This is a genomic window from Amycolatopsis sp. FBCC-B4732 (assembly GCF_023008405.1).
In the GTDB taxonomy this organism is placed as follows: domain Bacteria; phylum Actinomycetota; class Actinomycetes; order Mycobacteriales; family Pseudonocardiaceae; genus Amycolatopsis; species Amycolatopsis pretoriensis_A.
In genome coordinates, this window is the sequence record NZ_CP095376.1 from 9,314,236 (window position 1) to 9,369,375 (window position 55,140).

General features: G+C 71.2%; 58 protein-coding genes, 1 tRNA gene and 1 riboswitch (1 of these 60 only partly in view). Of the genes, 28 read left to right on the forward strand and 31 right to left on the reverse strand.

Going from position 1 to position 55,140, the window contains the following annotated elements; all coding sequences use genetic code 11:
* The first annotated feature begins 96 nt into the window (after positions 1-96).
* Complete coding sequence (locus tag MUY14_RS42405) at positions 97-1,620, forward strand: aldehyde dehydrogenase family protein (RefSeq protein ID WP_247018246.1); 1,524 nt, start codon at positions 97-99, stop codon at positions 1,618-1,620.
* A complete protein-coding gene (locus MUY14_RS42410) occupies positions 1,620-1,988 on the forward strand; it encodes a DUF779 domain-containing protein (protein ID WP_247018248.1) in 369 nt (122 codons plus the stop codon). Before MUY14_RS42405 ends, MUY14_RS42410 begins: the two co-directional genes overlap by 1 nt.
* On the opposite strand, the gene MUY14_RS42415 is transcribed toward MUY14_RS42410, so the two are convergent.
* Entirely contained in the window at positions 1,957-3,315 is a 1,359-nt protein-coding gene (locus MUY14_RS42415; protein WP_247018249.1) for a M20 family metallopeptidase, read from the reverse strand. The genes MUY14_RS42410 and MUY14_RS42415 overlap by 32 nt on opposite strands.
* Positions 3,316-3,369: 54 nt before the next feature.
* Between MUY14_RS42415 and MUY14_RS42420 the strand changes: the two genes are divergently transcribed.
* The gene (locus MUY14_RS42420) at positions 3,370-4,053 is read left to right on the forward strand and encodes an MOSC domain-containing protein (protein WP_247018252.1); all 684 of its coding nucleotides are present in this window, start codon (positions 3,370-3,372) and stop codon (positions 4,051-4,053) included.
* Positions 4,043-4,639 carry a TetR/AcrR family transcriptional regulator gene (locus tag MUY14_RS42425; protein WP_247018254.1) on the forward strand — a complete coding sequence of 199 codons (597 nt, stop codon included), beginning with the start codon at positions 4,043-4,045 and terminating at the stop codon, positions 4,637-4,639. Before MUY14_RS42420 ends, MUY14_RS42425 begins: the two co-directional genes overlap by 11 nt.
* On the opposite strand, the gene MUY14_RS42430 is transcribed toward MUY14_RS42425, so the two are convergent.
* The gene (locus tag MUY14_RS42430) at positions 4,640-6,208 is read right to left on the reverse strand and encodes a beta-N-acetylhexosaminidase (RefSeq protein ID WP_247018256.1); all 1,569 of its coding nucleotides are present in this window, start codon (positions 6,206-6,208) and stop codon (positions 4,640-4,642) included.
* A gap of 65 nt (positions 6,209-6,273) precedes the next feature.
* Complete coding sequence (locus MUY14_RS42435; protein ID WP_247018258.1) at positions 6,274-8,145, reverse strand: propionyl-CoA synthetase; 1,872 nt, start codon at positions 8,143-8,145, stop codon at positions 6,274-6,276.
* Positions 8,146-8,328: 183 nt separating this feature from the next.
* Between MUY14_RS42435 and MUY14_RS42440 the strand changes: the two genes are divergently transcribed.
* The gene (locus tag MUY14_RS42440; RefSeq protein ID WP_247018260.1) at positions 8,329-10,080 is read left to right on the forward strand and encodes a serine/threonine-protein kinase; all 1,752 of its coding nucleotides are present in this window, start codon (positions 8,329-8,331) and stop codon (positions 10,078-10,080) included.
* 4 nt (positions 10,081-10,084) lie between these two features.
* Here the strand turns inward: MUY14_RS42440 and MUY14_RS42445 are convergent, their stop codons facing one another.
* Positions 10,085-10,660, reverse strand: coding sequence for a class I SAM-dependent methyltransferase (locus tag MUY14_RS42445; protein WP_247018262.1), 576 nt, complete (start codon positions 10,658-10,660; stop codon positions 10,085-10,087).
* 76 nt (positions 10,661-10,736) lie between these two features.
* Here MUY14_RS42445 and MUY14_RS42450 point away from each other — a divergent pair, with 76 nt between their 5' ends.
* A complete protein-coding gene (locus MUY14_RS42450; RefSeq protein ID WP_247025503.1) occupies positions 10,737-11,450 on the forward strand; it encodes a helix-turn-helix transcriptional regulator in 714 nt (237 codons plus the stop codon).
* Here MUY14_RS42450 and MUY14_RS42455 read toward each other — a convergent pair whose 3' ends face one another.
* The gene (locus tag MUY14_RS42455; RefSeq protein ID WP_247018264.1) at positions 11,451-13,019 is read right to left on the reverse strand and encodes a dolichyl-phosphate-mannose--protein mannosyltransferase; all 1,569 of its coding nucleotides are present in this window, start codon (positions 13,017-13,019) and stop codon (positions 11,451-11,453) included.
* 80 nt (positions 13,020-13,099) lie between these two features.
* On the opposite strand from MUY14_RS42455, the gene rsmI reads away from it, so the two are divergent.
* Both rsmI and MUY14_RS42465 read left to right on the forward strand, forming a co-directional pair.
* The gene (rsmI, locus tag MUY14_RS42460; RefSeq protein ID WP_247025504.1) at positions 13,100-13,939 is read left to right on the forward strand and encodes a 16S rRNA (cytidine(1402)-2'-O)-methyltransferase; all 840 of its coding nucleotides are present in this window, start codon (positions 13,100-13,102) and stop codon (positions 13,937-13,939) included.
* A gap of 38 nt (positions 13,940-13,977) precedes the next feature.
* Positions 13,978-14,151: a hypothetical protein gene (locus tag MUY14_RS42465; protein ID WP_247018266.1), complete on the forward strand. Its 174-nt coding sequence runs from the start codon at positions 13,978-13,980 to the stop codon at positions 14,149-14,151.
* Here the strand turns inward: MUY14_RS42465 and MUY14_RS42470 are convergent.
* Positions 14,144-14,677, reverse strand: a complete 534-nt coding sequence (locus MUY14_RS42470; protein WP_247018268.1) for a QsdR family transcriptional regulator — start codon at positions 14,675-14,677, stop codon at positions 14,144-14,146. The two genes, MUY14_RS42465 and MUY14_RS42470, sit on opposite strands and share 8 nt — an antisense overlap.
* 42 nt (positions 14,678-14,719) lie before the next feature.
* Here MUY14_RS42470 and MUY14_RS42475 point away from each other — a divergent pair, with 42 nt between their 5' ends.
* On the forward strand, positions 14,720-15,676 hold the full coding sequence (locus tag MUY14_RS42475) for an NADPH:quinone oxidoreductase family protein (protein WP_247018269.1): 957 nt from the start codon (positions 14,720-14,722) through the stop codon (positions 15,674-15,676).
* A 38-nt stretch (positions 15,677-15,714) separates the two neighbouring features.
* Here the strand turns inward: MUY14_RS42475 and MUY14_RS42480 are convergent, their stop codons facing one another.
* From MUY14_RS42480 to MUY14_RS42500, 5 genes are all read right to left on the reverse strand, one after another.
* On the reverse strand, positions 15,715-16,959 hold the full coding sequence (locus MUY14_RS42480) for an aminodeoxychorismate synthase component I (protein WP_247018270.1): 1,245 nt from the start codon (positions 16,957-16,959) through the stop codon (positions 15,715-15,717).
* 19 nt (positions 16,960-16,978) lie between these two features.
* The gene (locus MUY14_RS42485) at positions 16,979-17,593 is read right to left on the reverse strand and encodes a glycoside hydrolase family 25 protein (RefSeq protein ID WP_247018271.1); all 615 of its coding nucleotides are present in this window, start codon (positions 17,591-17,593) and stop codon (positions 16,979-16,981) included.
* Positions 17,594-17,686: 93 nt separating this feature from the next.
* Entirely contained in the window at positions 17,687-18,451 is a 765-nt protein-coding gene (locus tag MUY14_RS42490; protein ID WP_247018272.1) for an ABC transporter permease, read from the reverse strand.
* Entirely contained in the window at positions 18,441-19,406 is a 966-nt protein-coding gene (locus tag MUY14_RS42495) for an ATP-binding cassette domain-containing protein (protein WP_247018273.1), read from the reverse strand. Before MUY14_RS42495 ends, MUY14_RS42490 begins: the two co-directional genes overlap by 11 nt.
* Positions 19,407-19,966: 560 nt before the next feature.
* Positions 19,967-20,566, reverse strand: coding sequence for a PadR family transcriptional regulator (locus MUY14_RS42500; protein ID WP_247018275.1), 600 nt, complete (start codon positions 20,564-20,566; stop codon positions 19,967-19,969).
* A gap of 52 nt (positions 20,567-20,618) precedes the next feature.
* On the opposite strand from MUY14_RS42500, the gene metG reads away from it, so the two are divergent.
* From metG to MUY14_RS42525, 5 genes are all read left to right on the forward strand, one after another.
* Positions 20,619-22,415, forward strand: coding sequence for a methionine--tRNA ligase (gene metG, locus MUY14_RS42505; RefSeq protein ID WP_247018277.1), 1,797 nt, complete (start codon positions 20,619-20,621; stop codon positions 22,413-22,415).
* A gap of 9 nt (positions 22,416-22,424) precedes the next feature.
* Entirely contained in the window at positions 22,425-23,261 is an 837-nt protein-coding gene (locus MUY14_RS42510) for a TatD family hydrolase (RefSeq protein WP_247018279.1), read from the forward strand.
* Positions 23,262-23,470: 209 nt separating this feature from the next.
* Positions 23,471-24,895: a resuscitation-promoting factor gene (locus MUY14_RS42515; RefSeq protein WP_247018281.1), complete on the forward strand. Its 1,425-nt coding sequence runs from the start codon at positions 23,471-23,473 to the stop codon at positions 24,893-24,895.
* 103 nt (positions 24,896-24,998) lie between these two features.
* The gene (gene rsmA / locus MUY14_RS42520) at positions 24,999-25,850 is read left to right on the forward strand and encodes a 16S rRNA (adenine(1518)-N(6)/adenine(1519)-N(6))-dimethyltransferase RsmA (RefSeq protein ID WP_247018283.1); all 852 of its coding nucleotides are present in this window, start codon (positions 24,999-25,001) and stop codon (positions 25,848-25,850) included.
* A gap of 126 nt (positions 25,851-25,976) precedes the next feature.
* Positions 25,977-26,067, forward strand: a riboswitch (SAM riboswitch).
* A gap of 213 nt (positions 26,068-26,280) precedes the next feature.
* On the forward strand, positions 26,281-27,294 hold the full coding sequence (locus tag MUY14_RS42525) for a methionine ABC transporter ATP-binding protein (protein ID WP_247018285.1): 1,014 nt from the start codon (positions 26,281-26,283) through the stop codon (positions 27,292-27,294).
* 53 nt (positions 27,295-27,347) lie between these two features.
* Here MUY14_RS42525 and MUY14_RS42530 read toward each other — a convergent pair whose 3' ends face one another.
* A complete protein-coding gene (locus MUY14_RS42530; protein WP_247018287.1) occupies positions 27,348-27,563 on the reverse strand; it encodes a hypothetical protein in 216 nt (71 codons plus the stop codon).
* Complete coding sequence (locus MUY14_RS42535; RefSeq protein WP_315863305.1) at positions 27,545-28,399, reverse strand: MFS transporter; 855 nt, start codon at positions 28,397-28,399, stop codon at positions 27,545-27,547. The genes MUY14_RS42530 and MUY14_RS42535 overlap by 19 nt, the downstream gene beginning before the upstream one ends.
* A gap of 193 nt (positions 28,400-28,592) precedes the next feature.
* Between MUY14_RS42535 and MUY14_RS42540 the strand changes: the two genes are divergently transcribed.
* The 5 genes from MUY14_RS42540 to MUY14_RS42560 are packed head-to-tail and all read left to right on the forward strand — an operon-like array spanning position 28,593 to position 33,984.
* Positions 28,593-29,126, forward strand: coding sequence for a TetR/AcrR family transcriptional regulator (locus MUY14_RS42540; protein ID WP_247018289.1), 534 nt, complete (start codon positions 28,593-28,595; stop codon positions 29,124-29,126).
* 9 nt (positions 29,127-29,135) lie between these two features.
* On the forward strand, positions 29,136-30,098 hold the full coding sequence (locus MUY14_RS42545) for a 4-(cytidine 5'-diphospho)-2-C-methyl-D-erythritol kinase (protein ID WP_247018291.1): 963 nt from the start codon (positions 29,136-29,138) through the stop codon (positions 30,096-30,098).
* Positions 30,095-30,502: an ASCH domain-containing protein gene (locus MUY14_RS42550; protein ID WP_247018293.1), complete on the forward strand. Its 408-nt coding sequence runs from the start codon at positions 30,095-30,097 to the stop codon at positions 30,500-30,502. Before MUY14_RS42545 ends, MUY14_RS42550 begins: the two co-directional genes overlap by 4 nt.
* Before the next feature lie 4 nt (positions 30,503-30,506).
* The gene (locus MUY14_RS42555; protein ID WP_247018295.1) at positions 30,507-32,270 is read left to right on the forward strand and encodes an ABC-F family ATP-binding cassette domain-containing protein; all 1,764 of its coding nucleotides are present in this window, start codon (positions 30,507-30,509) and stop codon (positions 32,268-32,270) included.
* 25 nt (positions 32,271-32,295) lie between these two features.
* A complete protein-coding gene (locus tag MUY14_RS42560) occupies positions 32,296-33,984 on the forward strand; it encodes a fatty acyl-AMP ligase (RefSeq protein ID WP_247018296.1) in 1,689 nt (562 codons plus the stop codon).
* A 73-nt stretch (positions 33,985-34,057) separates the two neighbouring features.
* On the opposite strand, the gene MUY14_RS42565 is transcribed toward MUY14_RS42560, so the two are convergent.
* The 4 genes from MUY14_RS42565 to MUY14_RS42585 form a co-directional block, all read right to left on the reverse strand.
* Positions 34,058-34,414: a DivIVA domain-containing protein gene (locus MUY14_RS42565; protein ID WP_247018298.1), complete on the reverse strand. Its 357-nt coding sequence runs from the start codon at positions 34,412-34,414 to the stop codon at positions 34,058-34,060.
* 169 nt (positions 34,415-34,583) lie between these two features.
* Entirely contained in the window at positions 34,584-34,898 is a 315-nt protein-coding gene (locus tag MUY14_RS47050; RefSeq protein WP_281506220.1) for a DivIVA domain-containing protein, read from the reverse strand.
* A gap of 21 nt (positions 34,899-34,919) precedes the next feature.
* Positions 34,920-35,513, reverse strand: coding sequence for an aminoacyl-tRNA hydrolase (gene pth, locus MUY14_RS42580; RefSeq protein WP_247018300.1), 594 nt, complete (start codon positions 35,511-35,513; stop codon positions 34,920-34,922).
* Between the two features lie 21 nt (positions 35,514-35,534).
* Positions 35,535-36,137 (reverse strand): 50S ribosomal protein L25/general stress protein Ctc, encoded by a 603-nt coding sequence (locus tag MUY14_RS42585; RefSeq protein ID WP_247018302.1) that lies wholly within the window; start codon positions 36,135-36,137, stop codon positions 35,535-35,537.
* Between the two features lie 347 nt (positions 36,138-36,484).
* Between MUY14_RS42585 and MUY14_RS42590 the strand changes: the two genes are divergently transcribed.
* Both MUY14_RS42590 and MUY14_RS42595 read left to right on the forward strand, forming a co-directional pair.
* The gene (locus MUY14_RS42590) at positions 36,485-37,600 is read left to right on the forward strand and encodes a hypothetical protein (RefSeq protein WP_247018303.1); all 1,116 of its coding nucleotides are present in this window, start codon (positions 36,485-36,487) and stop codon (positions 37,598-37,600) included.
* Positions 37,601-37,698: 98 nt separating this feature from the next.
* Entirely contained in the window at positions 37,699-38,340 is a 642-nt protein-coding gene (locus tag MUY14_RS42595) for an NAD(P)-dependent oxidoreductase (RefSeq protein WP_247018304.1), read from the forward strand.
* Here the strand turns inward: MUY14_RS42595 and MUY14_RS42600 are convergent.
* The 5 genes from MUY14_RS42600 to MUY14_RS42620 all read right to left on the reverse strand — a co-directional run bounded on the left by MUY14_RS42600 (position 38,324) and on the right by MUY14_RS42620 (position 43,678).
* The gene (locus MUY14_RS42600; RefSeq protein WP_247018305.1) at positions 38,324-39,199 is read right to left on the reverse strand and encodes a TIGR03621 family F420-dependent LLM class oxidoreductase; all 876 of its coding nucleotides are present in this window, start codon (positions 39,197-39,199) and stop codon (positions 38,324-38,326) included. The genes MUY14_RS42595 and MUY14_RS42600 overlap by 17 nt on opposite strands.
* 61 nt (positions 39,200-39,260) lie before the next feature.
* Entirely contained in the window at positions 39,261-40,241 is a 981-nt protein-coding gene (locus MUY14_RS42605) for a ribose-phosphate diphosphokinase (protein WP_247018306.1), read from the reverse strand.
* Positions 40,238-41,710, reverse strand: a complete 1,473-nt coding sequence (gene glmU, locus MUY14_RS42610) for a bifunctional UDP-N-acetylglucosamine diphosphorylase/glucosamine-1-phosphate N-acetyltransferase GlmU (RefSeq protein ID WP_247018307.1) — start codon at positions 41,708-41,710, stop codon at positions 40,238-40,240. The genes MUY14_RS42605 and glmU overlap by 4 nt, the downstream gene beginning before the upstream one ends.
* Before the next feature lie 107 nt (positions 41,711-41,817).
* On the reverse strand, positions 41,818-43,572 hold the full coding sequence (locus MUY14_RS42615; protein ID WP_247018309.1) for a diguanylate cyclase: 1,755 nt from the start codon (positions 43,570-43,572) through the stop codon (positions 41,818-41,820).
* A 34-nt stretch (positions 43,573-43,606) separates the two neighbouring features.
* Positions 43,607-43,678 (reverse strand) — tRNA-Gln (locus tag MUY14_RS42620).
* A gap of 204 nt (positions 43,679-43,882) precedes the next feature.
* On the opposite strand from MUY14_RS42620, the gene MUY14_RS42625 reads away from it, so the two are divergent.
* Together MUY14_RS42625 and MUY14_RS42630 are read left to right on the forward strand one after the other, a co-directional pair.
* Complete coding sequence (locus MUY14_RS42625; RefSeq protein ID WP_247018311.1) at positions 43,883-44,848, forward strand: acyl-CoA desaturase; 966 nt, start codon at positions 43,883-43,885, stop codon at positions 44,846-44,848.
* A 95-nt stretch (positions 44,849-44,943) separates the two neighbouring features.
* A complete protein-coding gene (locus MUY14_RS42630) occupies positions 44,944-45,537 on the forward strand; it encodes a TetR/AcrR family transcriptional regulator (RefSeq protein WP_125312529.1) in 594 nt (197 codons plus the stop codon).
* Here MUY14_RS42630 and MUY14_RS42635 read toward each other — a convergent pair.
* Genes MUY14_RS42635 through MUY14_RS42645 form a run of 3 tightly spaced genes read right to left on the reverse strand, consistent with a single transcriptional unit; the run spans position 45,534 to position 46,812 of the window.
* A complete protein-coding gene (locus tag MUY14_RS42635) occupies positions 45,534-45,923 on the reverse strand; it encodes an NUDIX domain-containing protein (RefSeq protein WP_247018312.1) in 390 nt (129 codons plus the stop codon). The genes MUY14_RS42630 and MUY14_RS42635 overlap by 4 nt on opposite strands.
* Positions 45,920-46,312: an NUDIX domain-containing protein gene (locus MUY14_RS42640; protein ID WP_247018313.1), complete on the reverse strand. Its 393-nt coding sequence runs from the start codon at positions 46,310-46,312 to the stop codon at positions 45,920-45,922. The genes MUY14_RS42635 and MUY14_RS42640 overlap by 4 nt, the downstream gene beginning before the upstream one ends.
* Positions 46,309-46,812 carry an isochorismatase family protein gene (locus MUY14_RS42645; protein ID WP_247018314.1) on the reverse strand — a complete coding sequence of 168 codons (504 nt, stop codon included), beginning with the start codon at positions 46,810-46,812 and terminating at the stop codon, positions 46,309-46,311. The genes MUY14_RS42640 and MUY14_RS42645 overlap by 4 nt, the downstream gene beginning before the upstream one ends.
* Before the next feature lie 29 nt (positions 46,813-46,841).
* Here MUY14_RS42645 and MUY14_RS42650 point away from each other — a divergent pair, with 29 nt between their 5' ends.
* Positions 46,842-47,513, forward strand: coding sequence for an SDR family NAD(P)-dependent oxidoreductase (locus MUY14_RS42650; RefSeq protein ID WP_247018315.1), 672 nt, complete (start codon positions 46,842-46,844; stop codon positions 47,511-47,513).
* Between the two features lie 232 nt (positions 47,514-47,745).
* On the opposite strand, the gene MUY14_RS42655 is transcribed toward MUY14_RS42650, so the two are convergent.
* Positions 47,746-47,976: a hypothetical protein gene (locus tag MUY14_RS42655; RefSeq protein WP_247018316.1), complete on the reverse strand. Its 231-nt coding sequence runs from the start codon at positions 47,974-47,976 to the stop codon at positions 47,746-47,748.
* Between the two features lie 295 nt (positions 47,977-48,271).
* On the opposite strand from MUY14_RS42655, the gene MUY14_RS42660 reads away from it, so the two are divergent.
* Positions 48,272-49,168, forward strand: a complete 897-nt coding sequence (locus MUY14_RS42660) for a hypothetical protein (RefSeq protein ID WP_247018317.1) — start codon at positions 48,272-48,274, stop codon at positions 49,166-49,168.
* Here the strand turns inward: MUY14_RS42660 and MUY14_RS42665 are convergent.
* From MUY14_RS42665 to MUY14_RS42680, 4 genes are read right to left on the reverse strand one after another with little or no spacing between them, the layout of a single operon-like run.
* A complete protein-coding gene (locus tag MUY14_RS42665) occupies positions 49,155-50,336 on the reverse strand; it encodes a sorbosone dehydrogenase family protein (protein ID WP_247018319.1) in 1,182 nt (393 codons plus the stop codon). The genes MUY14_RS42660 and MUY14_RS42665 overlap by 14 nt on opposite strands.
* 16 nt (positions 50,337-50,352) lie before the next feature.
* On the reverse strand, positions 50,353-51,198 hold the full coding sequence (locus tag MUY14_RS42670) for an alpha/beta fold hydrolase (protein WP_247018321.1): 846 nt from the start codon (positions 51,196-51,198) through the stop codon (positions 50,353-50,355).
* A 46-nt stretch (positions 51,199-51,244) separates the two neighbouring features.
* Entirely contained in the window at positions 51,245-51,901 is a 657-nt protein-coding gene (locus MUY14_RS42675; protein ID WP_247018323.1) for a response regulator transcription factor, read from the reverse strand.
* Positions 51,898-53,016, reverse strand: a complete 1,119-nt coding sequence (locus MUY14_RS42680) for a sensor histidine kinase (protein WP_247018325.1) — start codon at positions 53,014-53,016, stop codon at positions 51,898-51,900. Before MUY14_RS42680 ends, MUY14_RS42675 begins: the two co-directional genes overlap by 4 nt.
* A gap of 132 nt (positions 53,017-53,148) precedes the next feature.
* On the opposite strand from MUY14_RS42680, the gene MUY14_RS42685 reads away from it, so the two are divergent.
* Together MUY14_RS42685 and MUY14_RS42690 are read left to right on the forward strand one after the other, a co-directional pair.
* Positions 53,149-53,763 (forward strand): class I SAM-dependent methyltransferase, encoded by a 615-nt coding sequence (locus MUY14_RS42685; protein ID WP_247018326.1) that lies wholly within the window; start codon positions 53,149-53,151, stop codon positions 53,761-53,763.
* A 21-nt stretch (positions 53,764-53,784) separates the two neighbouring features.
* On the forward strand, positions 53,785-54,141 hold the full coding sequence (locus MUY14_RS42690) for a DedA family protein (protein ID WP_247018328.1): 357 nt from the start codon (positions 53,785-53,787) through the stop codon (positions 54,139-54,141).
* Here MUY14_RS42690 and MUY14_RS42695 read toward each other — a convergent pair.
* Positions 54,117-54,890, reverse strand: coding sequence for a helix-turn-helix transcriptional regulator (locus MUY14_RS42695; RefSeq protein ID WP_247018330.1), 774 nt, complete (start codon positions 54,888-54,890; stop codon positions 54,117-54,119). The two genes, MUY14_RS42690 and MUY14_RS42695, sit on opposite strands and share 25 nt — an antisense overlap.
* A gap of 75 nt (positions 54,891-54,965) precedes the next feature.
* Between MUY14_RS42695 and MUY14_RS42700 the strand changes: the two genes are divergently transcribed.
* Positions 54,966-55,140 carry the start of an LLM class flavin-dependent oxidoreductase gene (locus MUY14_RS42700; RefSeq protein ID WP_247018332.1) on the forward strand. The gene runs 749 nt beyond the window's last position, so only the first 175 of its 924 coding nucleotides appear in the window; its start codon is at positions 54,966-54,968; its stop codon lies off the right edge, out of view.

Below are 55,140 nucleotides of genomic sequence, written 5' to 3' on the forward strand. Positions count from 1 at the left end.
GCCAGCTCACAGGGGTGCAACGCGCGTGCAACGTTGCCGCACCTACCTTCGGCGGCCACCAGGTCACCCGTCACTCCGAGCAACGAGGCAGGGAAGATGGTCCAGTACGCCGCACCGAACACCGAAGGCAGCGTCGTCAGCTACGAATCGCGCTACGACCACTACATCGGCGGCGAGTACGTCCCGCCCGCGAGCGGCCAGTACTTCGAGAACCCGACGCCCGTCACCGGCAAGGTGTTCTGCGAGATCGCCCGCGGTAACGCCGAAGACGTCGAGAAGGCGCTCGACGCCGCCCACGGCGCCGCACCGGCGTGGGGCCGGACCTCGCCCGAGGAACGCGCGAACGTCCTGCTCAGGATCGCCGACCGGATGGAGCGCAACCTCGAGGCGATCGCCGTCGCCGAGGCGTGGGAGAACGGCAAGGCGGTCCGCGAGACCCTCGCCGCCGACATCCCGCTGGCCATCGACCACTTCCGCTACTTCGCCGGCGCGCTGCGCGCCCAGGAGGGCGGCATCTCGCAGGTCGACGAGAACACCGTCGCCTACCACTTCCACGAGCCGCTCGGCGTGGTCGCGCAGATCATCCCGTGGAACTTCCCGATCCTGATGGCGGTCTGGAAGCTCGCCCCGGCGCTGGCCGCGGGCAACGCGATCGTGCTCAAGCCGGCCGAGCAGACCCCGGCGTCGATCCACCTGCTGTTCTCGATCATCGGCGACCTGATCCCGCCGGGCGTGGTGAACATCGTCAACGGCTTCGGCGTCGAGGCGGGTAAGCCGCTGGCGTCGAGCAGCCGCGTCCGCAAGGTCGCCTTCACCGGCGAGACCACCACCGGCCGGCTGATCCTGCAGTACGCCAGCGAGAACATCATCCCGGTGACCGTCGAGCTCGGCGGCAAGAGCCCGAACATCTTCTTCGACGACGTCGCTTCGCGGAACGACGACTTCTACGACAAGGCGCAGGAGGGCTTCGCGCTCTTCGCGCTGAACCAGGGCGAGGTCTGCACCTGCCCGTCGCGGGCGCTGATCCAGTCGGGCATCTACGACCGGTTCCTCGGCGACGGCGTCGAGCGCGTCCGCAAGATCAAGCAGGGCCACCCGCTCGACACCGAGACGATGATCGGCGCGCAGGCGTCCAACGACCAGCTCGAGAAGATCCTGTCCTACATCGACATCGGCAAGCAGGAGGGCGCCGAGATCCTCACCGGCGGCACCCGCAGCGACCTCGGCGGCGAGCTCTCCGGCGGCTTCTACGTCGAGCCGACCGTGTTCGCCGGCGACAACAAGATGCGGATCTTCCAGGAGGAGATCTTCGGCCCGGTCGTGTCCGTGGCGAAGTTCGACGACTACGCCGACGCCATCAAGATCGCCAACGACACGCTGTACGGCCTCGGCGCCGGTGTCTGGTCGCGCGACGGCAACACCGCCTACCGCGCCGGCCGCGACATCCAGGCGGGCCGCGTCTGGGTGAACAACTACCACGCCTACCCGGCGCACGCGGCCTTCGGCGGCTACAAGGCGTCCGGCATCGGCCGCGAGAACCACAAGATGATGCTCGACCACTACCAGCAGACGAAGAACATGCTCGTCTCCTACTCCGACCAGGCGCTCGGGTTCTTCTGATGACCGAGCGCGTCGACCTGACACCGGCTGCCGCGGACCTCCTGCGGCAGCTGGTGTCTACTCACGGGCCGGTGATGTTCCACCAGTCCGGCGGGTGCTGCGACGGCAGCGCCCCGATGTGCTACCCGGCGGGTGAGTTCAAGACCGGCGTCTCGGACGTCAACCTCGGGGCGCTGGAAGTGGAAGGCATCGAGGACGTGCCGGTCTGGATGTCCGGGCCGCAGTTCGAGTACTGGAAGCACACGCACCTGACGATCGACGTCGTGCCCGGGCGTGGGAGCGGGTTTTCCTTGGAAGCGCCCGAAGGCGTGCGCTTCCTGATCCGCTCCCGGCTGCTCACCGACGAGGAGTCCGCGGCGCTGAACTGAAGGCGTCGAACAACGCCGTGGCGAGCACCAGCCCTTCCCGGGCGACCGGGGCGAGCAGGTGCTCGTCCGGCGCGTGCTGCAGGCAGCCCGGGTAGGAGTGCGGCAGCCACAGCGTGGCCAGCCCGAGCACGTCGGTGAAGACGTGGTTGGGCAGGCCGCCGCCGAAGTTGGGCAGGAGTGCGACGGGCTTCTCCGCGACCGCGTCCAAAGTGGACTTCGCCCAGCCGACCCAGGGGTCGTCCACCGGCGTGCGGCTGGCCAGGAAGCTCGCGTCGGCTCGGACGTCGAGCATCGGAAAGCCGTGCGCGGCGAGGTGTTTCCGGATGGCGGGTGCGACGCCGTCGACGTCGGTGCCCGCGACGTACCGCAGCTGCAGCACCGCGCGGGCGCGGCCGGGGATGGCGTTGACCGGGCGGTCGGCGTTCCCGGCGTCGAGCGCCAGCACCTCCAGGGTGTTCCAGCCGTAGAGCCGCTCGGCGGGCGTGAGCCGTTGATCGCCCCAGCCGTCGTCCGGTGCGTCGACGACCACGTCGGCCAGTGCGGCGCGCACGGTGTCCGGCAGTTCCGGCGGCAGCAGTCCGGGCACCTGGATGCGGCCGTGGCCGTCGACGAGGGTCGCGATCGCGGCGGCGAGCGTCGTCGCCGGGTTGCGCAGGATCCCGCCCCAATTGCCGGAGTGGCGGGCGTCCGGGCGCAGGTCGGCGTCGAGGGTGAGCCGGATGCCGCCGCGGGCGCCGAGGAACAGCGTCGGTGTGGCCGCGTCGAGACGCGGGCCGTCGGAGGCGATCAGGACGTCGGCGCTCAGCAGGTCCTTCTCCTGGGCCGCGAACTCCGTGAGGCCGGGCGAGCCGATCTCTTCGCCGGTCTCGAAGAGGAACTTCAGGTTGAAGCCGAGCTTCCCGCGTTCGGCCAGCACCAGCCGCAACGCCGTGAGGGTGATCAGGTGCTGGCCCTTGTTGTCCGCGGTGCCGCGGCCGTACCAGCGGTCGCCGTCCGCGGTGAGCGTCCACGGGTCGAGCCCGTCGCGCCACTGCCCGGCTTCCCCGACGACGTCGGCGTGGCCGTAGCACAGCAGCGTCGGCAGGTCTTCTCCTTCCGTGCGGACCCCGACGAGGAACGGGCCGCCCGCCGGATCCGGGTTGGGGTGCTGGGTGACGTCGCAGCCGAGGCCGGTCAGGGCCGGGGTCAGGACCTCGTCGAGGTACGCCTGGACGGCGGCGCGGCCCTCGGGGGCGTCGCTCACCGTGGGGTAGGCGACCAGCCGGGCCAGTTCGGTGAAGAGCGCACCGGAGTCGACGTGGGCGCGGGCCTTGCCGGGCAGATCCATGCCCGCCAGCCTAAAGGGGGTAAACTATACGAACGGTCGTGCTATCTTCGGGACATGAACGTCGACGGCGTGTATGTGGGGGAACCGAGCGTCCTGGGCCACCGGCGGGAGCAGCCGGTGCTGAGCGGGATCACGAAGGCGCGGGTCGCGGCGCCGGAGCTGACCTTGACCGAGCTGAACCTCTACGGTGACCGGCAAGCCGACCTCACCGTGCACGGTGGCCCCGACAAAGCCGTCTACGTCTACCCGGCCGAGCACTACGCGGCCTGGCGAGAAGACGGCTTCGAGGTCGAGACGGCCGACTTCGGCGAGAACATTTCGTTGTCCGGGATCACCGAGGACGACGTGCGGATCGGGGACGTCTGGGCCTGGGGCGACGCGCTCGTGCAGGTCTCGCAGCCGCGGTCGCCGTGCTACAAGCTCGCCATGAAGACCGGCCGCAAGGACATCACGCCGGCGATGATCGACTCCGGGCGCAGCGGCTGGTACCTGCGCGTGCTGCGGCCGGGCACGGTGCCGACGTCGGGGGCGGTCGAGCTGGTCGAGCGCGCGGCCGGGCCGACGATCGCCGAGGTCTACGTCATCTCCTTCGCGAACTACGGGCAGCTGCCGCCGGAGCGCGTCGAGGCGGCGCTGGACTTCGCCGACCGCGTGCTGGCGACGCCCGAGCTGGCCGTGTCGTGGAGCGCGGGCATCCAGTCCACTGTGGACCGCTGGCGGGCGCGGCGTGCCGGTTGACGGCCGGATCGCCCGCGGCGACGCGACCCGCCGCCTGGTGCTGCGCCGGGCGGTGGACGTCGCGTCGGTCGACGGCCTCGAGGGGCTTTCCCTCGGCCGGCTCGCGACCGAGCTGGAGCTGAGCAAGAGCGGCGTGTTCGCGCTGTTCGGCTCGAAGGCGGACCTGCAGCTCGCGACGATCGAAGCGGCGCTCGAAATCTTCCGTTCTTGCGTCGTGACGCCGGCTTCGGCGGCCCCGCCGGGTCTGCCGCGGCTGCGGGCGATCTGCGAGAACTGGCTGGAGTACTCGGAAAAGCGCGTGTTCCCGGGTGGGTGCTTCTTCTTCAACGTCGGCGCGGAGTTCGACGCGCGGCCCGGCCGGGTCCACGACGCGGTGGCCGCGGCGAGCGGCTCGTTCGCCGCGTTCATCCGCGAGTCAGCTCGCGAAGCAGTCGCCCTCGGTCACTTGGACGCGGACGCGGAAGTCCTGGCGTTCGAGCTGCACGCACTCGGCCGGGCGGCCAACGCCGACGCGGTGCTGAACGGTGGAACGCAGGCGTACGAGCTGGCCAGGCGAGCGATCCGCGCCCGCCTGGCCGGCGCGTGACTACTTCCAGTCGACCTGCGGGGAGCGGTAGAAGTTGATGCCCTGGGCGACCCAGCGCGGGGACTGCTTCGCCAGCCGCGCGCGGTAGGCGTCCCAGTCGTGCGTCGACTTCGGGGACCAGCCGATCTCCGCGATGCCCGGCAGGCGCGGGAACGCCATGTACTCGATGTCGGCGCTGGTGCGGAGCGTCTCGGTCCACAGCGGCGCCTCGACACCCGCGATCTGGTGCTCGCCGACGCCGGTCACCAGCGACGCCGGGTCCCAGTTGTACCCATCGCGAACCTCGATCAGCGCGGCCCAGTCCTGGCCGAGCGGCGTCGAAGCGTCGTACTTCATGTCCAGGTACGCGTAGTTCGCCGGCGACATCAGGATCTTGCTGCCGCGCGCCGCGGCCGCCGCGACGCTCGGGTTGTCGCCGCCGAAGTCCCAGTACTGCGGGACGGCCGACGCGGGCGGGTCCGACTTCGCGATCTCGTGCCAGCCGGTGACCTTCTTGCCGTACTTGGCGACGATCGGCTGCACCTTCTTCTCGAACGCGATGTAGTCCGCGGGCGGAGTGGAGTGCGCCTCGTCGCCGCCGATGTGCAGGTACGGCCCGGGGGTGATGGCCGCCAGCTCGCGGACGACGTCTTCGACGAACTTGTACGTGATCGGCGAGGAGATGCACAGCGAGCTGTAGCCGACCTCGGTGTCCGTGCGCACCGGCACGGCCTTGCCGTCGCAGTTCAGCTCGGCGTACGTCGACTGCGCCGCGTTGGTGTGGCCCGGCATGTCGATCTCCGGGATCACCGTGATGTGCCGCGAAGCCGCGTACGCGACGATGTCCTGATACTGCGCCTGGGTGTAGTAGCCGCCCGGGTCGCCGTCGACGGCCGTCTTGCCGCCGACCGTCGCCAGCTTCGGCCAGCTCTTGATCTCGATGCGCCAGCCCTGGTCGTCCGCGAGGTGCAGGTGCAGGGTGTTGACCTTGTACTGGGCGATCTGGTCGACGTACCGCTTGACCTGGTCCGGCTTGAAGAAGTGCCGGGCGACGTCGAGCATCGCGCCGCGCTCGGCGAAGCGCGGGTAGTCGAGGATCGTGCCGCCGGCGACGGTCCACGTCCGGTGCTGCACGCGCTTCGCGTCGATCGCCGAGGGCAGCAGCTGCCGCAGCGACTGGACGCCGTCGAAGAGCCCGTCGGCGGTGTTCGCCTTCAGGGTGACGCCGTCGCGCGCGACCTTCAGTTCGTAACCCTCGGTGCCGATCCGCGCGTCGCGGCCCAGCTTCAGCGAGATCGCGGGCAGGCCCACGCTGTGCGGTACGACCGGCAGCGGGTAGCCGGTGGCCGGGCGGAGCAGGCCGCGCAGGTAGTCCGCGACCTGGCCGGCGCCGCGGTCGGCCGTGATCACGGTGAACGGCGTGAGCCGGAATTCGCCGCGCGGGTCGGCCTTCGCGGACACGGGCGCCGGGACGACGTCGGTCACGCTGCGTTCCGGTGCGGCGGGGGAAGCCGCCGCCGCGGAGGCGGGCAGGCCGGCCGCCGTGAGACTCACGATCGCCGCGGTCAAGACGGCTCTGGACAAGCGCATCAGTGCACCTCCGGTCGGGGACTGCTCCCAAAGGTACAGACCAGCCGGAGCATTTGGAACTATCCTTAACGAAGGGCCTGCCGGATGGCGTCCAGCACGCTCGGGTCCTCGATCGTCGACGGCACGGCTTCGTCGCGGCCGTCGGCGATCGCGCGCATGGTCTTGCGCAGGATCTTGCCCGACCGCGTCTTCGGTAGCGCGTCCACAATGGACACGTCGCGGAACGCGGCGACCGGCCCGATGTCCCGGCGGACCATGGCCACGAGCTCGTCGCGCAGCTGCTCCTCGGGGATGTCCGCGCCCGCCTTCAACACGACGAACCCGCGGGGCAGCTGGCCCTTGAGCTGGTCGGCGACGCCGATCACGGCGCACTCGGCGACCGCGGGGTGCGCGGCGAGCACCGCCTCCATCGACCCGGTCGACAGCCGGTGGCCGGCGACGTTGATGACGTCGTCGGTGCGGCCCATGACGAACAGGTAGCCGTCTTCGTCGACGTAGCCGGAGTCGCCGGTCAGGTAGTGGCCGTCGTAGCGGGAGAGGTAGGCCTCGCGGTAGCGCTCGTCGTCGCCCCACAGCGTCGGCAGTGAGCCGGGCGGCAGCGGCAGCCGCACCGTGATGGCGCCTTCGCGGCCGGGCGGCAGCTCCTCGCCCGCCTGGTCGAGGATCCGGACGTTCCAGCCGGGCACCGGCTTGGTCGCCGACCCCGGCTTGACGGCCATCGGCTCGAGGCCGCGCGGGTTCGCGGCGATCGGCCAGCCGGTCTCGGTCTGCCACCAGTGGTCGATCACCGGCACGCCGAGCTTCTCGTGCGCCCAGTGGAGGGTCTCCGGGTCGAGCCGCTCGCCGGCCATGAACAGCGTCTTGAACGCCTTCAGGTCGTACTTCTCCAGCTCGCGCGCGTCCGGGTCGACCTTCTTGACGGCCCGCAACGCGGTCGGCGCGGTGAACAGCGCCTGGACGCCGTGCTCGGCGATGACCCGCCAGAACGCCCCCGCGTCCGGCGTGCCGACCGGCTTGCCCTCGTACATCACCGTCGTGGCGCCGACGAGCAGCGGCGCGTAGACGATGTAGGAGTGCCCGACGACCCAGCCGACGTCGGACGCCGTCCACCAGACGTCGCCGGCGTGGACGTCGTAGACCGCGTCCATCGAGTAGGCGAGCGCGACCGCGTGGCCGCCGGTGTCGCGCACGACGCCCTTCGGCTTCCCGGTCGTGCCGGACGTGTAGAGGATGTACAGCGGATCGGTGGCCGCGACCGGCACCGGATCGACCGGGTCCGCGCCCGCGGCCAGCTCGCGCCAGTCCCGCTCGTGCCCTTCGAGCGTCGCCGGGGCCTGCTCGCGCTGCAGCACGACGACGTGGTCCGGCTGGTGCTCGGTCAGCTCGAGCGCGGCCCGGATGATCGGCTGGTACTCGACCACCCGCGTCGGCTCGATGCCGCAGGACGCCGCCAGGATCACCTTCGGCTTCGCGTCCTCGATCCGCGCGGCCAGCTCCTTGGGCGCGAACCCGCCGAAGACCACCGAGTGCACCGCGCCGATCCGCGCGCAGGCCAGCATCGCGATCGCCGCCTCCGGCACCATCGGCAGGTAGACGATGACGCGGTCACCCTTGGTGACCCCCAGGGAGCTGAGCGCGCCGGCGAACCGCGCGACCGTGTAGCGGAGCTCTTCGTAGGTGTAGGTGCGTTGCCGTCCGGTCACGGGAGAGTCCCAGATCAGTGCGGCCTGGTCCCCGCGCCCGGCTTCGACGTGCCTGTCCAGCGCGTTGTACGAGGTGTTCAGCTCGGCGTCCGGGAACCACCGGAAGAAGGGCAGATCCGACTCGTCGAGGGCCCGGGCCGGGGGCTTCGTCCAGCTGATCGCACCGGCCGCGGCCAGCCAGAACGCTTCCGGGTCCCGCAGGCTGTGCCGGTAGGCCTCGGAGTACGCGCCCATTGCCGCTCCTTCGCGTCGAACGTCCGCCGGACCCCATCATGACGCGCGAGCGGCGAGCCCGCCGGATTCCGGGCACGCTGAAGACCCGGCAACCCAACGGCCGCCGGCTGCGTCCTAAGCTGGACCGCGGGGAAATGCCGCGAGACGGTAAGAAGTGAACACGGACAGTGAGGGGATCCGGCGGTGAACGGACTCGCGAGCGCGTTGCTCTCGCTAGCCCATTCCTTGTTCGGCCCGGGCTTCTGCCCCGGCGACTGGGTCTGGGCCACGAGTGCGGCCGGCGCGCTCGTCGCGCTGCTCCCGCCGATCGGCGCGCTGGCGGTGTCGATCATCCGCAAGGGCACCGGCAACCGCTACGACGCCACGACGTTGTCGGTGTTCGGGGCGATCGGCCTGGTCAGCGCGCTGATCCTGCCGTGGCTGCTGTCCAACGGCATCTCGGGTGTCTTCCGCGCCGAGCGGGCGGGCACGAAGTCCGGGCTGCCGCGCGCGGAGGCCGCGACGCTGGCTAGCGGCTCCTGCTGGGTGGACACGCAGAAGGAGTACCTGGGCGGCGGCCCGAACGTCTACGAGGTGCTGTTCTACAAGAACAACGCGGCCTTGCCGACCTTCGTGTACGTGGCCGCGTTCATCCTGCTGCCTGCCGGCTCGCTGCTGTTCGTGATGCTGCAGGGCCGCACGGCTTTCCGCCGCGGCCCGAAGTGGCCGTCCCGGTTCTTCTGGATCCCGTTCGCCGCGATGCTCGCGTTCAGCGTCGGCATGGAGGCGAACACCGCACTGCACTTCTGGCTCGGCTTCCTGCCGTTCAGCGTGCTGGGCCTGATCCCGGTCGCGATGGTGGGGCCACCGCCGTGGTCGGTGATCAACCGCTCGGACGCGCCGCCGCGCCGTGAACCCGAGCCGTACCGGCCGCCGCCCCCGTCGCCGTCCCAGATGCAGCCCCGGCCGACCCCGCCACCGCCACCGCCGCCGCCGGTCAACAAGCCGTACCCGAAGACGGCGCTGGCGTCGGCACCGGAACCGCCGCCGATGGCGGGCGCGCTGGCCGCGGCCCCCGGGCCGATCCCGCCGCCGCCCGGCTCCCGCAACGCCGGCGGCAGCCGCTACCGGCGCGTCAAGCAGCTCGGCGCGGGCGGCTTCGGCACGGTCTGGCAGGCCGTCGACACGCAGCTGAACCGCACGGTCGCGCTGAAGATCGCGCACGCGCCGGACCGCGACACCGCCGAGCGCATGCAGCGCGAGGCCCGCGCGCTGGCCGTGGTCAGCCACCCGAACTGCGTCAAGGTGTACGACCTGGCCGAGGAGCCGGACGGCCTCGCGCTGGTCATGGAGTACCTCGAAGGCCGTCCGCTGGCCGAGCTGGTCGACGGCCAGGGACCGCTGGACGACGTCGCCGCCGGCCGCCTGTGGGCGACGATGGCGGGCGCGCTCGCCGCGGCGCACGAGAAGGGCGTCCTGCACCGCGACATCAAGCCGTCGAACATCGTGCTGGACCCGAGCGGCCTGGCCCACCTGATCGACTTCGGCATCGCCCGCAGCCAGGGCGATTCGAAGATGACGGCCACCGGGATGATGATCGGCACGCCCGACTTCGTCGCCCCGGAGCAGGCCATGGGCTCGGCGGCCTCCCCGGCGTCCGACGCGTGGCAGCTGGCGGCGACGATCAGCTACGCGCTCTCCGGCCAGCCTCCGCGCGGCACGCGCGAGACCCCGATGGCGGCGTTGATGGCGGCAGCCCGTGCGGAGCCGGTGTCGCGGCTGCCTCAGCGGAGCGCGCACGCGCGCCTGCTGGCGGCTTCGCTGGACCCCGAGCCGCGTCGTCGTCCGACGTTGAACTCGGTGCGCCGCGAGGTCGAGGGCTGGCTGTCCCGCGCGGGCAAGTCCGCGGACGGCCCGGTGACCCGCGTGGTGCCGCGGCAGCCGCACCACCGCTAGCCGCTCACGAGCCGGGAGGCTTGGTGGCCGAGAAGATCACCAGCTGCTTCGGCTCCAGCCGGACGTCGACCTGGTCGAAGCCCGCCTTCTCGAGGCGGGCCGGGAACGTCGCCGCATCGACGACGTTCATCGTGTCGCCCAGGTGCAGCAGGCGGAACCTGAGGTTGAGCTGGCCGTCGCTGCCGCAGTAGGTGCCGCCCGGGCGCAGGACCCGGGCCGCTTCGGCGAAGATCGCGTCCTGCAGCTCGGCGGTCGGCACGTGGTGCAGCATCGTGAAGCACACCACCGCCGAAAAGCGGCCGTCCTCGAACGGCATTTCGGCGCCGCTGCCCTCGATGACCTCGGCGCGGTCGCCGAACTTCGCGCGCAGCAGCTCGGTCGACGCGGGGTCGATCTCCAGCACGGTCAGCTTCGGGACGGCCTCGAGCAGCACCCTTGTCGTGGCGCCGAAGCCGGGACCGATCTCGAGCACGTCGTCGCCCAGGTCGCGGTCCGCCAGCCAGGGCGTCAGGCGCTCCTCGACGGTCGCCGCCCACTTCTCCGAGCTGCAGATCTTCCGGTGGATCAGGTTCATCGGCATGCGTCCGACGCTATTTCGGCGTGGGCGTGGCCGGAAGCCGATAGCGTGCCAGGTGATGTCGTCAACCGGTCAAGCGATGCTGCTCGGCGAGTTCGACCTGCCCGCCGGCACCTGGTTCCCCTGGCACGAACACCCCGCGCACCAGCTGGTCTGGTCGGCGCGCGGGGTCGTCGCGGTCAAGTCCGGGGACGCGGGCTGGGTGCTGCCGCCGACGCGCGCGCTGTGGATGCCCGCCGGCGTCCGGCACCGCACCGGCGCGCTCGGCCGGGCGGCGCTGCGCGGCATCTACGCCGACCCGGCGCTGTCGCCGGTGTCGTGGCCGGAGCCGCGGGTGGTCGTCGTCCGGCCCCTGCTGCGCGAGCTCCTGGAGTACCTGACCGGCGCCGGCGTCGCGCCGGCCGCCCGGGTGCGTGCCGAAGCGGTGGCGTTCGACCTGCTGGAGCCGCTCGACGTGGTGCCGATCGCGGTGCCGCCGCTGACCGACCCGCGCGCCCGAGACGTCGAGCGGGTCCTGCTCGCGAACCCGGCCGATCCCCGCACGCTCGCCGAGTTCGGCCGGGCGGTCGGCGCGTCGGAGCGGACGCTGGCGCGGGCGTTCGCCCGCGAAGGCCGGATGCCGTTCGGGACGTGGCGCACGCAGGTGCGGCTGCGGGCGTCGCTGCCGCTGCTGGCCGCGGGCACGCCGCTGGAGACGGTGGCCCACCGCGTGGGCTACAGCTCGGCGAGCGCGTTCGTGGCGGCGTTTCGGCGCGCCGTCGGGGTCACGCCGGTGGCCTACTTCGCGGGCTAGCTACCGCCAGGAGGGCAGCCAGCGTTCGGCTTCCCACTGGCCGTTCGTGATCGCGATGCCGTTCAGGATCGGCCACAGCCAGGCGAAGTTCGCCACCACCAGACCGACGTACAGCGACACCACGAGCAGGCCGGTCCCGCGTCTTTCGAAGCCGCGCCGGGCGCTGCCCAGGATCTGGCCGAGGCACAACGTCAGGCCCAGCACCAGGAACGCGGCCAGCGGCGTCGCGTAGAAGAAGTACATCTGGCGGTCGATGTTGGTGTACCAGAAGACGTAGCCGCCGAGGTAGCCGACGAGCACGGCCGCGTAGCGCCAGTCCGCGCGGAAGATCGAGCGCCAGGCCGCCCAGCCGAGCATCGGGATCGCCGCCCACCACATGGCGGGCGTGCCGATCAGCATCGTCGCGCTGATGCAGCGGGACTCGCCGCAGCCGGTGGCTTCGCCGTTGTAGCTGTAGAGCATCGGGCGCAGGCCCATCGGCCACGTCCACGGCTTCGACTCCCACGGGTGCGGGTTGTCCTTGGGCGTGACCAGCGTTTCGTGGAAGTGCAGGACGTTCGCCGTGTAGTCGCCGAGCGAGCGCAGCGCCGGCGGCACCCACGCGAAGGCGCCCGGCGCGATGTCCTTGATCTCCGTGTAGTGCCGGTCGGTGGCGGTCTCGCTGGCGAACCACGCCCAGAACGCGGCGAAGTACATGAGGAAGGGGATGACCAGGATCGCCCACAGCGCGGGCAGCACGTCCCGGCGGATCGTGCCCAGCCACGGCCGTTCGACGCCGGCCGCCCGCCGCGCCGCGACGTCGAAGAACACGGTGAGCAGCCCGAACGCGACGATGTAGTACAGCGCCGACCACTTGACGCCGAAGGTGAGCCCGATCATCAGGCCGGCCGCGAACCGCCACCAGCGGAAGCCGAGCTTCGGCCCCCACACGGACTCGTTGACCCAGCCTTCGCGCACGGCCGTCGCGAGCCGCTCGCGCACCTGGTCGCGGTCGGCGAGCACGCAGGCGAACGCGGCGAGCACGAACAGCGCGATGAAGATGTCCAGCATGCCCATGCGCGACTGCAGGTGGAGCACGCCGTCGCTGATCACGAGGATGCCGGCGATGGCGCCGAGCAGCGTCGAGCGCGTGAGCCGGCGCGCGATGCGGATGGTGAGCAGGATGATCAGCGTCCCGGCCAGCGCGGGCATGATCCGCCAGCCCCAGCCGTTGTAGCCGAACAGCCATTCGCCGATCGCGATCAGCTGCTTCGCCAGCGGCGGGTGGACGACCAGCTCGTAGCCGTAGTTGTCCTCGTAACCGCCGTTGCGCAGCACCTGCCACGCCTGCGGCACGTAGTGCTTCTCGTCGAAGACCGGGCTGCCCTTGTCGGTCGGCACGCCGAGGTTCTGCAGCCGGACGATGCCGCCGATCACGGTCAGCACGAGGGTGACGATCCAGCCGCGCAGCCGGTCGGTCGGCATGCCGCGGCCGAGCAGGGTCACTTCGCGGTCGGTCGGCGGCCGGAGCGCCTCGACCGGGTCCGGCCGGACGCTTTCGTCGTCGGGACGGGTCAGCACGGCGGTCACGGGGGCGATCCTACGGGCGGGACAGGGCGTCCGTCGTCCGGATCCGCTGATCAGCCTAGGCTGGCCGGGTGAGTCCCTCGCTGCTTCCCGGTCGTCTCGTGCTCGCCGCGACCCCGCTCGGCGACGTCGGCGACGCCTCGCCCCGACTGGCGGAAGCACTGGCGGAAGCCGACGTCATCGCGGCGGAGGACACCCGGCGGCTGAAGTCGCTGGCGTCCGCGCTGGAGGTCTCCCCGCGCGGCCGGGTGGTGAGCTTCTACGAAGACGTCGAGACGGCGCGGCTGCCGAAGCTGATCGAATCGTTACGCGCGGGCGAGACGGTCGTGCTCGTGACCGACGCCGGTATGCCCAGTGTGTCCGATCCGGGCTTCCGGCTGGTGGCGGCGTGCGTCGCGGAGGACCTGCCGGTGACGTGCCTGCCCGGCCCGTCCGCGGTGACCACGGCGCTCGCTTTGTCCGGTTTGCCGTGCGACCGGTTCTGCTTCGAGGGGTTCGCGCCGCGCAAGCCCGGCGAGCGGACGCGGTGGCTGACGTCGTTGCGCGACGAGCCGCGGACGGCGGTGTTCTTCGAGTCCCCGCACCGGCTGGCGTCCTTGCTGGCGGACGCGGCTTCGGTGCTGGGCGGCACGCGGCGGGCCGCGGTGTGCCGGGAGCTGACGAAGACGTACGAAGAGGTGAAGCGGGGGACGCTCCCCGAGCTGGCCGCCTGGGCGGCCGATGGCGTGCGCGGCGAGATCACGGTGGTGCTCGCGGGTGCCGCGCCGCGGGAGTTTTCGGTGGCGGACCTGGTGCCGGAGGTCCAGTCCCGCGTCGCGGCGGGCGAGCGCTTGAAGACCGCGGCGGCCGAGGTCGCCGAAGCGACGGGCGTGTCCAAAAAGGAGCTTTACGACGCCGTGCTGGCGGCGCGGAAGGCCGAGTGACGCCGGAGTTGCGTGCCGCGCTGAGGGAGCTTCGGCGGGTGCGGGCCGCGAAGCCCGGTGAGGAACTCGGCACCGCGGCCTTCGCGTCCTGGCGGGTGGCGGTCGCGGAGGCGCTCGAGGCGCTGGCCCCTCTCTTGCTCTTCGCCGAAGACCGGGAGCGGGCCGCGGCGGAAGCGCGCGCTGCCCGGGCCGAGGCGGCCGGGCTCAGGTGAGGAGCGCCGTCACCGCGGCGTGCGCCTTCGCCGCGTCGGGGGCGTCGCCGGTGATCACGTCCGTGTACACGAACGACTCGCCGATCCGCACCAGCAGGTAGGCCAGGTCCGGAACCGGCAGTGGCGGGACGAGCCGCCCCGCCGAGACCTCGCCCGACAGCAGCTCCACCAGTTTCGCCGTCGTCCGCTGCTGGCACACGCTCGCGCGGGTGGTCAGCAGCCGCAGCGCGCGTTCCGGCTCGCGGCGCAGGAAGTCGCGGAACGGCGGGGAGTCGTTCGCGAACCCGACGTAGCCGCTCACGAAGTCCGCCACCCCCGCCGCGCCGCGGCCCACGCAGGACGGCCACAGCCGGGCGATCGACGCCGCCGACAGCGACCACAGGATCTCGCCGAGCAGCCGGTCGCGGGAGCCCACCCGGCGGTGCAGGGTGGCGCGGCTGATGGACCGGTCCTCGGCCAGCTCGCCCATGTCGACCCGGCGGCCGGCCAGGAACCACTCGCGTGCCCGCTCGAACTCCTGAGACATATGCCAGAATGTCTCACAGCCACGACGGAGAGGGAACACGACATGCGCGCAGTGCAGGTGACCGAGTTCGGCGGACCCGAGGTGCTCACGCCGGTCGAGCTGCCCGACCCGGTGGCCGGGCCCGGCGAGGTGCTGATCGCCGTCGATCGCGTCGGCGTCAACTACGCCGACACCCACCAGGCCGAAAACAGCTACCTCGCGCCGTCGAAGCTGCCGCTCGTCCCCGGCGGTGAAGTGGTCGGGACGCACGACGGCAAGCGCGTCGTCGCCCTGCTGAACGGCGGGGGCGGGTACGCCGAACGGGCCGTCGCGCCCGAGGGCACGACCTTCCCGGTGCCCGACGGCGTCGACGACCTCACCGCGCTGTCCATGCTGGTCCAGGGCACCACCGCGTGGGTCCTGCTGCGCCGCAACGCCCACCTCGAGAAGGGCGAGTCGGTCGTCGTGCACGCCGCCGCCGGCGGGGTCGGGACCATCGCCGTGCAGCTCGCCAAGGCGTGGGGCGCGGGCCGCGTGATCGCCACCGCCAGCAGCGAGGAGAAGCGCGCGCTCGCGCTGGAGCTGGGCGCCGACGTCGCGATCGACTCGCGCGCCGGGGACATGACCGCCGCGCTGATCGAGGCGAACGGCGGCCGCCGCGTCGACGTCGTGCTCGACATGGTCGGCGGGACCACCACCGACCAGAGCATCGCCGCGCTGGCGCCGTTCGGCAGGCTCGCGTTCTACGGCATGGCCGGGCGCGAAAGCCCGAAGCCGGTCGAGCTGCGCAACGTCCTCGGCCACAGCACGACCATCAGCGGCATGTGGCTGCCGCACGTCTTCCGGCTGCCCGGCAACGTCTTCGGCACCGCGCTGAACGACCTCTTCGACCTGGTGCTGGCGGGCCGGCTCAAGGCCATCCCGGGCGGCGAGTACGCGCTGGCGGACGCCCGCGCCGCGCACGAGGCCCTGCGCTCCCGCAAGACCGTCGGCAAGCTCCTGCTCGACCCCGGCAAGTAGTCGTGAGTGTTCAGGGCGGTTCCAACCGCCCTGAACACTCACGAGCCGGTGGCGAGCAGGCGTTCCAGGGGGGCCGACTTGTGGAGGCACTCCTGCCACTCCGCCTCCGGGTCCGAGTCCGCCGTGATGCCGCCGCCGACGCCGAGCGCGATGGCGCCGTTCGCGATCTCGAACGTCCGGATCGCGACGTTCAGCTCCAGCCCGGCCGCCGGGGACAGCAGGCCGATCGCGCCCGTGTAGACGCCGCGTCCGACCGGCTCCAGCGCGGCGATCAGGTCCAGCGCGCGGATCTTCGGCGCGCCCGTCACCGAGCCCGGCGGGAACGTCGCGGCCAGCAGTTCGGCGTCCGAAACCGGCCCGCGGAGCGTGCCCGTCACCGTGGAGTCCAGGTGCCACACGCCCGGCGCCGGGCGGACGCGCAGCAGCGACGGCACGGTCACCGAGCCGACCTCGCACACCCGGCCGAGGTCGTTGCGCACCAGGTCCGTGATCATCACGTTTTCCGCGACGTCCTTCGCGGACCGGCGCAGCAGCGCGGCGTTGCCGTCGTCGGCGGGGCCGCGCCGGGGGAGCGTCCCCTTGATCGGCGTCGAGCGCACCGCCCGCCCGTGGCGCGCGAGGAACAGCTCCGGCGAAAACGAGACAACCGACCCCCACGGGCCGGCCAGGAAGGCCGCGCGGCGCGGTGACAACGACGAAACCCCGGCCGCGAACAACGCCTCGGGCGAGCCCGAGAACGTGCCCGTGAACCGCGAGCAGATGTTGGCCTGGAACAGTTCCCCGGCTTCGATCGCGTGTACGCACGCCTTCACCGCGTCCCGGTGCTCCGACGGCAGCGGACGCCGCAGCGGCCCGGCCGTCCAGGAAAGTCCGGGGACGCCGGAAGCCAGCCGGGATTCCATCGTGGACACCGGCGGGCCGCCGCCGTCCAGCGACTCCAGGTGGCAGGTGCCGGCGGCGGACCAGCGCAGCACGTGGTCCGCCCAGCCCCACGCCGACGGCGGCAGGAAACCGGTGCGGCCCGACGGATCCGCGAGGTCGTAGCCCAGGTAGCCGAACCAGCCGCCGCCGATCACCCCCGGCGGCGCGGGCACCGGTGAAACGGTCGGCAGCGGACCGGGGGACACCGCGGGCGAAGGCGCGATCACCGCCTGCGCGCCGAACCACTCGCCGGACAGCATCGCGGGCGGCGGCAGTCCGCGGGCGGCGGCGTGGTGGGCGAGGACCGCGAACGCGCGCGCGGGCGTGACGTCCGTCCGGAGTGGGGTGCTCGTCACGCGCATGGCGCCATACCACCACAGGTCAGAGCAGCAAGTCGCCCAATGTGAACGGGTACACGACGGCGTTCTGCTCGACCGGCCCGGCGATGCCGGGGACGTCCGGGGCGCACGCGTGCTGGTGCAGGCCGAGCCGCGAGTGGAACCAGCCCGGCCGGCCGGGGATGCCGTTGTGGCGGGTCAGCCAGAGGATGACCTCGCTGTCGGCCCAGCGGTCCGGGTGCAGCCGGTGCGCCCAGCAGTCGTGGTCGGCGTAGACCAGCACCCGCTCGATGCGCGCCGCGTGCCGGACGTGCTTGATCCACGCCTTGATGAACCGGTCGTCGACGCTCGGCGCCGCCACCTCCAGTGCCGGCGCCAGCGACCCGGGCGCGAACGCGCCGAGCCTGCTGGCCGTCCGGACGAAGTGGTCGGCCTGGTCGTGCACCGCGCCGGGCCGCGCGTAGTGCCGCCCACCGACGTGCAGCCCGGCCTCCTGCGCGCCGGCCAGGTTGCGCTCGGCCGCGCCGTTGCTCCAGTTGACGTTCTCGGTGATCGTCACCGACACGAACTTCGTGTCCGCCGCGCGCACGGCGTACCAGTCGGCGACGCGCTCGCGGTGGGACAGCGAGATGCCGCGTTCGCTCTCCGGCTCCGTCACAGTCCGCCCCCGGCGCGTAGATGAGAGCACACCATACGTCGCCGGAGGCGGGCCCGCAGTCAGCAACGCCCAGGTTGATCAGGCACTTTCCGGTCAGGCGTTGTCGCGGTGGAAGGTCCGGGTGCCCCACCACACGGACACCACCGCCATGACGAGCACCACGACGCTGCCGGTGAACAAGGCGTCCACCGTGAAGTCACCGCGGAAGGTGCTGCGCTCGACGTCGACGACGTGCCGGAACGGGTTGAGCTGGGAAACGGTGTACAGCCACTTAGGTGCGGCGCCGGCCGTGATCGGCAGCAGGATCCCGGAAAGCAGCAGCAGCGGGATGAGCACGGCGTTGAGCAGGGCGGGGAACGTTTCCTCGCTCTTGAGCGTCAGCGCGAGCGCGTAGGAGCACGACGCGAGCGACACCGCCAGCAGGAACACGATCACCAGGCTCAGCAGCACGCCGCCGACCGGCGCGTGGAGGTCGAACGCGAGGTACGCCAGCGCGATGATCAGCAGGGCCTGCACGACCGCCTGCAGCGCGTTGGCCAGCACCTTGCCCAGCAGCAGCGCCGCGCGGCTGACCGGCGTCACCCGGAAGCGCTCGACCACGCCGGAACGGTAGTCGGCCAGCAGCCCGAACCCCACGAACGAGCTGCCGAAGAGCGCCAGCTGGGCGATCAGGGCCGGGGTGAGCAGCAGCCAGCCGTCCACTTCGGACAGCCCCTGGGCCCGCACCGCCTTGACCATCAGCGGCCCGAACAGGAACAGGTACAGCAGCGGCTGCATGATCCCGATGACGAGCCAGGTCGGGTTGCGCACCGCGGCCACGGTGTCGCGCCGGAAGATCAGCCAGGTGTCACGCAGCACGGGTGCCCTCCTCGGCTTCGCGCAGGGAGCGTCCGGTCAGGGTCAGGAAGACGTCGTCGAGCGTCGGCCGGTGCACCTGGACCGACCGCATCGGGATGCTTTTCGCGTCCAGCGCGCGCAGGAGTTCCGGCAGCGCGACGTCACCGCGCGGCACCCGGAACCGGATCTCGCCGCCGGCCGCGGACAGCTCGCGCGCCCCCGCCAGCCGTCCGGCGATCTCGGCGGCGTCCGCGCCCTGTTCCGGATCGACGCCGACCTCGACGCGATCGCCGTTGACCTGCGCCTTGAGCGCGTCCGGTGTGCCCTCGGCGACGATCCGGCCGCCGTCGATGACGATCAGCCGGTCCGCCAGCGCGTCGGCTTCGTCGAGGTAGTGGGTCGTCAGGAAGACGGTGACGCCCAGCCGCCGGATGTGCTCCCACAGGTTCGCCCGGCTCTGCGGATCGAGCCCGGTCGACGGCTCGTCGAGGAACACCAGCCCGGGCGAGTGGATCAGCCCGAGCGCGATGTCGAGCCGCCGCCGCTGCCCGCCGGACAGCGTTTTCGCCGGCCGCCGGTCCAGCCCGGTGAGGTCGAGCTGCTCGGCGAGCTCGGCCCCGCGCGCGATCGCGTCGGCCTTGCTCATCCGGTAGAGCCGCCCCTGCAGCTCGAGCTCGTCGGCGACGGTGGATTCGGGCGCGGTCCCGCCGCCCTGGGCGACGTACCCGATCCGCTCGCGCACGCCGAGCGGATCGGCGAGCAGATCGCGGCCGCCGACGGTCGCGGTGCCCGCGGTCGGTTTCAGCAGCGTGGTGAGCATGCGGAGCGTGGTGGTCTTCCCGGCGCCGTTCGGGCCGAGGAAGGCGACCAGCTCGCCTGCGCCGACGTCGAGGTCGACGCCCTTGACCGCGTGGACTTCGCCCCCAGTGCGGCCCTTGCGGCGGAACCGCCGCTCGAGACCGCGTGCGGTGATCATGGGAACCCCTCTCTAATCAAACTTGACTACTTGAGGGGCACACTGTGCCGCAGCGAGGACTCGCTAGTCAAACTTGATTACCGGACCCCTGGCCTGATGTCATGAAAGGGTCGTTCACCGCGTCCGGCGCCATGAACGAGTCGTTCATGACGACCGCAACTACCCCCGCGTGCAGCGCCGCACCGATCGGCCGTGCCGGTCCGCCTGCGTCGGCCGTGCCGCTCCCACGGGACTCGCCGAGCGTCCTGAATGACTCATTCAAGACATCCGCCGCGCCTGGCCTGATGTCATGAAAGGGTCGTTCACCGCGTCCGACGTCATGAACGAGTCGTTCATGACGTACCGCGACTACCCGCGTGCACCGCCGCACCGATCGCCTGAGCCGGTCGGCCGTGCCGGTCCGCCTGCGTCGGCCGTGCCGCTCCCACGGGACTCGCCGAGCGTCCTGAATGACTCATTCAAGACACCTGCCGCGCCTGGCCCGACGTCATGAAAGGGTCGTTCACCGCGTCCGGCGCCATGAACGAGTCGTTCATGACCTCCCGCGGCCGGCCGCCCGCCTACCCGGCCGGAGGCTCCCCGAAGGCATCCCCGGATTCGCCGGCCATCGAGTACTCACCGGCCTCGAGCCGGGCGATCAGCCCCTCCAGCCACGTCAGGCTCGCGTCCGTGATCCCGCCCCACAGCCGGTACAGCTCGCCGACGTGCTCGGGCGTGCCCAGCTCCATGCTCGCCTTCACCTCGTCGAGCATCAGCACCGCCTGCCGCTGCTCGGCCTCCAGGTGCACCAGCCGGTGCCGGAGCAGGTTGATCACCCGGGCGCGCGGCAGGGTCGTCATCAGCGAGATCCCCGCCGACAGGTCCGGGTGGTTGAGCTCCGGGTCGGACAGTGCCTTCGAGAGCAGCACCTGGTACTCCTGCTCACCCTCGGACGTGAGCCGGTAGGCGACGCGGTCCGGGCCGCCGGCGCCCGGCTCGACGTCGACCTGCTCCAGCAGCTCTTCGGTGGTCATCTTCTTCAGCGCGTGGTAGATCGAGCCGGGCTGGACGTTCGCCCACTTGTCCGCCGACCAGCTCAGCAGCTCGCGCCGCACCTGGTAGCCGTGCGCGCGGCCGTACATCCGCACCACCCCGAGCACGAGCAGCCGTGTCGCCGACAACCGGGCCTCCCTCTCGACAATGCGCGTGACGCCCTCCGTAGGCTAATAAGGTATGAGCACCCCTGTGTTGACCGCGGTGGCCTGGCCCTACGCCAACGGCCCCCGCCACATCGGCCACGTGTCCGGATTCGGCGTCCCGTCCGACGTCTTCTCCCGCTACCAGCGAATGGCCGGCAACCGGGTGCTCATGGTCTCCGGCACCGACGAACACGGCACCCCGATCACGGTCCAGGCGGACAAGGAAGACTCGACCCCGCAGCTCACGGCGGACAAGTACACCCGCCAGATCGGCACCGACCTGCAGGGCCTCGGCCTCTCCTACGACCTGTTCACCCGGACCACGACCGGCAACCACGCCGAGGTGACGCAGCAGATCTTCCTGGCGCTGCACCGCAACGGCTACGTCGTGCCGAAGACCACGCGCGGCGCGATCAGCCCGTCCACCGGCCGCACGCTGCCCGACCGCTACGTCGAGGGCACCTGCCCGATCTGCGGGTACGACGGCGCGCGCGGCGACCAGTGCGACAACTGCGGCAACCAGCTCGACGCCGCGGAGCTGATCAACCCCAAGTCGCGGATCAACGGCGAGACGCCGAAGTTCGTCGAGACCGAGCACTACTTCCTCGACCTGCCGGCCTTCACCAAGACCCTCGGCGACTGGCTGGGCACCAAGACCGACTGGCGCCCGAACGTCCTCAACTTCACCAAGAACCTGATCGACGACATGCGGCCCCGGCCGATCACCCGCGACCTCGACTGGGGCGTCAAGATCCCCCTCGACGGCTGGCGCGACCAGCCGCTGAAGCGGTTCTACGTCTGGTTCGACGCGGTGATCGGGTACTTCTCGGCCAGCGTCGAGTGGGCTCGGCGCTCCGGCAACCCGGACGCGTGGCAGGAGTGGTGGAACAACGCCGACGCCCGGTCGTACTACTTCATGGGCAAGGACAACATCACCTTCCACGCCCAGATCTGGCCGGCGCTGCTGTTCGGCCACAACGGCGAAGGCGACAAGGGCGGCGAGCCCGGCAAGTACGGCAAGCTGCACCTGCCCGACGAGATCGTCTCCAGCGAGTTCCTCACCATGAGCGGCTCGAAGTTCTCGACCTCGCGCGGGCGCGTCATCTACGTCGAGGACTTCCTGCGCGACTTCGGCCCGGACACGCTGCGGTACTTCATCTCGGTCGCCGGCCCGGAGACCCAGGACACCGACTTCACCTGGGACGAGTTCGTCCGCCGGACCAACTTCGAGCTGGCCAACGAGTGGGGCAACCTGGTCAACCGGTCCATCTCGATGGCGCACAAGAACGTCGGCGCCATCCCGCGCCCGGAGGCGCCGACGGCGGCCGACGAAGAGCTGAAGGCGTTGTCGCGCAAGGCGTTCGACACCGCGGGCGCGCACCTGGCCCGCTCCCGGTTCAAGCAGGCGGCGAGCGAGGCGATGAAGGTCGTCACCGCGGCGAACAAGTACATCTCCGACCAGGAGCCGTGGAAGCTCAAGGACGACCCCACGCGGCGTGACACCGTGCTGCACACCGCGCTGCAGGTCGTCTCCGACGCCAACACGCTGCTGACGCCGTTCCTGCCGCACTCGGCCCAGAAGGTGCACGAGGCCCTCGGCGGCACCGGCGTCTGGGCCGCGCAGCCGGAGCTCAAGGAGGTCGACGACCTCGACATCGCCGGCCGGGTCAACCCGATTCTGACCGGTGACTACGCGGGCGAGCAGGCGAAGTGGGAGTCGAAGCCGATCGAGGTCGGCGTGCCGCTGGCCAAGCCGTCGCCGCTGTTCACCAAGCTCGACCCGGCGCTGGGCGAGACCGGCCCGGAGTGGGCGCCGATCACCAAGGAGTAAGAGGTATGCATGGGTGACGAGAAGCGCGAGCTGCCGCCGGTCCCGGACCGGCTCCCGGTGTCGGTGGTGGACGCGCACACCCATCTCGACGCGTGCGGCGCGGTCACCGCGGCCGATGTTTCGGCCATGGTCGACCGCGCCGAGCGCGCCGGTGTCGCCCGCGTCGTCACGGTCGCGGACGACCTCGCCTCGGCCCGCTGGGCCACCGAGGCGGCGACCTGGGACCCGCGCGTGTGGGCCGCCGTCGCGATCCACCCGACGCGGACCAAGGCGTTCGGCGAGGCCGAGAAGTCCGAAGTGGAGCGCCTGGCTGCGACCGACCGCGTGGTCGCGGTCGGCGAGACCGGTCTCGACTACTACTGGGACTACTCGCCGCACGACGCCCAGCAGGAGGCGTTCCGCTGGCACATCGACCTCGCGAAGCGGCTGGACAAGCCGCTGATGATCCACGACCGCGAGGCCCACGACGACGTGCTGCGCATCCTGGCCGAAGAGAATGCGCCGAATGCCGTAATCTTCCATTGTTTTTCCGGGGACGCGGAAATGGCCCGCAAGTGCGTGGACGCGGGATACGTCCTTTCCTTCGCGGGCACGGTGACGTTCAAGAACGCGAAGGGCCTCCACGAGGCGGCCCGGCTGTGCCCGGCGGACCAGTACCTCGTCGAGACCGACGCACCGTTTCTGACCCCCCACCCGTTCCGTGGACGGCCGAACGAGCCGTTCGGCGCGGCCTACACCGTCCGTCACCTCGCGGCGCTCAGGGGCGAAGCTGTCCACGAAGTCGCCGAAGCGGTCCGGACCACTGCCGAGCGGGTGTACCGACTCCCCAGCGTCACAACGGGGTGAACGCATTGCGACATCAGGGTTCCTTGATCGTCCACCTGATGGAGTGACGGGGATCACGACACTCCGGGGGGTGTTTGCGCAACCCGGCGGGACCCGTTACTGTCCCGTGATCGTGCCGGTCGGGCCTGCGCTCAGCAGCTTCCGATCGTCACGCCCAGTCGTAGAGACGGCGCCCCCGACCGCCGTCTCGTGAAAGGGAACGATCCCCGGTGACAGGTAGCAGACAGGCTGGAGCGCGCTCCGCCGTTCTCGAACGCAGTTATTTCGAGGACACCGCGTACGGTCAGCTCGACTTCTCCGACGACCCGAACATCACGCAGCAGGACATCCTCGCCGCGCTCGGCCCCGACGCCGACGCGATGATGGCCGAGATCGACGTCGACGTCGACGAACTGATCCGCCTCATCAACGCCGAGACGACGTACCTGCCCCCGATCGTCATCCCGGACGAGATCGAGGCGGACCGGACCGCGTCCCCGCAGGCCAAGCGCGCCGCGCTGGACGAGGGACTGCGTCAGACCACCAAGGTCTGGAAGCGCCGCTTCCTCAAGGGCGCCGTCCTCAGCGTCATGATCAGCGTCGCCGGCGGCGGCGCGGCCGCGCTGGCGATGAACAAGAGTGTCACCGTCGACGTCGACGGCCAGCAGCAGACCATCCACTCCTTCGGCGACACCGTCGGCGAAGTGCTGGAGGACGCGGGCCTGTCCGTCGGCGAGCACGACTCGCTCTCGCCCTCCCCGCAGGCGGAGGTCGGTGACGGCGGCGTCATCAAGCTCGAGCGCGGCCGCCAGCTCAAGATGATCGTCGACGGCGCGGAGCACACCTCCTGGGTGCGCGCGACCCACCTCGGCGACGCGCTGTCCCAGCTCGGCATGACCGGGATGGACAAGCCCGGCACGTGGATGTCGATGCCGAAGGACGGCGAGCTGCCGCTCCAGGGCGCCACGGTCGAGATCAAGACCCTCAAGAACATCACCCTGTACGACGGCGCCAACGCGCCGAAGCAGGTGAAGACGACCGCGGTCACGACGAAGGAGTTCCTGGGCGAGTACAAGCTCACCCTGGGCCCGGAGGACCAGGCCGAGGGTGGTCTGGACGTCAAGCTGACCGACGGCGCCCAGGTCCACATCAGCCGCACCGGCGTCTCGACGGTCGTCCAGAAGGAGTCCATCGATCCGCCCGAGCAGCGCGTCGACGACCCCGACCTGGACAAGGGCAAGACCCAGGTCGAGGACCCCGGCACGCCCGGCGAGAAGATGGTGACCTACAAGGTCACGCAGAAGAACGGCAAAGAGGTCGCCCGCGAGAGCATCTCCGAGCAGATCATCACCGCGGCCAAGCCGAAGATCATCCACGTCGGCACCAAGAAGGCCCCGACCCCGGCCATCGGCGACGGCTCCGCGTGGGACCGCATCGCGGCGTGCGAGTCGGGCGGCAACTGGGCCATCAACACCGGCAACGGCTACTACGGCGGCCTCCAGTTCGACAAGCGCACCTGGGACGCCTACGGCGGCGACGCGTACGCGAACCTGCCGAGCCAGGCTTCGCGCGAGCAGCAGATCGCGGTCGCGGAGAAGGTCCGCGACGCGCGTGGCGGCTACAGCGCCTGGCCGGTCTGCGGCAAGAAGGCCTGAGTTTCGCTTCGGAACGGCCCCCGTCCTTTTTGGGCGGGGGCCGTTTCGTCTGCGGTCCGCACCGAGCGGAACAGAGCCGGAGTCCGGTCGGTAAGCTCGCCCGGTGGTTGAACTGTTGGGACCGGCCGAGATCCGGGCGCTGGCGGCCGAGCTGGACGTGCGGCCGACCAAGAAGCTCGGGCAGAACTTCGTGCACGATCCCAACACCGTCCGGCGGATCGTCGAGCTGGCGAGCGTCACCGAAGACGACGTCGTCCTCGAGGTCGGGCCCGGGCTCGGGTCGCTGACGCTGGGCCTGCTCGCCACCGGGGCGCGGGTCGTCGCCGTCGAGATCGATCCCAAGCTCGCCGCGCGGCTGCCCGAGACGGTCGCCGAGCGGGGGGCCGAAGCCGCCGGCCGGCTGACTGTCGTCGGGGCCGACGCGCTGCGCGTCAAGGACGCCGACCTACCCGGCGAGCCGACCGCGCTCGTCGCCAACCTGCCCTACAACGTCGCCGTGCCGGTCGTGCTGCACCTGCTCGCCGAAGTGCCCTCGCTCGCCTCCGGGCTCGTCATGGTGCAGACCGAGGTCGCCGAGCGGATGGCGGCCGGGCCGGGCAGCCGGATCTACGGCGTCCCGAGCGTCAAGCTCGCTTGGTACGGTCCCGCACGGAAAGTCGCCGCGGTACCACGGTCGGTGTTCTGGCCGGTGCCCAACGTGGATTCCGCGCTCGTCGCCTTCGAGCGCGCCGCCACCCCGGCGTCCGAAGACCGGGATGGTCTCTTCTCCCTGGTTGACGCCGCTTTCTCACAACGCAGGAAAACGCTACGCGCCGCGCTCGCGGGCTGGGCGGGCTCGGCCGAACGGGCCGGGGAGCTCCTGACGGCCGCCGGGGTCGACCCGAAGACCCGGGGCGAGCAGCTCGACGTGCACGCTTTCGCCCGGATCGCGGCACGCGCGCGGGTCCACCACTGAATCCACCACAGTGGAGGCGGTGAAAAACGCACGTTTCGGCCGTCACCCCGTGACTGCGACACCTCCAGTCGTGTGATGTGGGCCAACGGGCTTGCTTTCGCTCCGTGGGATCGGCTTAACTCAGTACGTCCATCCCGAGCGACCGAGAGACCTGGCTCGTCGAAGTCGCAGCAACCACCCTCCACAGGGCAGGTGCTACCGCCAGGACCGATGGAGGCCGTTTTCGATGAAGAGGGTAGCTCGCCCCCTGCTGTTGACCAGGCGCCGCGTTGTCGACGAAGGCCGCCGCTCCGTCTCCGCATGTCGACGCTCGCGCTGAGCTTCGTCTGAGCCGACACACCCCTTCTTCACGCACCGTCCACTGAGGACGGACACTCGCTTGCGGCCGGGCGCGCCCTAGTGCGCTGCGCCCTGTTTTTCTGGAGCTATCGTGATCACGGTCGAAAACCTGTCCAAATCCTTTGCCACCAACGGAGATTCCGTCGTCGCCCTGCACGACGTGAGCGTCGAGGTCCAGGCCGGCTCGCTGTTCGGCGTCGTCGGCCCGGCCGGTTCGGGCAAGTCCGTCCTGGCCCGGTGCATCGCGCTGCAGGAGCGCCCCGACCGCGGCGTCGTCCGGCTGGACGGCCTCAACACCGGCACGCTCGACGGCCGCCGCCTCCGCGAGATCCGCCGTCAGCTCGGGGTCGTTTCGACGAAGCCGGAGCTGATCGCCGAGCGCACCATCGCCGGCAACATCGCTTCCCCGCTGGAGCAGCTCGGCGTCGACGGCCCGCAGCGCCGCAGCCGGGTCGGCTCGCTGCTCGACCTCGTCGGCCTGACCCCGCGCGCCGCGCAGCGTCCCGGTGAGCTCACCGCTGGTCAGCTTCGCCGCGTCGCGGTCGCGAAGGCGCTGGCCGCCGCGCCCGCCGTGCTGCTCGCCGACGACCCGACCGCCGGGATCGACCCGGAGGAGGCCGGCTCGGTGCTCACCGTGCTCGACCGCGCCCGCTCCGAGCTCGGCACCACGGTCGTCGTCACGACGCCGGACGCGGGCGTCGTCCGCCGGCTCTGCGACGACGTCGCGGTGCTGGAAGACGGCACCGTCGTCGAGCGCGGCACCGTGCTCGACCTGATCTCGAACCCGGGCAGCCGCACCGCGCAGGCGCTGCTGCCGGCCATCGAGACCTCACGCTCGCAGTCCTCGCGCTACGACCGCGCGGTCGACGTCGTGCTGGTCGGGTTCGCGTCGGTGGGCGCGCTGCTGCCCGAGGCCGCCGGCCGCTTCGACGTCGAGTTCGCCACCATCGGCGGCGGGCTGACCCGGATCGGCGACACCCCGGTCGGCCGCTTCCGCCTCGGCGTCCGCGGCGAGCGCGCCGACGCGGCGCTGGCGTGGGTCGCCGAGCGCGGCGGCCACGTCACCCAGACCGCCCGCGGCCCCCAGGCCGTCGTCGCCGCCTGATCTCATCGGTCGTGAAGGCCACCTCGAGGAATTCGAGGTGGCCTTCACGGCGTTCAGCGGGAGCCGCGCGGGAGGACCAGGAACGCGCCCACCTGCTGCGACGTCGTCACGAACGCCGAAGCCGCGCCCGCGTCCCGCGCGCCGACGTCGCGGGTGGCGACGTTCAGCACCACCGGCATGCACAGCCCGGCCCCGACGCCGAGCAGCAGCTGCATCGGCAGGACGACCCCGGCGTAGGACGCGTCCGGCGTCAGCCGCGTGGCCGCCACGAGCCCGCAAGCCAGCACGGACAACCCGCCCGGCCGGCAGCGGCCGCGGGCCGACGCGCGGGAGCAGCCGTCCCGAAAGCTGGGTCGACGTCAGCATGTTCGCCCCCAGTGTCGGCAGGAACGCCAGCGCCGCGGCGAGCGCGCCGTAGCCCAGCACGACCTGCAGCTGGTAGGTCAGGAACAGGAACATCCCGAACGCGCCGAACGAGGCCGCCCCGATCGTCAGGTAGGCGGCGGCGCGAGCGCGGTCGCGCACCACCGCGAGCGGCAGCAGCGGGTTCGGGTGCCGGGCCTGCCAGCGCACGAACCAGCCGAGCGGGAACAGCGACAGCACGAGGAAACCCAGCACTGGCAGGGAAAATCCCTGAGTGGCCACTTCGGACGGCCGTCGGCGGCACGGCAAACCAGGCGCCCGGCCCGGCCAGCACGGCGACCGGCACGTTGACGTAGAGGCTCCAGCGCCAGCCGAGGAACTGCGTGAGCGCGCCGCAGACGGTGAGGGCCGGCGCGGAGCCGGACATCATGATGGCGCCGAAGATCCCGAACGCCTTCCCGCGTTCGCGGGGGTCTGTGAAGGTGAGCGTCAGCAAAGACATCGTCGACGGCGCCGGCAGCGCGGCGAACACGCCCTGCGCGGTGCGGGCGCCGATCAGCCAGCCCGCCGACGGGGCCGCGCCGCCGACCGCGGATGCCACGGCGAACCCGGCGATGCCGACGAGCAGGGTGGTGCGGCGGCGGAGCCGGTCGGCCAGCCGCCCGCCGAGCAGCAGCAGGCCGCCGAACGCCAGCGTGTACGCCGAAATCGTCCACTGGCGGCCGGTGCCGGACAGGCCCAGCGCGCTGGGCCGACGGCAGGGCGATGTTCACGACGGTCGTGTCGAGCACGACCATCAGCTGGGCCAGGCCCAGTGCGGCGAGCGCGAGCCAGCGGCCCGCGACGCGCTCCGGCGCGGTGGTGGTCACGGTGAACCCCGAGGTAAGCTGCAGATGCATTGCTAGTCGGCCGTCAAGTAAGTTGAGGGGTGGAGCATGGCCGGGCGACGCACCGACACGCGCGAACGCATCCAGCGCGTCGCGCTCGAGCTGTTCGCCGAGCAGGGGTACGAAGGCAGCTCGCTGCGGGAGATCGCCGAGCGGCTCGAGGTGACGAAAGCCGCGCTGTACTACCACTTCCGCACGAAGGAGGACATCGTCACGAGCCTCCTCGAGGACTGGGGGACGGCGCTCGACGACCTCCTCGAGCGCGAAACCCGGCCCGAGGAGCTGCTCACCGCGTACGCCGGGCTGGTCGAAAGCAAGTTCGGCCCGGTCATCGGCCTGGTGCAGCGCAACGCGACGGCGTTGAAGGCCATCGCCGCGGGCGCCGGGCTCGCGGACCGGATGCTCCGCCTCCACGAGCGGCTCTGCGGCGGGTCCGACGCTCCCGAAGCGAGCCTGCGCGCGCGGCTCGCGCTGGTCGCCGTGCAGCTCACCAGCGTCGAAGGCGGCCCGGAAACCCCGCCGGACGTCGCGCTCGCCGTCGGGCTCGACATCCTTTCTCCTGGTCGGAACGCGGACACGTAGGCTGGTCGGGTGCTCGCCGTAGTTCCGCCCCCAGTCACCGTCCGGGTCCCGGCCAAGGTCAACCTGCACCTTTCGGTCGACGACCTGCGCGAAGACGGTTACCACGAGCTGGTGACCGTGTTCCAGGCGCTGTCGCTGACCGACGAAGTGACCGTCGCGGTCACCGACGACCCCGGCATCGAGGTCTACGGCGAAGGTGAGGGCACCGTCCCGACCGGCCCGGAAAACCTGGCGTGGCGGGCGGTCGAAGCGCTCGCCAAGCACGTCGGGCGCACCGGCGAGCCGAAGGTCCGGGTGGTGCTGCGCAAGGGCATCCCGGTCGCCGGCGGCATGGCGGGCGGCAGCGCCGACGCGGCGGCGACCCTGGTCGGCCTCGCGTCGCTCTGGAACCTCGACGTCACGCGCGACGAACTGGCCGGGCTCGCCGCCGGCCTGGGCAGCGACGTCCCGTTCGCGCTCTACGGCGGCACCGCGCTCGGCACCGGGCGCGGCGAGCACCTGGTCCCGGTGCTTTCGCGGCACACGTTCCACTGGGTGCTGGCGTTCGACTCCGAAGGGCTGTCGACGCCGAAGGTGTTCAAGGAGCTGGACCGGCTGCGCGCGGCGGGCAAGCCACCGCGGATCGGTTCGCACACCCCGGTCGTCGAGGCGCTGGCCTCGGGCGACCCGCGCCAGCTGGCCCTCCTGCTCGGCAACGACCTCCAGGCGGCGGCGGTCTCGCTGCGCCCGGAGCTGCGCCGCACGCTCCGCGCGGGCGTGAACGCGGGCGCGCTCGCGGGCACGGTGTCCGGCTCCGGCCCGACGTGCGCGTTCCTCTGCGAAGGCGCCAACTCGGCGGTGGAGGTCGCCGCGGAGCTGTCGGGCGCGGGGGTGTGCCGCACGGTCCGCGTGGCCCACGGCCCGGTCCCGGGCGCCCGCGTGGTCGGCGGCGACGACGCGAACCGGCCGACACCGCCGCGGGTGCACGCGTGAAGCACGCGGAATTCGCGTTCCCCGGCGCGCTGCGCGACAAGCTGGTCGCGGCGATCCTGCGCGGGGAGAAGACGTCGACCACCGGCCTGCTGGCCGAATACGAGAAGTACGGCGAAGAACTGCCCGTCGTCGGCGAGCGCGAGCTGATGATCGACTCGGCGGGCGTCGGCGTCGCGGTGCTCGAAACCACCGAGGTGCGCGTGCTCCCGCTGTCCGAAGTGGACTTGCGGCACGCGCTCGACGAGGGTGAGGGCTTCACCAGCGTCGCCGAATGGCGCGCGGACCACACGGACTACTGGCAGAGCGCCGAAATGCGCGCCGCCATGGAAGATCCGGAATTCACCGTGGACGACACGACGCAGGTCGTGGCGACGCGGTTCGTGATAGTGGAAAGGATCGGCTGAGCGGATGGCCAACCTGGTCAACCTGGAGTCGGTGAGCAAGTCCTACGGGATTCGCCCGCTCTTGGACGGTGTGTCGCTCGGGATCGCGGCCGGTCAGCGCATCGGCGTCGTCGGGCTCAACGGTGGTGGCAAGACCACCCTGCTGGAAGTCCTTTCCGGACTCGCCGAGCCCGATTCCGGGCGGGTGAGCCACGTCGGCGGCCTGCGGATGGCCGTCGTCACCCAGCGCACGGAACTGCCGGACGGCAGCACGGTCGGCGACGTCGTCCTCGAGCGCTACGGCGCCGAGCACGAGTGGGCCGCCGACGCGCGCGTCCGGTCCATTGTGGACGGTTTGGGGATCACCGCGATCGGGCTGGACAAGCCGACCGCGAACCTCTCCGGCGGCGAGCGGCGGCGCGTTTCGCTGGCCGCCGCGCTGACCGGCGAACTCGACCTCGTCGTGCTCGACGAGCCGACCAACCACCTGGACGTCGAAGGTGTCCGCTGGCTGGCCGACCACCTGCTCACGCGCCGGATCGCGGTCGTGGTCGTCACGCACGACCGGTGGTTCCTCGACACCGTCGCGACGCTGACGTGGGAGGTCGCGAACGGCCGCGTCGAGCAGTACGAAGGCGGTTACGCGGACTGGATCTTCGCGCGCGCCGAACGGGCGCGGCTCGCGGCGACGGCCGAGGAGAAGCGGCAGAACCTGGCCCGCAAGGAACTCGCGTGGCTGCGCCGCGGCCCGCAGGCGCGCTCGTCGAAGCCGCGCTATCGCATCGAGGCGGCCGAAGCGCTGATCGCCGACGTCCCGCCGCCGCGCGACTCCGTCGAACTGCAGGCGTTCGCCAAGCGGCGCCTCGGCAAAACGGTGCTGGAGCTGGAAGACACGACGTACGCGGTGGGTGACCGGACACTGCTCGACCACGTCACCTGGCGGATCGGCCCGGGCGACCGGATCGGTCTGGTCGGGGTGAACGGCTCGGGCAAGACGTCGCTGTTGAAGCTGCTCGGCGGTGACATCGAGGGGTCGACCGGCCGCCGGATCGAGGGCAAGACGGTCGCGCTCGCGCACCTGCGCCAGGAACTCGACGACCTGCCCGGCGACCTGCGCGTGCTGCAGGCGATCGAGCAGGTGGCCGGCCGCGTGGTGTTCGGCAAGCAGGAGATGACGGCGTCGCAGCTGGGCGAAAAGCTCGGCTTCCCCCAAGCCCGCCAGTGGACCCCGGTCGGCGACCTCTCGGGCGGCGAGCGGCGCCGGCTGCAGCTGTGCCGCCTGCTGATGGCCGAGCCGAACGTGCTGCTGCTCGACGAACCGACGAACGACCTGGACATCGACACGCTGCAGCAGCTGGAGGACCTCCTCGACGGCTGGCCGGGCACGATGGTCGTGGTCTCGCACGACCGCTACCTGGTGGAACGCGTCTGCGACACGATCGTCGCCCTCTTCGGCGACGGCCGCATCACCCACCTGCCGGGCGGCATCGAGGAGTACCTGAACCGCCGCTCGGCGGCGAAGGAGAGCACCGGCCCGTCCCCGTCCGCGGCGAAGGTGGAGGCGAAGAAGTCGGCGGCGGACCTGCGGGCGGCGCAGAAGGACCTCGGCCGCCTGGAGCGCAAGCTCGACCAGCTGCACGCGAAGGAGGAGAAGCTCCACGCGTCCTTGCTGGCGGCGGCGACGGACCCGGCGAAGCTGATGGAGCTGAACGCGGAGCTGAAGGGCGTGCAGGGGGAGATCGAGGACGTCGAGGCGCGCTGGCTGGAGACGTCCGAACTGCTGGAGTGACACGCCTGCCAGTAATGTCTGCCTCATGAGCAGGTTCGTGGACACGCTCGTCGCCACCGCGGCGGGGCGGGGTCAGCAGCGTGGCATGGTCACCGGGGAGCCCAAGGAGCCGGTTCGGCGGACCTGGGGCGAGGTGCACGAAGAAGCCCGGCGGATCGCCGGCGGGCTGGTCGCCAACGGCTTTCAGCGGGGTGCCGCCGTTGCGGTGCTGGCCGCGGCGCCGGTGCTGATCGCGCCGACCGTGCAGGCCGTTTGGCTGGCCGGGGGCAGCGTCACCATGCTGCACCAGCCGACGCCGCGGACCGATCTCGCCGAGTGGGCCGAGGACACCGTGCGGGTGCTCGGGATGATCGGGTCGAACCTGGTGCTGCTGGGCGAGCCGTTCGACCAGCTCGCGCCGGTGCTGGCCGAAAAGGGCATCGGCTACCGGCTGATCAGCGATCTCGCCGGCGCCGAGCCGCTGGAAGACGTCGTCGTCACCGATGAAGGCGAAACCGCGCTGCTGCAGCTGACCAGTGGCTCCACCGCCGACCCGAAGGCCGTGCGGATCACCTACGGCAACCTGTACTCCAACGTCAAGGCCATGGTCGACCGCGCGGAGTTCGACTTCGACGTCGACGTGATGGTGTCCTGGCTGCCGACCTTCCACGACATGGGCATGGTCGGCTTCCTGACCGTGCCGATGACCTTCGGCGTCGAGCTGGTCAAGATCACGCCGGTCGAGTTCCTGTCGGGCCCGCTGATCTGGCCCCAGCTGATCACCAAGTACCACGGCACCACGACGGCGGCGCCGAACTTCGCCTACGCCATCGTCGGGCGCCGGATGGCCCGCGTCGACGACGACAACGAGTACGACCTCTCGAAGCTGCGCATCGCCCTCAACGGCGCCGAGCCCATCGACGAGACCGCCGTCCAGACGTTCGTCGACGCCGGGGCCCGGTTCAAGATGCCGGCGGAATGCGTCTTCCCGGCCTACGGCATGGCCGAAGCGACCCTGGCCGTCTCGTTCGCGCCGCTGTTCACCGGGCTGACCCTCGACGTCGTCGAAGCGGACGCGCTCGAGGCGGGCAACCGCGCGGTGCCGGTCGCCGAGGGCGACCCGCGGCGCGGCACCGACGACGTCCGGTCGTTCGCGCTGCTCGGCCGTCCGCTGGACGGGCTCGAGGCGGAGATCGTCAACGAGGCTGGCGAGCGCGCCGGCGACCGCGAAGTCGGCGAGATCCGGCTGCGCGGCGAGGCCGTGACGCCCGGCTACCTGACGATGGACGGCCCGGTCGCCACCCAGGACGACGAGGGCTGGCTGAACACCGGCGACCTCGGCTACCTGGTCGACGGCCAGATCGTCATCTGCGGGCGCCGCAAGGACGTCATCATCATGGGCGGCCGCAACCTGTACCCGACGGACATCGAGCGCGCGGCGACGTCGGTCGAGGGCGTGCGGGCCGGCAACGCGGTCGCGGTCCGGCTGGACGCGGGCAGCCGCCGCGAGCGGTTCGCCGTGGTCGTGGAGTCGAAGCTGGCGGGCGACGCCGAGGCGGAGAAGAACCTGGTGAAGCAGGTCTCGGCCCGGGTCCGCGACGCGGTCGACATGCGCCCGTACGCGGTGGTGGTGCTCCCGGCGGGCAGCCTGCCGAAGACGCCGTCGGGCAAGGTCAAGCGCGCGGCCACGGCGGCCCAGTTCGCGGACAGGATCAAGAAGAACGCCGACGCCTGACACGTCACTTTCCCTATGAAAGTGCCGCGCCCCGGAGTCCGGAGGCGTCACTTTTCATAGGGAAAGCTCCGCTTCAGCGCTGCTGGAGGCGTTCGGCGCGCAGGGTGGGCGGGGTGGCGCGCTCGGCCGTCGCCTCCGCCGGGGTGCGGGCGCCCGGCAGGTCGGGGGCGTGGCCCGTCCGCGTGGCGAGCTGGTCCTCCGCCGCGTCGAGGAACTCGTCGACTTCGCGTTCGTCGTAGCCGCGCTTGCCGATCAGCGGCTTCGAGAACACCACGTGGTGCACTTCGGCGGCGGTCAGGTCGTCCTCCTCGGCGAACGTCTTGGCGATCCGCCGGACGAACTCGTCGACCTCGTGCTTGGCGTAGCCACGGCGGCCGATCGGGGCGTTACCGAAGGTGACCTCGGCGAGGTCTTCGGCGGTGAACGACATGCAACTCTCCGATTCCGGGGTTGGGCGGTGCGAACTGCCGTACACCGTCCTAGCCGGAGAACAGGGACCCCCGGAAGGGGCAGACCCCGAAGCTCACCCCGACGGGCGGCCGCCGTCCGCCTGTGAGTGAGCCGGGGTTACGCAGCGCTGTGTGGCCGGGTTCACACCGTCAGCTCCGGCCGAACCACTTCCGCGGCCCCTGCGGGCGCCGCTCCTCGGCCACCGGGCGCGGGTTCCGCAGCTCGACGAGGGCGGCCTCGGCCTCGTCGAGGAACAGGTCGACCTGGGCCTGGTCGTAGCTGCGCATGCCGACCGGCATGATCGTGAACTCGACGTAGTGGATGTCGTCCGCGGTCAGGATGTTGCGCCCGGACAGCGCCTCGGCGATCAGGTCGAGGAACGCGTCGACCTCGTCCTCGTTGTAGCCGCGACGGCCGAACCGGGGTCTGCCGAATGCGATCGCCCGGACTTCGTCGGGGGTCATGGCTTCACCATCCCACCCCTGTCAGCCCGCGTGGAAGGCGTTTTGCGCGGCTGCCAAGCCGGTGCCGACGAGTGCCTCGGTCGCGTCCGCGCACCGGTCCACCTCGAACGGGAGCTCCTTGCGCTCGACCGTCGAGAAGTCCTTCAGCACGAAGTCCGCCGGGTCCTGGCGGCCGGGCGGGCGGCCGATGCCGAAGCGCACGCGGTAGTAGTCGCGGGTGCCGATGGACTTCGTGATCGAACGGAGTCCGTTGTGGCCGTTGTCGCCGCCGCCGAACTTCAGCTTCAGCGCGCCGAAATCGACGTCGAGCTCGTCGTGCACCACCACGACACCGGTCGGCGGCACCTTGTAGAAGCGCGCCGCGCCGACCACGTGGCCACCGGAGAGGTTCATGTACGAGCGAGGCTTCACCAGCACGACGCGGCGGCCGGCCAGCCGTCCCTCGAGGACTTCGCCGCCGGTCTTGTGCGTCTTGAACTTGCCGCCGACGCGGGCGGCGAGCTCGTCCAGCACCATGAACCCGACATTGTGCCGGTTTCCGGCGTACTGGGGTCCGGGATTGCCGAGGCCGGCGAGCAAGATCAGCTCGCCGGCCTCGGGCAGGTCTTCGGTCACGCGCAAACGGTAACAGCGGAGTTATTCGGCGGCTTCGGCCGACTCGTCGCCCGCCTCGGCGGCCTCGTCGTCGGCCTCTTCACGCTGCGGCTCGTTGACGGCCACGACGAGCGACTCGGGGTCGGTGACCAGGGTGGCACCCTGGGGCAGCTCGACCTGGCCCGCGAGGACCTGCGAGCCGATCTCGAGGCCCTCGATCGAGACCTCGAACTGCTCCGGGATGTGCAGCGCCTCGACCTCGACCTGCAGGGTGTCGACGTCCTGGTTGACCAGGCCGCCGGGGCCGGGGTTGCCGGTGACGACGACGGGGACGTCGACGACGATCTTCTCGCCGCGCTTCACGACCAGCAGGTCGACGTGCTCGATGTAGTTCTTGAGCGGGTGCACGACGATGGTCTTCGTCAGCGCGAGCTCGTCGGAGCCCTCGATGGCGAGGGTGATGACGGCGTTGGAGCCGTTCTCACGGACGACGCGGGCGAACTCGATGGCCGGCAGCGCGAAGTGCCGCGGGTCCGAGCCGTGGCCGTACAGAACGGCGGGGATCTTGCCGGCGCGACGCGTGCGACGCGCGGCGCCCTTGCCGAACTCGGTGCGCGGCTCGACGGACAGACGTACCTCGGACACGGTGTGGCACTCCTTCAAATCACGAACATGGTGCGGGAGACAGCATGCTGCGGCGGGGATGCTTGCGTTTTCTGTTCAGGCGGTTGCGTTCGGCGGCGAGTTTGCGGGCGTGCACGACAGCCGGGGCTACTCGAGCCGCCGCGTCGATCACGCCGGGCACCCCATCAGGGCCCCGCCTCGCCGAGACAACCTCAAGAGTGTAAACCAACCTCATCACGGTGGGTTGCGGCGGGGGCACCGACCAGGCTAGAACCCTCCTGAACCCCGGTGCGTGACGACACAAATCCGGTGGCGGGACTTCACCGGCCGAGGTGCACTCGGGCGCAGCGCAAGAGCGAGGGGCGGCAATGCGGGCTGGACGGGGCATGGCGGCGGCGGTGCTGCTGCTGGGCGGACTGCTGGCGGGGTGCCAGGTGGCGGTCCCCGGCAGCGCCGGCGTCTCGGCGGCCGACCGGCAGACGGCGGAGCGGCGCGCCGAGCAGCGTGCCGCGGTCGACGCCGCGCTGACGACGCTGGGCCAGGCGCCCGCGGTCGCGCTGAAGGCCACGATCAAGGGCGCCGAGCAGCAGTTCCGGGTCACCCGCGGCGGCACCGCCCTCGGCGGCGTGCCGCTCGACGGCGGGGTCGTCCAGGTCGCGGCCGTCGGCGGCCAGTTCTACCTCCAGGCCGACGCCGAGTACTGGAAGGCGCACGCGATCGACGAGGGCACGCAGTTCGGCACGAGCTGGGTGCGTTCGCTCGGCTCCGAGCTGCCGCTGGACCCGGCGGCCCGGTTCGCCCCGGCCGCGCTCGCCGACGGCCTCCGCAAGGCACTGCCCGGCCTGGACCGGCTGGGCGAGCCGGTCAAGGCGAAGCTCGCCGACGGCACCGAGGTCTACCAGCTCGGCGCCGCGCCGAGCGTCCTGCGCGTCACCGCGGCCAAGCCCAGCCGCGTCGTCAGCTTCGCGCCGGTGCTGCTCGACCCGCAGGCCGGGCCGAAGTACGGCGCCGAGTTCCAGGTCGCCCCGCTCGCCGGGGACGCGCTGAAAGCGTTCCACACCGACCTCGACACCGCCGTCGGCGCGCTCGGCCAGCCGTTCGAGGGCCTGGTCCAGGCCAGCGCCGTGGTCACCAACGACAAGCTCGACTGCAAGGACTTCGTCGGCTCCTGCACGACGACGGTCGACGTCTCCACCAGCGTCGTCGGCTCGCCGGCGTCGGGGGAGAAGAGCGTCGTGCACATCAACCTCTCGGTCGAGGTGAGCGCCGACTCGCTCGGCGCGCAGACCTGCACGACAGCGGCCGACGCCGAGCCGTACGCGACGATCAAGATGTCCTGCACGGTGAAGTTCAAGCTGCCCAACAAGACGGCCAGCTACCAGGTCCTGTCGAAGCCGAACGCGACCGCGGAGGTCCGCGCGGCGCTCGACGCCAACGCCGTGAAGCAGAAGGTGGCCGCGGAGTTCGCCGCGCTGGGCGGCTGAGCTGGACACCTACCCGGGGGTGCGTTGCTTCCGTTGAAGTAGGGGATCTTCCGTTCCTACGATCGGCCTCGAAGGCCGAATTCGAACGAGGAGATCCAATGGCCAAGCTGGTGGTTTTCGGGGCGACGGGGTACGCCGGTGGCAAGATCAGCGCCGAGGCGCTGCGCCGCGGGCACGAGGTCGTGGGCGTCGCGCGCAACGAGGGCTCGGTGCCCGAAGGCGTCGAGGCGCGGCAGGGTTCGCTGCACGACGAGGAGTTCGTCGCGCAGCTCGCGAAGGACGCCGACGTGCTCGTGGTCGCGACGCCGGCCCGCGCGATCGACGGCAAGAAGCTGATCGACGCCGTGCCCGGGCTGGTCCGCGCCGCGCGCGAGCACGGCGCCCGGTTGTCGTTCGTCGGCGGGGCGTCGAGCCTGCACGTCGCCGAGGGCGGCCCGCGCCTGTTCGACACCCCGGAGTTCCCGGACGAGTACAAGGAAGAAGCGGGCAACCACGCCGAGGTGCTGTACCTGCTGCGCGAGCAGCCGGCCGACCTCGACTGGTTCTACGTCAGCCCGGCCGCCGAGTTCGGCGCGTGGGTTCCGGGCGAGCGCACCGGGACGTTCCGCCTCGGCGGCGACGTCCTGCTGACCGACGAGAACGGCAAGTCCTTCATCGGCGGCGACGACTACGCGATCGCCTACGTCGACGAGATCGAGCAGCCGAAGCACAGCCGCGCGCGCTTCACGGTCGCTTACTGAGCTCCTCGATCACCGGGGCGAACGTTTCGAGCGCGTGCTCGAACACGGTGATGTACGAGAAGCCGTAGCGTTCGCGCCGGGCCACCAGCTGCCCGGCGATCTCCTCGACCGTGCCCAGCACCAGCTGCGGCGCGTCGAGGAGCTCGCCGGCGTCGGCCACGGCGCTCCGCTCGGTCTTCTCGTGCCACGCCTCGGCGGCCGCGCGCCGGTCGCCGGTGATCTCGACGTGCTGGACGAGCATGTTGTACTCGGTTTCGCGCGTCGCCCTGGCCTGGAAGAAGGCCACACGCTCGTCCATCGCCTCGGCGTTGTCGAGCTTGAAGGTGCCCGGCGGCTTCCCGGGCTGCTGCCGGAGCCCGCCGAACCCGACGACGTCCGCGTGCCGGGCGGCGAGGTCGAGCACGCCGTCGCTGTTGCCCGCGATGAGCAGGCGGGGCTGGGCGATGCCTTCGTCGTCGAAGTGCTTTCGCAGGTAGCCGATGCTTTCGCCGAGGTAGCCGATGCGCGTGGCGGCGTTGTGCCACGGCAGGCCCGCGGCGTCGAACTCGCTCTTCATGTGCCCGGCGCCGAGCCCGAGGTCGAGGCGGCCGTCGAGCAGCGCGGCCGTCGACGAGGCTTCGCGCGCGAAGAGCGCGAGGTTGTAGAAGGGCACGTTGGAGACGAGGGTCCCGAGCCGCGGCCGCTCGGTGACGGCCCCGGCCATGGCGAGCACCGGGAACGGCGCGAAGCGTCCGGTACCGAGGTGGTCGGGCACGGTGATGACGTCGTAGCCGAGCTCTTCGGCCCGCCGGCACTTGGCGATCCAGGCGTCCCGGCTGCCGATTTCGCGAAGGCTGACGCCGAACTTGAAGTTCCCCATGCCGGCGACGCTAGCGCCGGGAGCCCCCGCCGGGCGCGGAGTTCGCGCCCGGCGGAAAGCGTCAGGCGTTGCCGTCGAAGAGCGAAGTCACCGAGCCGTCTTCGAAGACCTGCTGGATGGCCTCGGCGAGCATCGGGGCGATCGACAGGACCGTCAGGCCCGGGAACCGCTTCTCCGCCGGGATCGGCAGCGAGTTCGTCACGATGACCTCGCGCGCCTTGCACTGTGAAAGCCGCTCGGTCGCCGGGTCGGACAGGATGCCGTGGGTCGTCGCGATGACGACGTCCGCCGCGCCCTCGTCGATCAGGGCCTCGGTGGCCTTCACGATCGTGCCGCCGGTGTCGATCATGTCGTCGATCAGGACGCAGAGCTTGCCCTCGACCTTGCCGACCACGCGGTTGGCGACGGCCTGGTTCGGCTTGTCCGGGTCGCGCGTCTTGTGGATGAACGCGATCGGGCGGTCGCCCAGCGTCTGCGCCCACTTCTCGGCCAGCCGCACGCGGCCCGAGTCCGGCGAGACGACGGTGATGTCGGCGTCGCCGTAGGTCTTCTTGATGTGGTCCGCCAGCACGGTCTGCGCCATCAGGTGGTCGACCGGGCCGTCGAAGAAGCCCTGGATCTGCGCGGTGTGCAGGTCGACCGTCATGATCCGGTCGGCGCCCGCGGTCTTGAACAGGTCCGCGATCAGCCGCGCCGAGATCGGCTCGCGGCCCTTGTGCTTCTTGTCCTGGCGCGCGTACGGGTAGAACGGCATCACGACGGTGATCCGCTTCGCGCTCGCCCGCTTGAGCGCGTCCACCATGATCAGCTGTTCCATCACGTACTCGTTGATGGGCGTGGTGTGCGCCTGGATGACGAAGGCGTCGGTGCCGCGGACGGACTCCTCGAACCGGACGAACAGCTCGCCGTTGGCGAACGTGTGCGCCGTCTGCGGGGTGATCGTCACGTTGAGGTGCTTGGCCACCTCTTCCGCGAGCTCCTGGTGCGCGCGACCGGAGAAGAGCATCAGATTCTTCTTCGGCGTGCCTTGCTTCGGACTCATGCTGGCGACTCCCCGTCGGTTCCTGCTGCTGACTCGGCGTCGAGGGCGGCCTGGGCCGCCTCCGCCGCGGGCGTACCCGGCCGGCGCCGGATCGCCCAGCCTTCGATGTTGCGCTGCGGCGGCGCCGACACCGCGAGTGTGCCCGGCGGGACGTCCTCGCGGATCACGGCACCCGCACCACTGTAAGCGCCGTCACCGACCTGCACCGGGGCGACGAACGTGTTGTCCGCGCCCAACCGGACATACGACCCGATAACGGTGCGGTGCTTGTGGACGCCGTCGTAGTTCACGAACACGCTGGAGCAGCCGATGTTGCTGTGCTCGCCGATCGTGGCGTCGCCGACGTAGGTCAGGTGCGGCACCTTCGTGCCGGCGCCGATGTCGGCGGACTTCGTCTCGACGAACGCGCCGAGCTTGCCCTTCTCGCCGAGCTTGGTGCCGGGCCGCAGGTAGGTGAACGGGCCGACGGTGACGCCGTCGCCCAGTTCGGAGTCCGAGCCGTGCACGCGCACCACCGAGGCGCGGGCCCCGATGGTCATGTTCGTCAGGGTGCTGTCCGGTCCGACCGTCGTGCCCTCGCCGACCGACGTCGTGCCCTTGAGCTGCACACCCGGCTCGATGACGACGTCGCGGGCGAGGGTGACGCCGGCGTCGATCCACGTCGAGGCCGGGTCGACGACCGTGACGCCCTCGCGCTGCCAGCGCCGCACGATCCGGCGGTTCAGCTCGGCGCCGAGCACCGACAGCTGGACGCGGTCGTTGACGCCCTCGGTCAGCCACGGGTCGTCGACGACGAGCGCGCCGACGTGCAGCCCGTCGCCGTTCGCGATGCCCAGCACGTCGGTGAGGTAGAGCTCGCCCTGTGCGTTGTCGGTCGAGAGGCGCGAGAGGCCGTCGCGCAGCACGGCGGCGTCGAAGGCGTAGACCCCCGAGTTGATCTCGGTGATCCCCGCCTGCTCGGGGGTGGCGTCCTTGTGCTCGACGATCCCGGTGACCTTGCCCGCCGCGTCGCGCACCATGCGGCCGTAGCCGGTCGGGTCGGCGACCACGGCGGTGAGCACGGTGACCGCGTTCTTCGCCTCCGTGTGCTCTTCGAGCAGGGCGCGCAGGGTTTCGGTGTCGAGCAGCGGGACGTCGCCATAGCTGACGAGCACGGTGCCGGTCAGGTCGGCGGGCAGGGTGGCGAGCGCGCACGAGACGGCGTGGCCGGTGCCCTGCTGCCGGTCCTGCACCGCGGTGCCGACCGGGCGGCCGAGGGCGTCGGCGACCTGCGCGAGGCGCTCGCCGACCAGTTCGCGGCCGTGGCCGACGACGACCACGAGGTGCTCGGGCGCCAGGCCGGCGGCGGCCCGGACGGCGTGCTCCACCAGGGATCGCCCGGCGATGGGGTGCAGCACCTTGGGCGTCGACGAACGCATGCGGGTGCCCTCACCCGCGGCGAGGATCAACGTGCTCAGCGGGCCGGTCAACGACGCTCCCAACGATGGCTCCGGTCGTCACTTTCGTCATGAAAGTGATCCGGAGGCACCCTCCAGGTCACTTTCACGTGAAAGTGGCGCTTGGTCGGGGATCGATCCTAACTGTGGTCTTCGGCGTCCCACGCGGGGTCGGTCGGTGGGCCTTCGTTCGCCCACGCGGCGGCCGGGTCGGCGGCCATCGAGTTCGCCGACGCCACCTGGTTGCCGCCACCGCGTTTCGCCTGGTACATGGCCGCGTCCGCGCGGGCGAGGACCTGCTCGCCGCGTTCCTGCGGCCGCAGCGAGACGAGCCCGATCGACAGCGTGACGCCGTGCGAAAGGTGGTGCGGCAGGCCCGCGACGGACTTCACGGCGCGGCCGAGCGCCATCTTCGCCGCGGACGCCGGCGTGCCCGGCAGCAGCACGATGAACTCGTCGCCGCCGTAGCGGGCCACGAGGTCGTCGCCGCGCAGCGCGTCACGAAGCGTGCTCGCGACGACACGCAGCACGTTGTCGCCCTCGGCGTGCGACTGCTTGTCGTTGACGCCCTTGAAGCCGTCGAGGTCGACCAGCGCGACGGCGAGCGGCTGCGCGTCGGCCGACGAGGCGAGCTGGCGCAGCTTCTCGTCCAGCGCGCGCCGGTTCGGCAGGCCGGTGAGCGGGTCCTGCAGCGCCTGCTGGGTGATCGCGCCGTGCTCGGCGGACAGCCGTTCGTGCTCGCGGCGGGCGTTCAGCGTGGCGATCTGCGACTCGCGCAGGCTCCACATCTCGGACTCGAGCCGGGTGGCGTAGTCGATCAGCGACTGGCTCGCGCCGGACGCGTAGTCCGGGCTCGTGTCCAGCCGGGCCAGCTCGCGGGCGATGTTCAGCCGCATCGACGGCTGCGAGGTGTCGTCGCCGAGGGACTCGCGCGCCGAGCGCAGCACGTCGAGGGCCTCTTCCCGGCGGCCGCCCTTGTCCAGGCAGCGGGCCAGCGCGATCGCGACGATCTCGCGTTCGCCCGGGTAGCCGGTGCCTTCGTGCAGCTGGCGGAGCCGGTCGATCTGGTCGGTGGTCGGGCTGTGCAGCGCCTGCGCGGCGGCGAGGACACCGACCTGGTCGACGGCGGAGACGTTCGCCTTCCGCGGGAACAGCGACTCGGTGAACGGGCCCTCCGCGGCGACCGCCATGGACGCGGCGGTGCGGAACTTCTCGGCGCTCTCGTCGTACTCGTCGATGCGCTCCAGCCGCAGGCCCCAGCCCAGCAGCATCTTGACGCGGTTCATCAGCTGCAGCGTGATCTCGTGCGGGCTCGCGCTCTCGCGGATCGCGCTCGCGGCGCGGCCGATGACCTCCTCGGCGGCTTCGTAGACGCCGAGCTGGTTCAGCACGATCCAGCAGTCGTTCAACGTCGACCACAGCATCCGGTTCCACTGGCGGATGCCGACCTGCCGGTTCGGGATCGCGGAGTCGTCGAGGATCGCCAGCGCGCGGGCGATCTCGGTGAGCGCGGGGTCCTCCTGCGCGGCGATCACGAGCCGGCGCCCGCGCAGCGCGTGCGCGTCGGCCCGCAGCAGCGCGAGGCCGTGGCGCCGGGTGTGCGCGAGCATCTCGTCGAGCCGCGGCTCGGCCTCGGCGGCCAGCCCCCTGGTGATCAGCCGTGCGATCGCGGAAGCGCGCAGCAGCTGCGCGACCATGGTCGGCTCGCCGCGGCGCTGGGTCTCGTCGAGCAGCTCGTCCATCAGTTCGACGATCTGGAGCTGCTGGGCGTACTCCTGCCGCTGGACCGCGGCGATCAGTTCCCGCGCGCGCCCGACGAGCCAGGCGTCGGACATCTCGGCCAGTGCGGGACGCCTGGCCGCCACCGGGTCGGTCGCCTCGTCGGTCAGCGCCAACCTCCCGGTCTCGTGGTTCGGGTCCTTACTGCTGCTCCGCCGCCAGGATTCGAACCTGAACTGTCAGAACCAAAATCTGAAGTGCTGCCGATTACACTACGGCGGATCGAACCAGGTCAGGATAGCGACGATCGGGTGTCGTCCGCGCGGGGGATGCGTTAGCGGCCCGTCCGCCGGGTGCCCGGGTTCGAACGACAGGTGTGGCTTCGGGCACTCCCCAGTGGCTCGAACCTCCTGTACCGTAACTTACGGCATCGTAGGTTAGGTCACCCTTGGCAAAAGGGCACCCGTGTAGGAAGAAGTGAAGCGTATGACGGCCACGCTCGACCGCTCTCAGCCCGCCGGGGAGCCTGCGGCCCCCAAGGGCCCCAAACCCGTCACCGAAGGCACGCGCGGAATCGGCGTGCAGCTGTCGGTCTACTTCGGCGTGATCGCGCCGCTGGTGGCACTGCTGGTCGCGGTGCCGTTCGCCTGGGGCTGGGGACTGAGCTGGGTCGACGTCGGCATCTTCGTGGTGTTCTACGCGATCAGCGGGCTCGGCATCACGGTGTCGTACCACCGCTACTTCACGCACGGCTCGTTCAAGGCCAAGCAATGGCTGCGCGTGGTCATGGCCATCGCGGGCAGCATCGCCCTGCAGGGCCCGGTGATCACCTGGGTCGCCGACCACCGCCGCCACCACGCGTTCTCCGACCGCGACGGCGACCCGCACTCGCCGTGGGCGTTCGGCACCTCGCCGTGGGCCATCGCCAAGGGCTTCTGGCACGCGCACATGGGCTGGCTGTTCGAGCGCGACCAGACGAACGCCGAGCGCTTCGCGCCCGACTTGGTGAAGGACCCGGCGATCAAGAAGGTCGACGACCTGTTCTGGCTGTGGTCGCTCGTCAGCCTGGCGCTGCCGGCCCTGCTGGGCGGCCTCATTTCGTGGTCGCTGTGGGGCGCCGTGACGGCGTTCTTCTGGGCGGGCCTGGTGCGCATCTGCGTGCTGCACCACGTGACCTGGTCGGTCAACTCGATCTGCCACATGATCGGCGAGCGCCCGTTCGCCGCCCGCGACAAGTCGGCGAACTTCTGGCCCCTGGCCATTTTCTCGTTCGGCGAGTCGTGGCACAACCTGCACCACGCGGACCCGACGTCCGCGCGCCACGGCGTCAAGCGCGGCCAGATCGACATCTCCGCGCGGCTGATCTGGATCTTCGAGAAGTTCGGCTGGGTGCACGACGTCCGCTGGCCGACCCCGCAGCGCCTGGCCCGTATCGCGACGGAAAAGAGCTAGTCAACTAGGCTGCGACGGTGGCGGGGAGACGACGTTCGAAGCGTGAGCAGCAGGTCACCGGGGCACGTCCGGCCGCCCCGGTGACGAGGGTGCGGATGACCGGCAGCGAACGGCGCCGTCAGCTGCTGAACGTGGCCAGGGCGCTGTTCGCCGAGAAGGGTTTCGACGGCACGTCGATCGAGGAGATCGCGCACCGCGCCAACGTGTCGAAACCCGTGGTGTACGAACACTTCGGCGGCAAAGAGGGTATCTACGCGGTGGTCGTCGACCGCGAAACGCAGCTGCTGCTGGACCGCATGGTCTCGACGCTGCACGGCGGCCACCCCCGCGTGATGCTCGAACAGGCGGCGACGGCGTTGCTGTCCTACGTCGAGGATTCTCACGACGGCTTCCGCATCCTGGTCCGCGACTCCCCGGTGGCGAGCTCGACGGGCACGTTTTCGACGGTGCTGAACGACATCGCAAGCCAGGTCGAGCACATCCTGGCCCAGCAGTTCGCGGCCCGCGGGTACGACGAGAAACTGGCGGCGCTGTACGCACAGGCGCTGGTGGGAATGGTGGCGCTGACCGGCCAGTGGTGGCTGGACGCGCGCAAGCCGAAGCGCGACGAGGTCGCGGCCCACCTGGTGAACCTGGCGTGGAACGGGCTGTCCCACTTGGAGCACAAGCCGAAGCTGCGGCTGGGCTAGCTGAGCTCGCCGGTTTCGTGCAGGTGGTCGAAGATGATCTTGTCCACCGCCGAGACCCGGTCCCGGTCGGCGTAGGTCAGCCAGGCGACTTCTTCGATCTCGCTGCTCGCGGCGAGCGTTCCCCGGTAATCCGCGGTGTAGCAGGTCATCCGGACGGGGATGCCGGCGTGGCCGTGCGCCTCCGCCTCGAAGACGCCTGCCGGGGCGATCGACTCGGGGGTGATCGCCACGTCGAGTTCTTCGTGGATCTCGCGGATGAGCGTCTCGGTGTCCGATTCGCCGGGCTCGCGCTTGCCGCCCGGGAGGTAGTACACGTCCTTGCCGCGGGAGCGCGTGCTGAGGATCCGGCCGTCCACCGGGTGGAGCCAGGCGATCTTGTCGATCACCGCAGCTCGCCGTTGTCGTGCAGGTGGTCGAAGATCAGCTGGGCGACCAGGGAAACCCGCGGGCGGTCCGCGTGGGTGAGCCACGCGATCTCCTCGATCTCGCTGCTCGCCTTGAGCGTTCCGCGGTACTCCGCCGTGTAGGCCGTCGTCCGGACCACCGTGCCCGCCGCTTTGCCGTGCGCCTGGCCTTCGAACGTGCCCGCCGGCGCGATCGACTCCGGCGTGATCTCCACGTCCAGCTCTTCGCGGATCTCGCGGACGAGCGTCTCGGCATCCGATTCGCCGGGCTCGCGCTTGCCGCCCGGGAGGTAGAACTTGTCCTTGCCCTTCGAACGCGCGGCCAGGACCTTGCCGTCCACCAAGTGCACCCACGCGACCTTGTCGATCACGACAGGGCTGCCAGCGCCTCGTCCGTCGTCACGACCGTGCCGAGGCGCGGGAAGATCTTCGTGATCGCGTTCTCGTGCGAGATTTCGGAAAGCGCTGTCATCGCGTCGGAGACCGCCACCGTGTCGTAGCCGTGGTCGGAAGCCGCGCGCAGGGTCGACTCGACGCCGAACTCCGTCGCGATGCCGCCGAAGTACACCGTGCGGACGCCCTTGCCGCGCAGGAACTCGTCCAGGTCGGTGCCGGCGAAGCCGCCGATCGTGTACTTCGTGACGATCTTGTCGTCCTGCGCGTCGAAGACCAGTTCGTTGCCCGGCGGGTTGTCCGGCCGGGACACCTGCACGACCACCACCGGCGCGCCCGCCCCGCGGAAGGCGTCCCGCAGGCGCAGCGCGTTCGCGACGACGTCTTCGCCGCGGTACGGCGTGGTCGGCAACGCGACGATCCGCTCCTGCAGGTCGACGAGCACGAGCGCGGACGTGGCCGGATCGATCTTGGTCATGCCCTGATCCTAGGCACTGGGGTCGGGGCATGGGGAACAACAGGGAAGTCGTGGTGACCGGCGGCGGCACGATCACCGGCCGCCGCGAACAGGTGCTCACCGAAGCCGCGACGCTCCTGGGCGCGCGGCCCGTCGTGTTCGACGCCGCCGACCCCGCGGCCGTCGAAGCCGCACTGGCGGAGTTGCCGGACCGCGTCGACGTGCTCGTCAACAACGCCGGCGGCAACACGGACTTCCTCGACACCGGCGGCGAAGGGCTGGCCGGCTTCGCGGCTGCGTTCGAGCGGAACCTCCGGTCCAATGTGGTCAGTGCGGCCCTGGTGACGCACGCGTTGCGCGAGCGTTTCGCCGACGGCGCCCGGATCGTGACGATCGGCTCGATCGCCGCCCACACCGGCGCGGGCTCGTACGGCGCGGCGAAGGCCGCGGTCGAGGGCTGGAACGTGAGCGTGGCCAGGGAGTTCGGGGCGCGCGGGATCACCGCGAACGTCGTCGCGCCCGGGTTGGTCGGGGACACGGAGTTCTTCCACGGGCAGCTCAGCGACCGCCGTCGCGAGTGGCTCGTCGGCAACACGATGAACAAGCGACCGGGCACACCGGAAGACGTGGCGGCGGTGGTGGCGTTTCTGGCGAGCCCCGCCGCCGGGCACGTCACCGGCCAGGTGGTGCACGTCAACGGCGGGGCTCACCTGGGCAACTGAAGGCTTCCGGGCCCCGGCCGGAGCCGGGGATCGTGGCTGGAGGCCGGTCCCCGATCGCCAGGTCGGCGATGGCGCCCGGGGACCGGCGCGGTGCTGCCGCGGGAACGCTATCTTCGGACCGCGTCCAACACTCGTCGGGGGCGGGCGAAAACTCTTGGTACGAACCATGTTCCGCGTTCAAGCGCCGGGGCGACAGTGTCCCGGGCACCGGCTCGGTGTGTTTTTTCCATGATCACGCGGGCGGGATCCGCAGCAGCTTGTCGAGGGTGCGGGCGGCGGAACGCCGGGTCGATCGCTTCGGGGCGAACACCGTGGCGAGAGCGACGACGGCGACGACCGACAGCACCGCGACGAGCACACCGGCGCCCAGGAGGAGCACCAGCCGGTCACCGGCCATCGCGGCGACGGTGCCCGACACGACCAAGTGCCGGGCGGCTCCCCGGCGTGCGTCCGCTGACTTCATGGGGACAGTCAGCCAGACGCGCCGGAGTTTTTCCGAAGGGACTTCGCGGGGTTCTAAAGTGAGTGCCATGGTCCGGAGTGGTCCGAGCGTCGCCGACCGTGCGTTGCTCGGCGAGCTGGCCGCACGGGGGTTGCGGGTGTCGCCGGCCCAGCTCGAGCGCTGGCGGGCACGTGGCCTGGTGCCCCGCAACGAACGCCGTGGTCGCGGACGTGGGCCCGGCGCGACTTCGGCTGTCCGAACGGGAGCGCTCGAGGCCGCGGAAGCGCTGGCCAGGCGTACCCGGCAAGGGCGGGACGTGCGATTCGCCGTGGTGGACTGGTTCGCCGACGCCGGGCGCCCCGCGTTGAACGGGACACCGGTACCGGAACCCCCGGACGACGCGGTGCGGGACGCGCTGACCTGGGTCCTCGAAGGAGATCCGTTCTATTCGCTGCTCCGGGGTGCTCGTGCGGCGAAGACCGATGAGGATCGCGACGAGGTGTACCGGGTCATCGACGACTTCGTCGAAAGGCACGGCGCGTTGGAGCGTCCCCTTGATCCGGCACTGGTGCGCAGCGCGCTCCTCGCGGGGGACGACCTTCCCGACGGTGCGGGGACGCCCGACGAGCTGCGCTCGGCGACGATCCAGCTGACCGCGGCGACCGCCTGGGGGATGGACGAGCTCGGTCCGGACCTCTACTTCGCGGTGTTCGCCCGTCTCTTTTCGGCCGAGACGATTTCGGCGGATTCGTTGGCGGAACTGTTCGAATCGCCTTCGGGCGGTCCGAACCTGAAAGCGGCGATGCGCGCGATCGCGAGCTACGATCCGATCGAGGCGGTGCGTCGGGCGACCGCCGATGAGCTTCGCGCGGCTCGGACGGTCTCCGACCTGCTGAACGGCTTCGGCGCCTTTTACTTCTTCCACGCCTTGCAGATGCCGGATACGCCGGGGCTGGCCCGGTTGCGCGCGGAGATCGACGCGCTGGGCATGCGTGATCTGTTGCTCATGCGGGCGGCCCACTCGTTGCGCACGCGGGGCTATGCGACAGGTGTTGTCTCGTGTCTCGACCGCTCCATGGCGAATCTGGCCGGGCACCTTCTCCGGCTGGTGAAGGAGGGCCCGCATCTGCTGGGACGTCCGGACACCGAACACGACGCCCACGCCTACCTGGCGGAGTGGATCTCCGCTGTCGAGGGGCTCAGGCGGGCGTGACCTTCAGCAGCTTGTCGTCCGTTCCGTCCGAAGTCGTCACGTACAGGGCGCCGTCCGGTCCGCTTCGGGCGGCTCGGAGGCGGCCGAACTTGTCGTCGAACTCCGGGGGGAGGGTTACGTCCAGGACCTTGCCCGCCGGGTCCAAGTGGTACAGCAGGAGCTTCTGGCCCTTCAGTGCCACCACGACCAGTGCGCCGTCGTTCTTGCCCCACTGGGGGCCGGTCAGGAAGGCGTTGCCGCTGATCGCCTCGGTGATCTTGCCGGAGGTCCACAGTGGACTCACCGCGTCCGGGAAGCGCTTGAGGTCCGTCATCGGGACGCTCTCGTCGTAGCTCGAGTCCGTGCCGCCCTTGGACGGGTCCCAGCCGTAGTTGGCGCCCGGCTTGAGGAGGTTGACCTCGTCGTCGAAGGTGGGGCCGTGCTCGGCTGTGATGACCTGGCCGCTGCCCGGGCGGATCGCCACGCCCTGGACGTTGCGGTGGCCGTAGGTGTAGATCAGCCGCTCGTGCGGGTCGGCCGAGGTGATGAACGGGTTGTCCGGCAACGGGTTGCCGGTCTTCGCGTCCAGCCGCAGGACCTTGCCGCCGAGGGAGTGGCGGTCCTGGGCGATCGACGCGCGGGCGGTGTCTCCCGTGCCGACGAGCAGGGCACCGTCCGGGGCGAACGTCGGGCGGCAGCCGGAGTGGCGGCCGCTCGGGTTCACCGGCAGGCCGGTAAGCAGGTTCTTCACCTTGGTCGCGCTCGCGGCGTCGTCGGCCAGCTTCCACGTGACCAGCCGGATGTCGACGGCCTTGCCGCCCTCCTGGTGGTCCTGGCACGTGATGAACTCGCGGCTGGTCGCGAAGTCGGGGCTGACGACCATGCCGAGCAGCCCGCCTTCGCCCTGGACCAGGACGTCGGAGAAGTCGGCGCGGACTTCCGTCGCCGTCCCGCCGCGGACCAGCGCGAGCTTGCCGGGCCGCTGCGGTACGAGGATGCCGCCGTCGGGCAGGAACCCGATGTCCCAGCCGTGCTCGAGCCCGGCCGTCACCGTCTCGACCTTGAACTTCCCGCTCGTGGCCGCCGGGGTCGCCGCGGGCGGGACGCTCTGGACCGGCTCGCTCGCCGCCCCCGTACAGCCCGCGACCAGCACGGACACGACACCGATGAGACCCAGCACACGCCGCATAGGGTTCATCCTGCCATCAACCGGTGAAATCACCGTTCGCCACAGCGCGCGTCAGGAACTCCAGGTCGCGCGCGTCCGGGAGGTAGTGCCCGGCGCCCGGCAGCAGGTCGACCTCGGCGCCGGCCGCCTCGAGCCGCCGTTTCGTCGTCGCGGAGTCGACCATGGCGTCGGCCGCCCCGGCGACCGCGTACACGGGCATGGCCAGCCCACCCAGCGCCGCGTCGCCGAAGACCGGGAACGGCCCGGTGCGGTACCGGTAGTTCGCCGCCACGAGCAGCTGGTGCTCGACGATCGGCGACGACTCCGGCTCGCCCAGCGCCCCCGCCACGGACTTTCGCCGCCCCTTCTCGCCCAGCAGCCCCAGCAGCACGGCCTTGACGACGAAGCCCTTCTTCATCGGGCCCAGCCCGATCGGGCACCGCAGCGCCAGCGCCGTGACGCGCGCGGGCCGCCGGATCGCGTAGTCGAGCGCGAGCCAGCCGCCGAACGACGACGTCAGGAAAGCCGACCGGGCCACCGCGAAGTGGTCGAGCACCGCGTCCAGCCACGCCGCGTACCGGTCACCCTCGAGCGGTGGCCGCGCCTCGGCGCTCAGCCCCGGCTCGCCGATGACGTCGACCGCGTACACCCGGAACGCCCCGGCCAGCTCCGGCATCCGCTCGGCCCACTCCGCCGAGTTGCTCCCGGAGCCGTGCAGCAGCACCAGCGGCGGTGCGCTCTCCGGGCCGGACACCAGGACGAATGTCTCGCCCGCCGGCGTCGGCACCCGCACTTCCTCGTGGGGGACGGGCCAGACCCGCAGGGCGCCGAGGTAACGCTCCGTGAGCAGGCGCGCTCCCGCTTCACTCTTGTAGATCGTCATGCAAATTACTCTAAACTACCCTCCAAGCGAGTTAGATAGGGAGCGATCAGGAACCTGGGCGCACCAGCCCGGACTCGTAGGCGAACACCACCGCGTGCACCCGGTCGCGCAGCCGCAGCTTGCCGAGGATCCGCCCGACGTGCGTTTTCACCGTCGTCTCGCCGATGTAGAGCTTCGCGGCGATCTCGCCGTTCGAGAGCCCGCGCGCGATGAGCCCCAGCACGTCCTTCTCGCGGTCGGTCAGCGCGCCGAGCCGGGCGGTGTCCACCGGGTCGCGCTCGTCGGCGAGGTACCGGTCGAGCAGCCGCCGCGTGACCGACGGCGACACCATCGAGTCACCCCGCAGCACCCCGCGGATCGCCACGAGCATCTCTTCCGACGGCGCGTCCTTCACCAGGAACCCGCTGGCTCCGCCGCGCAACGCCGCGTACGCGTACTCGTCGAGGTCGAAGGTCGTGATGATCAGGACGCGCACCTCCGGCAGCTCGGCGCAGATCCGCGCGGTCGCCGCGACGCCGTCGAGCACCGGCATCCGGACGTCCATCAGCACCAGGTCGGGCCGCAGCTCCCGGGCCATGGCGACGGCCTCCTCGCCGTTGGCCGCCTCGCCCGCGACGACGAGGTCGTCCTGGCTTTCGACGATCATCCGCAGCCCGACGCGGACCAGCTGCTGGTCGTCGCAGAGCAGGATCCGGGTGGTCACTGCCCGACCACCAGGCTCGCGCACACGCGGTACCCGCCGTCGGGCAGCGGCCCGGTGGTCAGTTCGCCGTGGTACATCTCGACGCGCTGGCGCATCCCGGTCAGCCCGTGCCCGGACGACGGCAGGGCGGGGGCCGGCGACGCGCGGCCGCCGGTGTTCGTCACCTCGATCCGGACCCGTGGTGGCTCGAAGGCGACGCGGACGTGGCCCGTCGCGTCGGCCGGGGCGTGCTTGATCATGTTGGTCAGTGCCTCCTGGACGATCCGGTACGCCTGCAGCGCGGCACTCGCGGGCAGCTCGCCCGGGTCACCGGTGACGTCGAGCGCGACGTCCCGCCCGGACTGCCCGACGAGCTCGCGCAGTTCGTCGAGCGTCGGCTGCGGACTGCGTGCCGCCTGGCCGGCGTGCAGGACTTCGAGCAGCCGCCGCAGTTCGGCCAGCGCGTCCCGGCCGGTGTGGACGATCGTGTCGAGCGTGCGGTCGACGACCGCGGGATCGCGGTGCCGGGCGAGCTTCGCGCCTTCGGCGTTCAGCACGATCACGCTCATGCTGTGCGCGACGACGTCGTGGAGCTCGCGCGCGATCCGGGTGCGCTCCTCCGCGACCGCGGCGCGCGACTGGGCTTCGCCGCGTTTCTCCTCCTCCGCGGTCAGCTGTTCCTTGGCGCGGAAGAACTCCCCGAGCGCCCACGCGGCGATGTGCAGCGGCCAGATGCCGATGATGGTGATGGTCGGGTTGTCGGTGTAGGTACCCCAGAGGAAGCCCCACTCCCAGCCGAGCGCGAAGACCGCGACGGCGATCACCGCGGCGAACCGCCGGTCGCCCAGCTTCACGAGGTTGAACAGCACGACCGCCATGGCCAGTTCGGTGCGGCCGCGGTCGTACGCCCAGATCTCGTTGAGGTACACGCACGCGGCCCCGGCGACGATCAGCACCGCGGCCGTGCGCGGGAACCGCCGCCGCACGACCACCGGGAGCACGAAGACCATCGAGAGCGCGCGGACCGCCCAGGGGGTGTCCCCGGCCCAGTTCGGCGCGAGGAACAGGAACACCGCGTACAGCGGGAGATCCACTGTCCACCGGTGTCCGCGCACCCACTTCACGAGTCGTTCCACGCCACCGAACGTAACGCGGCGACCCGGCCCGCGTCGTCATCACTTCGGTCCGACCGGGTCCTCCCGAAGGAGGACACGACCGGTCGATCCGGTGGATTCGCGGCCACCCCCGCCGTTCCTAGCGTCGGGACCATGTCGATCACCAGTGAATTCCTCCGCCACCCGCTGCTGACGGGCGCGATCGCGCCCAGCTCGCCGCGCCTGGCGGAACCGATGACGGCGGGCCTCGGCCTGGAACGCGCGACGAGGGTCGCCGAACTCGGCCCGGGCACCGGCGTCTTCACCGAAGCGGTCCTCGCGCTGCTCCGCCCCGAAGCGCGCCTGACCGCCGTCGAGATCAACCCGCGTTTCGCCGACGCGCTCCGCCAACGCTTTCCGCAGGTCGACGTCGTCACCGGCTCGGCGGAACACCTCGAGCCGGCCGGCGTCGACGTCGTCGTCTCCGGGCTGCCGTGGACGGCCATGACCGCGGCCCGGCAGCAGCGCATCCTCGACGCGGTCGTCGCGGCACTGGCCCCGGCCGGCCGGTTCACGACGTTCGCGTACGCCCACGCGGCCTGGACCCCGCCCGCGCGCCGCTTCGCCGCTTCACTGCGAAGCCGTTTCGCCGTCGTGGAAAGGACTCCTGTGGTCTGGGGCAACCTGCCGCCCGCGTTCGTCTACCGCGCGGCGCTCCCGGTCGCGGTGGGGAGGGCCCGGCGTGGACAGCCTGCTGCGGCCGCTGCTTACTGTGCCGATCGTCGCTGATCCGACCACAGCCACGGCCGGATGACCCGCGTGGCAACGGTTACGTACCGTTCAGGGGCCGGCCTACTTTCGGCCGGATCGGCAACGCGGCCCCCGGCGGTCGTCTACCTGGTCTGCGCGCTGGTGATCGCGGCGGCCGTCCTCGGCGACCAGCTCGCCTACTTCGAAGGACGGCACTGGGGGCCGCGGCTCGCGCGGTACGGCGTCCCGGCGGTGATCGCCGGCCGCTGCCTGGTGGGGCTGCGGACGCTGGTGCCGCGCGTCGCGGGCTCGGCGGCGATGCCGTACCGCCGGTTCGCGGCGGGCAGCGTGGCGGCGGCGGTGCTGTGGGCGGGCGCGGAACTGCTGATCGGTCACACGACGGCGCTGGTCCTCTGAAGCCGTTCCGCGGTCTCGGCGTCCGCGGGCAGGAAGGTCTCCAGCTTCAGCTCCGACACCGTCACGTCCGCCGCCGTCGCGAACGTGGTGATCGCCGTGATCAGCCGCAGCTCGCCGGCGGAACTGGCCAGCCGGACCGGCACCGCGAACCCCAGGTGCTCCGGGCCCGGCGCGGTCGACGGCGGCAGGTAGCCCTCCAGCTCGGCGAGCTGGGCGGCCAGCCGCTCGTCCGGGATGCGGGCGAGGTCGTTGCGGAGGCGCTCGAGGATGTGCCGCGCCCAGTCGTCGAGGTTGCGCACGCGCGGCGCCATCCCGCGCGGGTGCAGCGCGAGCCGCAGCGTGTCGACCGGTTCTTCGAGCAGTTCCGGCGCGACACCCTCGGTGAGCAGCGTGAAGGCGTCGTTCTTCGCGACGAGCACGCCGTAGCGGTCGACGACGATCGCGGGGTAGGGGCGGTGGCCGTCGAGCAGCCGCCGCAGCCCGTCGAGCACCGGCCGGATCGCCGGGTCGCCGAGCCGCGTCTCGGGGTACGTCGGGGCGTAGCCGGCGGCGTGGAGCAGGCCGTTGCGCTCGCGCAGCGGCAGTTCGAGGGACTCGGCAACGCGCAGCACCATGCCGCGGCCGGGCACCGACCGCCCGCTTTCCATGAAGCTCACGTGCCGCTGCGTCGTGCCCGCGCGCAACGCCAGGTCGAGCTGGCTGAGCCGCCGCCGCGTGCGCCAGTCCTTGAGCGCCGTTCCGAAGTCCACGGCCCCATCCTGCTCGTCCGGTCCATTCCCCGCGGGGAATTGAGGGCATACCCCCTTTTCCGCGACGCTTCGGCCATGACGAAATACGGCCTGGTCGTGCCGACCTACCAGCCCATCCTCGACGCCGGGCGGACCGCGCCCGAGCTGGTCGGCGTCGCCGTCGAAGCGGAACGCCTCGGCCTCGACTCGGTGTGGGTGGGCGACACCCTCGCGCGGGCGCCGCTGGACGCGTTCACCATGCTGAGCGCCT

Excerpts from the sequence above, each read along its gene's own strand:
- MUY14_RS42690 (WP_247018328.1), top strand. The coding sequence starts at position 53,785 with ATGACCCGCGTGGCAACGGTTACGTACCGTTCAGGGGCCGGCCTACTT.
- MUY14_RS42685 (WP_247018326.1), top strand. The coding sequence starts at position 53,149 with ATGTCGATCACCAGTGAATTCCTCCGCCACCCGCTGCTGACGGGCGCG.
- MUY14_RS42650 (WP_247018315.1), top strand. The coding sequence starts at position 46,842 with ATGGGGAACAACAGGGAAGTCGTGGTGACCGGCGGCGGCACGATCACC.
- MUY14_RS42435 (WP_247018258.1), bottom strand. The coding sequence starts at position 8,145 with ATGGGCGCGTACTCCGAGGCCTACCGGCACAGCCTGCGGGACCCGGAA.
- MUY14_RS42420 (WP_247018252.1), top strand. The coding sequence starts at position 3,370 with ATGAACGTCGACGGCGTGTATGTGGGGGAACCGAGCGTCCTGGGCCAC.
- MUY14_RS42405 (WP_247018246.1), top strand. The coding sequence starts at position 97 with ATGGTCCAGTACGCCGCACCGAACACCGAAGGCAGCGTCGTCAGCTAC.
- MUY14_RS42445 (WP_247018262.1), bottom strand. The coding sequence starts at position 10,660 with ATGCCGATGAACCTGATCCACCGGAAGATCTGCAGCTCGGAGAAGTGG.
- MUY14_RS42645 (WP_247018314.1), bottom strand. The coding sequence starts at position 46,812 with ATGACCAAGATCGATCCGGCCACGTCCGCGCTCGTGCTCGTCGACCTG.
- MUY14_RS42480 (WP_247018270.1), bottom strand. The coding sequence starts at position 16,959 with ATGCGCGTGACGAGCACCCCACTCCGGACGGACGTCACGCCCGCGCGC.
- MUY14_RS42670 (WP_247018321.1), bottom strand. The coding sequence starts at position 51,198 with ATGACGATCTACAAGAGTGAAGCGGGAGCGCGCCTGCTCACGGAGCGT.
- MUY14_RS42600 (WP_247018305.1), bottom strand. The coding sequence starts at position 39,199 with ATGGGGAACTTCAAGTTCGGCGTCAGCCTTCGCGAAATCGGCAGCCGG.
- MUY14_RS42510 (WP_247018279.1), top strand. The coding sequence starts at position 22,425 with ATGGGTGACGAGAAGCGCGAGCTGCCGCCGGTCCCGGACCGGCTCCCG.
- MUY14_RS42410 (WP_247018248.1), top strand. The coding sequence starts at position 1,620 with ATGACCGAGCGCGTCGACCTGACACCGGCTGCCGCGGACCTCCTGCGG.
- MUY14_RS42560 (WP_247018296.1), top strand. The coding sequence starts at position 32,296 with ATGAGCAGGTTCGTGGACACGCTCGTCGCCACCGCGGCGGGGCGGGGT.
- MUY14_RS42630 (WP_125312529.1), top strand. The coding sequence starts at position 44,944 with ATGACCGGCAGCGAACGGCGCCGTCAGCTGCTGAACGTGGCCAGGGCG.
- MUY14_RS42430 (WP_247018256.1), bottom strand. The coding sequence starts at position 6,208 with ATGCGCTTGTCCAGAGCCGTCTTGACCGCGGCGATCGTGAGTCTCACG.
- MUY14_RS42565 (WP_247018298.1), bottom strand. The coding sequence starts at position 34,414 with ATGTCGTTCACCGCCGAAGACCTCGCCGAGGTCACCTTCGGTAACGCC.
- MUY14_RS42475 (WP_247018269.1), top strand. The coding sequence starts at position 14,720 with ATGCGCGCAGTGCAGGTGACCGAGTTCGGCGGACCCGAGGTGCTCACG.
- MUY14_RS47050 (WP_281506220.1), bottom strand. The coding sequence starts at position 34,898 with ATGACCCCCGACGAAGTCCGGGCGATCGCATTCGGCAGACCCCGGTTC.
- MUY14_RS42495 (WP_247018273.1), bottom strand. The coding sequence starts at position 19,406 with ATGATCACCGCACGCGGTCTCGAGCGGCGGTTCCGCCGCAAGGGCCGC.
- MUY14_RS42590 (WP_247018303.1), top strand. The coding sequence starts at position 36,485 with ATGCGGGCTGGACGGGGCATGGCGGCGGCGGTGCTGCTGCTGGGCGGA.
- MUY14_RS42555 (WP_247018295.1), top strand. The coding sequence starts at position 30,507 with ATGGCCAACCTGGTCAACCTGGAGTCGGTGAGCAAGTCCTACGGGATT.
- MUY14_RS42625 (WP_247018311.1), top strand. The coding sequence starts at position 43,883 with ATGACGGCCACGCTCGACCGCTCTCAGCCCGCCGGGGAGCCTGCGGCC.
- MUY14_RS42605 (WP_247018306.1), bottom strand. The coding sequence starts at position 40,241 with ATGAGTCCGAAGCAAGGCACGCCGAAGAAGAATCTGATGCTCTTCTCC.
- MUY14_RS42595 (WP_247018304.1), top strand. The coding sequence starts at position 37,699 with ATGGCCAAGCTGGTGGTTTTCGGGGCGACGGGGTACGCCGGTGGCAAG.
- metG (WP_247018277.1), top strand. The coding sequence starts at position 20,619 with ATGAGCACCCCTGTGTTGACCGCGGTGGCCTGGCCCTACGCCAACGGC.
- MUY14_RS42415 (WP_247018249.1), bottom strand. The coding sequence starts at position 3,315 with ATGGATCTGCCCGGCAAGGCCCGCGCCCACGTCGACTCCGGTGCGCTC.
- MUY14_RS42665 (WP_247018319.1), bottom strand. The coding sequence starts at position 50,336 with ATGCGGCGTGTGCTGGGTCTCATCGGTGTCGTGTCCGTGCTGGTCGCG.
- MUY14_RS42470 (WP_247018268.1), bottom strand. The coding sequence starts at position 14,677 with ATGTCTCAGGAGTTCGAGCGGGCACGCGAGTGGTTCCTGGCCGGCCGC.
- MUY14_RS42655 (WP_247018316.1), bottom strand. The coding sequence starts at position 47,976 with ATGAAGTCAGCGGACGCACGCCGGGGAGCCGCCCGGCACTTGGTCGTG.
- MUY14_RS42540 (WP_247018289.1), top strand. The coding sequence starts at position 28,593 with ATGGCCGGGCGACGCACCGACACGCGCGAACGCATCCAGCGCGTCGCG.
- MUY14_RS42450 (WP_247025503.1), top strand. The coding sequence starts at position 10,737 with ATGCTGCTCGGCGAGTTCGACCTGCCCGCCGGCACCTGGTTCCCCTGG.